Raw genomic sequence first — 56,560 nt, forward strand, 5'->3', positions numbered from 1 at the left:
CGCCGGTGGCCGCGTCTCGGGGGGGGGGGGGGGGGGGGTGCGGGGGGGGGGGGGGCGGGGGGGGGGGCGCGCCCCCGCCGCCCCCCCGCCCCCCCCCCGTCTCTCCCGGGGTCAGTCGTACGGGATGACGAGGACGGAGCGGTCCGTGCCCGTCTGGAGCCGTGCGTCGGCGTTCCCGATGGCGCTCCAGACCTCCAGGCGGACCGTACCGCCGCGCAGGTCCCCGAGCGTGCCGGTGGCGGACTTCAGGCCGCGCGTCTGGGCGTACTCCTCCCAGCCGGTGACCGGGTCCGTCGCGAAGTACTGGTAGGTCTCCGTGCGGTCGAAGGTGCCGTCACCGGTGAGGTCGTAGCGGACGCGGGCCTGCTGGCCCAGGCCGACGGCCGTGCCCGCGTCCACCTGCAGCCGGAAGGCCGTCGAACCGCCGCTCCTGAGCGTGCCGTCGACGTTCCTCACCTCGTACACCAGCGGGCGGTCCGGGGTGCCGTCGTGGTTGGCTCCCCCGGCGGAGGCGAGGGTGTCGCTGCCCGCCGTGGCTCCGCCGGCCGTGGTGAGGGTGCCGCCGGTGCGGAGCTGGAAGGTGTTCCCCGTGGAGGGCCCGGGGCCCGGGTCCGTGCCGCCCGTGCCGGTGCCGGTCGCGGTGGAACGGGCCGGGACGGTCAGGGACTTGCCGTCGGAGAAGGTGACCGTGCGGGCGGTCGTGCCGTGGTTGTGGGCCACGTAGGTGCGGGTGGTGCCCTTCAGGAAGACGGCCGAGGTGGGGAGGGAGCCGGTGACCGAGGCGTCGGGCGCGCCGAGCGTGTCGAGCGCCGTGAGCCAGTGGTAGGTGTGGGCCTTGGACTCGCCCGCCTCCGGGGTGTATCCGGCGTTGCCCGCGTCCCACTTGGCCTTGGCGGCGCCGGGATCGGCCAGGGACTGGAACTCCCAGAGGATGTCGCGCCATTCGACGGCCGGTCCGCCGTTCTCGCGTTCCATCTCGGCGAGGTTGCGCCGGACGGCGTCCTGGCGCCCGCCGAGCTGGAGCGAACCACCGGTGACGGGGAGGACGTTGATGCCGTGGATCTCCTCCGGGTTCGCGGTCCACCAGGTGGAGTACGCGGCGCCGCTGCCCCAGACCATGCCGACGGTGTCGTGCTGGAAGGCGGCGGGGAAGACCTGCTGGTCGGCGTCGAACCAGTACTGGGAGACGGCCTCGCCCTCGGTGGTCAGGAGGTAGGTGCCGAGGTCACGGAGCTGGGTGTCGCCGGTGGCCGAGCCCCAGAGGACGAGGGCGGCGCTGAGGTTGGTGGACTCCGAGGAGGACTCCTGGTTGTTGCCGGCGGCGAAGCCCTGGTGGCCGCTGGCCCAGCTGTGCCCGGCGTAGACGTCGAAGCCGCGCAGGAAGGGGAAGGCGCCGTCGGTGCGGCTGGGGTTGGCGGTGTCGCGGACCAGGGTCTTGACCATGGAGCCCCAGGCGGAGTCCGCGGCCCAGGCCGGGTCGTACTGGGCGACGATCGCCGCCGCGTACACGTAGTAGCCGTAGTGGAAGTGGTGGTCGTTGAGCTCGGTGTCGCTGCCGTAGGAGGCGGGGTACCCGGTGAGGGTCTTCCAGGCCTGGTCGTACGAGAACTCGTTGGCGCCGCCCGCCGTGAACCACTCCTGGAGGCGGCCCTTGACGAGGCCGAGCAGCTTGTCGCGGACCGCTCCCTCGCCGATCTGGTCGGCGAGCGGGACGAGCTGGGCCAGCTTGCCGAGCGCCTTGCCCGTCCAGTACGTGTCGACCGCACCCGAGAAGGGGTCGGCGGAGTTCGCCACCTCGTTCAGGTACCCGCGCAGCCGGGCGGCGTCCACTCCGGCGCCGGGGAGCGCCGGCAGGGTGGCGGCGGCCCGCTGCGAGGTCGTGAAGGAGGCGGACTCGCGGACCTTCATGGTGCCGCGCGGAGAGACGTAGGTGTACGGGGTGAGCGGGTCGGTGGTGTGCAGCCACTGGTGGCGGTAGAGCGCCTGGAGGGTGCCGCGTTCGGTGCCCTCCTTCGCCTCGGTGGTGAGCGCGTAGGTGGCGCGGACGGTCCCCGCGTCGTAGCTCCAGTTCACGGTGGACCCGGTGACGAAGCTGTAGGCGTACTTCCGGTAGGTGGCGAGGGCGTCGGTGGAGGGCAGGACGGCGATGGAGAAGTAGTCCTTGCCGCCGAGTCCGGCGGTGACGGTCTGGCCGGAGACGTTCCAGTCGGTGCCGGTGGGCGCGAAGAGGGCGTAGTGGTGGCCGGCGACGGTGATGCCGAGGACGTTGCCCTGGTCGGCGAAGACCGTGGGCGTCTCGGCCGTGGTGATCCGGGCGTCGCCGCCGGTGCCCTTGGCGTACACGAAGGGCAGGCCGTGGCCGATGGTGGTGCGCAGGGTGCGGGCGCCGTCGGACCAGTAGGGGGTGACGGTCCAGTCCGACCAGGCGTCGGCCTTCGTGTCGGGCGAGTTGAGGCCGGTGAGACCGAGGGTCAGGTCGCGCTTGTGGGCGAACTCGTACTGGCGCCCGTCGCCGACGACGGCGGGGCTCGTCGGGTAGCCGATCTCCAGGCCGCCGGCGACCGCCTGGTAGGTGAGCGGGTGGCCGTACATGGGGGTGGAGTACGGGTTGTCCCCGTACCGCTGGAAGGCGAGGGAGGACCACCAGTCGTTGGTGGGGACCGGCTTGCCCTGGGCGGCGGGGGTGACCTTGGGGATGACGGGGGTGCCGGTGTTGGTGGTGGGGCCCGAGGTGCCGGCGGGGCGCGTGTCGGAGTAGCTTCCGGCGCCCACCGGTACGGTGGCGGCCGCCGCGGGGACGGCGGCGGGGCCGATTCCCAGGGCGGCGAGGGCGGAGACCAGGACCACTGCCGTGGTCGGCCTGGTGCGGGGGGCTGGCATGAAGGAGCACCTCGTGTCGTCGTCGCGACGGATGGGGGGCTTGCACGGGGAGCGGTGCGAGAGCGCCGCGCGGCTTCGTGAGAGCGCTCTCAGAACGTCGGAAACGTAAAACCCTCGAAACGACTGTGTCAATGGATTGAACACAAGCGGGAGTTGAGCTCGTCTCCCGTCCGATACGCCTTCGAGCCTTGACGGATCCCCCTCTCCACGGGCACGCTCCCCCCGCAGGCTTGAGAGCGCTCTCAGACGTTCTCGCTCGTTCCGGAGCCAAGGAGGCTTCCCATGCCCATCGCCCGAGCCGCCAGAAGAACCGCCTCCCGCCTGGGGGCGGTCGTGCTCACCGGGGCACTGCTCGCCGCCTGCGGAAGTTCGACGGACGGCGCCTCCGGGGACGGCGCCGGGGGCGAGGTCACGATCACCGTGGACCTGTTCGGCTCCTTCGGATACAAGGAGGCCGGGCTGTACGCGGAGTACGAGAAGCTCCACCCCGGCGTCACCATCAAGCAGACCGACACCGAGGACGAGGCCGACTACTGGAAGTCCCTCCAGACCCGGCTCGCCGGCGGCGGGGGCCTCGCCGACGTCCAGGGCATCGAGGTCGGCCGGATCGCCTCCGTCACCCAGCAGCAGGCCGAACGGTTCGAGGACCTCAGGAAGTACGGGGCGGAGAAGCTCAAGGACCAGTTCGCCCCGGCCAAGTGGGCCGCCGCCACCGGGAAGGGCGGCGAGGTCCTCGGCCTCGGCACGGACGTCGGCCCCGAGGCCCTCTGCTACCGCACGGACCTGTTCCGGAAGGCCGGACTGCCGACCGACCGCGAGGAGCTGGCCACGAAGTGGTCCACCTGGGACGGCTACCTGGACCTCGGGAAGCAGTACAAGGCGAAGGCACCCGGCAGGAGCGCCTGGATCGACAGCGTCGGCAGCCTGTACTCGATCATGATCGGGCAGGAGAAGGAGCGGTACTACGACGCCTCCGGAAAGCTGATCTGGGAGGACAACCCCGCCCTGCGCACCGCCTGGGACCACGCCGTCGAGGCCGCCCAGGGCGGTCTGAGCGCCAAGCTGGACCAGTGGTCCCCCCAGTGGAACCAGGCCTTCGCCGCCGGCTCGTTCGCCACGATCCCCTGCCCCGCCTGGATGCTCGGCTACATCAAGGGCCAGGCCGGTGAGACCGGCAAGGGCAAGTGGGACGTCGCCCCGCTCCCCGGCGGCGCCGGCAACTGGGGCGGCTCCTACCTGGCCGTACCCAGGGCCGCAGCGCACAAGAAGGAGGCGTACGAGCTGGTCACGTGGCTCACCGCGCCCGAGCAGCAGACGCGGCTCTTCGAGAAGCAGGGCAACTTCCCCTCCGCCACGGGTGCGATCGCGAAGGTCGCGGGCGCGAAGGACGCGTACTTCTCCGGCGCCCCGATCGGGAAGATCTTCGGCGACGCGGCGAAGGCGGCACCGGTCCAGGTCCTCGGCGTGCACGACCAGAACATCGCCCAGCAGATCACCAACGCGCTGAGCGAGGTCGAGCGCAAGGGCACCTCGCCGGAGAAGGCCTGGTCGAACGCGCGGAAGGGCGTCGAGAACACCATCGGCTGACGTGCGCCGCGAGGGGCTCCGCCCCGCGGAGCCCCGCCCCCTTCCCCACGCCCCGCCCCGTACCCTCACCGAAGGGCCGCATCGTGACCCTCACCGCACCCCAGGCGCCGGCCCCGCCGCGCGTCGCCCCGCCGCCCCGGCCGGGGGCCGCGCGGCGGGCCTGGCGGACGGCCTCGCCGTACGCCTTCCTCGCCCCGTTCTTCACCCTCTTCGCCGCGTTCGGCCTCTTCCCGCTGCTGTACACGGCCTTCGTCTCGCTCTACCGCGTGGAGCTCCAGACCCCCGGCGACATGGAGTGGCGCGGCCTCGGCAACTACACCGCGCTCTTCGGCGACGCGTACTTCTGGACCGCACTGCGCAACACCTTCACCATCGGTGTCCTGTCCACCGTGCCGCAGCTGGTGATGGCCCTCGGCCTCGCGCACCTGCTCAACTACCGCATGCGCGGGCGCACGTTCCTGCGCACGGCGGTCCTGCTGCCGTACGCGACCTCGGTCGCCGCCGCCACCCTCGTCTTCGCCCAGCTCTTCGGCCGGGACTTCGGGCTGATCAACTACGCGCTCGGCCTCGTCGGCTTCGACCCCGTCGACTGGCAGAACGGCACCGTCGCCTCGCAGATCGCGGTGTCGACGGTCGTCATCTGGCGCTGGACCGGCTACAACGCGCTGATCTACCTGGCCGGCATGCAGTCCATCCCCGACGAGCTGTACGAGGCCGCCGCCATGGACGGGGCCTCGCGGTGGCGCCAGTTCCTCCACGTCACCCTGCCGGGGCTGCGGCCCACGATCCTCTTCACCGTCGTCGTCTCCACGATCGGCGCGACGCAGTTGTTCGGCGAGCCGCTGCTCCTCGAAGGGTCGATCTCCGGCGGCATCTCGCACCAGTACCAGACCCTCGGCCTCTACATGTACGAGCAGGGCTGGGGCTTCTTCCACCTGGGGCGGGCCGCGGCCATCGCCTGGGTGATGTTCCTGCTCATCGTGGTGCTCGTCGGGCTCAACGCCCTGATCGCGCGCCGCCGTTCACGCAAGGAGGCCGGCCGATGACCACGCTCGTCCGCCCGGCGCGCCGCGGACCCGCGCGGGCGGGCCGCACCCTGCACGCCGGACCGCTCGCCTACACGGTCCTGGTCGTCGCCGTCCTGGTGTCCGCGTTCCCGTTCTACTGGACGATCGTCGCCGCGAGCCGGTCCAACGCCGACCTGGCGAACGTCCCTCCCGCGCTGCTGCCGGGCCGGAACCTGATGCGCAACTTCGAGGCGGTCCTCGAAGAGGCCGACATCGGCAAGGCCCTGCTCAACTCGCTGATCGTCTCCGGGTCGATCACCCTCGGCACCGTGCTGTGCTGCACGCTCGCCGGTTTCGCCTTCGCGAAGCTCCGCTTCCGGGGCCGGGGCGCGCTGCTCGCGGTCACCGTGGGCACCATGATGATCCCGCCGCAGCTGGGGGTGATCCCGCTGTTCATGCTGATCGCCGAGCTGGGGTGGGTGAACCAGCTCCAGTCGGTGATCCTGCCCGGGCTCGTGTCGGCGTTCGGGGTGTTCTTCATGCGGCAGTACCTGGTGCAGTCGCTGCCGGACGAGCTGATCGAGGCGGCCCGGGTCGACGGGGCCTCCACCGCCCGGATCTTCTGGTCGATCGTGGTGCCGGTCGCCCGGCCCGGCATGGCCGTCCTCGGTCTGCTGACCTTCATGGCCGCGTGGAACGACTTCTTCTGGCCCGTCGTCGCGCTCTCCTCCTCCGAGCCCACCGTGCAGGTCGCGCTGCGCCAGCTCGGCGGCGGCTACGTCCACGACCAGTCCGTGATCATGACGGGCACCCTCCTGGGCACCCTGCCGGTGCTGCTCGTCTTCGGCCTCCTCGGCCGGCAGATCGTCGGCGGCATCATGCAGGGCGCGGTCAAGGGCTGACGTCCGCCCCGCCCTCCTCCTCCTACCGCCCTCTCACTCCAGGGAGCTGCCTTCCCATGACCGCGCTCGACGCCCACTCCGCCCGCACGACCGCCCTGCGCTTCCCCGAGGGCTTCCGCTGGGGCACGGCGACCGCCGCGTACCAGATCGAGGGGGCGGCCGCCGAGGACGGCCGCACCCCCTCCATCTGGGACACCTTCAGCCGTACGCCCGGAAAGGTGCGCAACGGCGACACCGGTGACATCGCCGCCGACCACTACCACCGGGTCGACGAGGACGTCGCCCTGATGCGGCGGCTCGGGGTGACCGACTACCGCTTCTCGATCGCCTGGCCGCGGGTCCAGCCCACCGGACGCGGCCCGGCCGTGCGCAAGGGCCTGGACTTCTACCGGCGGCTCGCCGACACGCTCCTGGAGGCGGGGATCCGGCCGGTGGTGACGCTCTACCACTGGGACCTGCCGCAGGAGCTGGAGGACGCGGGGGGCTGGCCGCACCGGGAGACCGCGTACCGCTTCGCCGAGTACGCGGGGATCATGGCGGACGCCCTCGGTGACCGCGTCGCCACCTGGACCACGCTCAACGAGCCCTGGTGCGCGGCCTTCCTCGGCTACGGCAACGGCGTGCACGCGCCGGGCCGGACCAGCGACCTCGCCGCGCTGCGCGCCGCGCACCACCTGAACCTGGCGCACGGCCTCGGGGCGCGGGCGCTGCGCGGTGCGCTGCCCGGTTCGGCGGAGGTGTCGCTGACCCTCAACCTGCATGCCGTGCGGGCCTTCTCGCAGGCTCAGGAGGACCTGGACGCGGCGCGCCGGATCGACGCGGTCGGCAACCGGATCTTCCTCGACCCGGTGTTCCACGGCCGGCTCCCGGAGGACCTGGTCCGCGACACCGCGGCCGTGACGGACTGGTCGTTCGTCCGGGACGGCGACCTGGCGACGACGGCCGCCCCGATCGACTCCCTGGGCATCAACTACTACGCGCCGGCGGTCGTCGCGGCGGGTGCCTCGGAGTCGCCGTCGCCGTGGGCGGGCGCCGAGCGTCACGTGCGGTTCGAGCCGGTGCCCGGGCCCCGGACGGCCATGGACTGGCCGGTGGACGCGAGCGGACTGCACGAGCTCCTGGTACGGCTGCGCGACGAACTGCCGGGCGTCCCCCTGGTGATCACCGAGAACGGCGCTGCCTACGACGACTACGCGGATCCCTCGGGGAACGTGAAGGACCCGGAGCGGGTGGCCTATCTGCACGCGCACCTGGCGGCGGTGCACCGGGCGCTCGCGGACGGCGCCGACGTGCGCGGGTACTTCCTGTGGTCCCTGCTCGACAACTTCGAGTGGGCCTACGGCTACGGCAAGCGGTTCGGCATCGTCCACGTGGACTTCGCGACGCAGCGCCGGACCCCGAAGGACAGCGCCCGGTGGTACGCGGAGGTCATCGCCCGGGGCGGTCTCGGGGAGGCCTGAGGGCGCCCGGACCCTCCTTCTTCAGGGCTCCGGCGACGAAGTCCTGGGTGAGCCGGGCGGCCGACGCGACCGGGACGTACTGGTCGTCGAAGGGGAAGAAGTCGAGGACGCCGACCGCCCCGTAGTTCGCCCAGAGGCAGGTCGTCATGGGGAAGGTGTCGGCGACGTTCTGCCGGCACTCCACGACGAGGGAGGCGCTGGTGACGGTCTCGGGCTCGCCGGTGAGGTTGCGTCCGTAGTCCTTCGCGAGGTCCATGGAGGCGGCGGCGATGCGGTCCAGCGAGGCGGCGGGGTCCGGCACGCTCACGTACAGGTGGGTCCTGGCGGTGAAGGTGGGCGCGGAGGCCGACATGGTGCCCTTGCGCAGGACGGTGCGGGGGCTGCCGAAGCACGACACCTCGTCGGCGACGTCCTGGCTGTCGTCCTCGATCTCCTTCAGCCCGTCGTCGCCGGTGACGGTCATGTCGAGGTCGCTGCCGAAGTGGAAGCCGCCGTCGCCCTCGTCGCAGACGAGGCCCTCCATGGCCGGCACCGCGACGGTGCTGTAGCGGGTGCCGGTGTCGGCGGCGAGCGCCCCCGCCGCCGGCCCGGTCCCGGGGTGCGCGGTGGTGGGCGCCGCGTCGGCCGGCCTGCCCGACGGGCGCCCGGCGTCCGCCGGTCCACCGGAACCGCAGCCCGCCACCACCGACGCCAGTGCGACCGCGGCGACGGCCGTCCCCCACCTGTTCACGTGCGCGCTCCCCCGGGAAGTCACCGAGTCGATCAAGGTCCTGGTGATCATACGGGGGACGGCCGGGAGCCGGTGGCGCCCTCCGCTTCGGCGGGAGACCGCAAGACACGCGGGGCCGGCCGGGTCCTCGACCGGCCGGTGGGGCCGCCGGGGACGTCCGTCACGCCCTCCGCGGCATGCGGGCCGCGACGGTGGCGGTCGTGACCGTCACGGTGCCGACGGCCACGACCTGACGGTCAGGAGGCGTTCGGGCCGACGTCCGTGGAGGTGAGGGGACGGCGGACCGGGGCCAGCGTGGAGTACTCGTCGGAGCCGACGTCGCGGGCGGTGCCCCGGGCATGGCCGTCGATGTCCTCCGGGACCGGCGTCGTGGTGAGGGTCGCGGCGCCGATCGCCGGGCTGCCCGCCGCGAGCCGGTACACACCGTCCGTGGACGGCGCCAGGCGGGGGTCGACGCGGGTGTAGCCGGCGTTGGGGAGGGTGCCGTCGGAGGCCGCGCCCCAGAGGATGTTGCCCTGCCAGAGGAAGCCGGTGTTCGCGCCCAGCGCGACGAGGCTGCCGCTGTCTCCGACGATGAGGTTGTCGGCGACGACCACGTCGCGCGGCTCGAAGGCGCGGGTCTCGCCCGAGAGGGAACTCTTGTTGGCCCGCAGGGTGTTGTGGACGATGACCGCGCGGTCGCAGGCGTCGTTGCCTCGCCGCTGCTCGGTGGTCTCGCCGGCGGTGTGGTCGCGCGTGGTGCCGCTGCCGATCACGAGGGCCCGGCCGGTCAGGCCCGCCAGGTGGTTGTTGACGACCAGGTGGTCGTTCCCGTAGAGCCGGATGCCCTCCTTGCCGCCGAGGACCCAGTTGCCCTCGACGGTGGTGCCGTTGCCGTGGCGCAGCACGATGCCGCCCTGGCTGTCGCGGATCGTGTTGTAGCGGATCGTGTTGCCGGAGGACTTCACCGAGATGGCCTCGGGGTCGCCGTCGCACCGCTCGAACAGGTTGTACTCCACGGTCGCGTCGGCGACGGACAGGGCCCGGCTGCTGACGCCGAGCCGGATCGACTCGCCGCCGTTGGCACCCGTGTAGGCATGGCCGGAGAAGTGGTTCCTCAGGACCTGGAGGCGCTGGGCGACGGCGGTCGTGCCGGGCCCGTCGACGACGAGGAAGATGCCCTGGGTGGTCCTGTCGTGGAAGTGGTTCCGGTCGACCTTGACGTCGTCCCCCTCCACCAGGACCCAGTCGAGGCCGTCCACGTCCGCGAACCGGATGTCGTTGCGGGTCAGCCGGATGCCCGTGGTGCCGGCCGGGATCTCCAGGGTGCCGCTCTGCCGGAGCGCGAACCCGCTGATGGTGACCGCGCTCGCGCCGTCGAGGACGAAGCTGCGCTCTCCGCGCAGGACGGCGCCGCCCCGCGTCTGCGAGACGATCGTGATGCCGCTGCGTCCCGAGACGTCGATGGCACCGCCCGAGGGCACGGTGTACGTGCCGTCGGCGACGACGATCCGGTCGCCGGGAACCGCCCGGTCGATCGCGCTCTGCAGCGCGGCGAGGGAGGTGACCGGGGCCGGTTCGGCCGCTGCCGCGCCGGTCGCGAGCAGGGTGTCGAGCGGGACCGCGGCGGCCGCCGCGCCCAGCAGCGAGCCTCTGAGGAAGGTACGTCGTCGCATGATGCCTCCTGGAGAAGGGGAAGTCGTCGTTCTGTGTCCTGCGCCCAGGAAGCCGTGCCGACGGGACGGCGAGGGGACCCCGGCCCGCCGGGGCCCGGTGCGGGCCCCCACGGCCCGCACCGGTTCCCGACAGGCCGGGGCCGGTCACGGACGCCGCCTCCCCGGCGGCCTCGGTCCGTCCTGTCCGGTGCAGCCCCACGACGGCACCCGCCAGGACGACGGCCGCCACGGCGCCCGCCTCGGTCCCGCCCGTTCCGGTCTGTTCCTCGGAACGCGCCGGCGGACCGACGCGCGGTTGGTCACCCCGCCGCGGCCTGCCGACCCGGACCACCCTGCCCGGTGCCGCTCACGTCTCACTCACGTTCCGCTAACGCCGGGGCGGGGACGCGCCCGCACGATCGGCGCCGGGTCGGCCACCTGACAGATCGTCGCGCGGGGGCGGGAGGACGGGTCGGGTGCTGAGGTAACCTGCTCGCCCTTCGGAGCACGTCCCCCACCTCCCAGTGAAGCGAGCGATCACATGACCGAGCTGAGCCGGATCCACGTGGCGGCGTGCCTGCGCGGGGACGGCGGGCTCGCGACGGCCGTCGCGCGGGCCGAGCTGCCCCCGGCCTTCGAGACGGCGTGGCGTCCTCATCTGCTCCCCCGGCCGTGGTTCGTCCCTGCCGCGGAGACGGCCGCGTTCGCACGGGACCTGGAGGGTCTCTTCGAGCTGCTCGTGTCCCTGCCGGAGCGGCTCTTCGGCGGGGACGTCGAGCGGTACGCCGCGGAGATCGGGATCGAGCCGCCGCTGGTCGCGCTGCTGCGCCGGGCCGGATCGGGCGTCCCGGCCAAGCTGGGCCGCGCGGACGCCTACCACGACGGCACCGCGTTCAGGCTGCTGGAGTTCAACCTCGGCAGCGAGATCGGCGGCCTCGACATGGACGTCCTCGGCCAGGCGCTGCTGCGGGTCCCCGAGTTCGGCGGGTTCGCGCGCGAGCACGGCCTGGGCCATGTGGACATCGCCGGCCGGATGGCCGCCGTCCTGCGCGACCGGGCCCGCCCCGCGCTGTCCGGCTCGGCGGAGCCGGTGATCGGGCTCATCGAGGGGCACGGCGGTGTCGGCCCGTACGGGAGGCTGATGCGCGCCACCCAGGAGGCGATGGCCGGGCACGGCCTCGACCTGAGGATCGGTGAGATCGGCGACGTACGCGCGCGCGCCGACGGAAAGCTCACCCTGGACGGCACCCCGCTCGATCTGGTGCTGCGGAACTTCGCGGCGAGCCAGCTGCTCGACGACCCGGCGGGCCCGGAGGCCGCGGAGCCCTTCTTCCGCGCCCACGAAGCGGGCAGGACCGTGCTGTTCACGTCGTTCGAGAGCGGTCTGTACTCCCACAAGAGCGCCCTCGCGCTCCTGTCCGACCCGCTGTGGAGCGATGCCTTCGACGCCGGCGAGCGGGCGCTCGTCGAGCGGGTCCTGCCGTGGAGCCGGGCGCTGCGCGCCTCCGGCCCCGCCGGGCTGCTGGACCTGTGCCGGGAGCGGCGGGAGCGGCTCATCCTCAAGCCCGGGGCCGGGTACGGCGGTCTGGACACGTTCGTGGGCTGGGAGTGCACCGAGGCCGACTGGGCGAAGGCCCTGGACCTCGCGGTGGAGCGCGGCGGCTACGTGGCCCAGGAGCGGGTCGTGCCGCGGCCCGAGCCCGTGTACGACCCGGCCACCGGGACCGTGGACGACTGGATCGCGGCGCTGGGGTTCTTCCTCACCGACGAGGGCTACGCGGGTGCGCACGCACGGGTCAACCGCGCCGACGGCGGCGCGATCGTCGGGATGAGCAGCAACCCGGACACCCGCATGACCGGGGTGTTCACCCACCCCTGAGGGTGTGGTGGACACCGGCGCCGAGGGGGTCCTGGCAGGATGGCGCCATGGAACGTGTGCGTGGAATCGGTGGGTACTTCCTGCGGGCCTCCGACCCGGCGGCGCTGGGCGCGTGGTACCGCGACCGCCTGGGTCTCGACGCCGACGAGCACGGCCTGTGGCAGCAGGGCGCGGGGCCGACGGTGTTCGCGACGTTCGAGTCCGGGACGGACTACTTCGGGTCCCGGGACCAGCGGACGATGCTGAACTTCCGGGTCGACGACCTGGACGCCATGCTGGCGCAACTGCGCGCCGCGGGGGCGGACGTGGACGGGGAGACGCAGGACATGGAGGGCGTCGGCCGGTTCGGCTGGGTCACCGACCCCGAGGGCAACCGCGTCGAGCTGTGGCAGCCCGCCTGACCGCGGGACGCCCGCCCCGCCGGGTCAGGGTCCGCCGTGGACGACGGTCGGCTCGGCGGACCAGATGCGCGTCGCATACGTCTCGGAGGTGTGCCTCGGCCAGGAGGGGCCCGGGTCGAGGTCGCGCGCGAACCGTACCCAGGCGGTGTGCACGGCATCGGCGAGGGCCTGGGGCGGCTGGGCGCCGAGGGCCTCGGACACGCCGGGGGCGTCGAGCAGGTCGAAGGCGAAGGGCAGGTCCACGCAGTGGTGGGCCAGGCCTTCGTGGCCGGGGGCGGTGGCCTCCCAGTCGAATCGGTAGAGCCAGGTCGGGCGGCCGGCCCGGGCACGGGCCCCGGCGATCTCCGTGGCGGGCGCCGCGAACATGGCCTCGGTGAGGGCCGCTCCGAGCTCACGGGGGTCGACCCCGTGGAACTCGTGGGCGGTGAAGCCGAGCATCAGCGGGAGGTCGGCGCCCGCCTCGCCGTCGAGGAGGGCCTCGTGCACCGGTGCGGGGATGAGCTCGCCGTCGGCGAAGGGGGCGAGGGCCAGCATCGGCGGCAGGCCCTCGCGGTCGGGTCCCGGTGCGGCCATGCGGTCCTGGAGGTCGAGGAGTTCGTCGTCGGTGAGGTCGCGCAGCGCGTCGACGGTGGCCGGGACGCCGGTGCGGGAGGTGAGGAGGCGGGCCGCGGCGCGGGCGACCTCGGGCCCGTCGGGCCGCAGGACGGCGCCGGAGACCGAGAGCGCGCCCCGGAAGAGTCCCCTCGCCGACGGCACCGCCAGCAGCGTCTGCACGGCGCCGCCGCCCGCCGACTGGCCCGCGATCGTGACCTTCGCCGGATCGCCGCCGAAGGCCGCGATGTTGTCCCGCACCCACTCCAGGGCGGCGATCCAGTCCCGTACACCGCGGTTGTCCGGGGCGCCCTCCACATGCAGGAACCCCTCGATCCCCAGGCGGTAGCCGACCGAGACCAGGACGACCCCGTCCCGGTTGAACGCGGCCCCGTCGTACCACGGGCTCGCCGCCGACCCCGCCACGTACCCGCCGCCGTGGATCCACACGAGGACCGGCAGACCGGCGCCCGGAGCGGTGTCCGGGGTGAACACGTTCAGGTTCAGCACCCCGGCGCCCGGGATCGACGGCTCGGGGATCGTCGTGACCTCCGCGAACGGCCGGCGCTGGGCCGTCGGCCCGTACGCCGTCGCGTCCAGCGGATCCGGCCACGCCTCCGGCGGCACGGGAGCGGCGAACCGCAGATCCCCCACCGGCGGCTGCGCGTACGGGATGCCCAGGAAACGCAGGCTGCCGTCCGCACGGCGCTCGCCGCGCACGGGTCCTCGGGCGGTGGTGACGAGGGGCTCGGTCATGGGGGCTCCTGTGGTCGGGGAGGGAGTGAGGGGACGGGGGTCAGCGGACCGACTTGACGGGGACGACCGCCGCCGCGCCGACCAGTGTGATCAGGGCCGCCGTGATGTAGAGGCCGTCGTAACCGATCACGCCGACGAGCAGCGAGGCCAGGAACGGGGCGAGGATCTGCGGGCCGGCGTTGGCGATGTTGAGGACGCCCATGTCGCGGGCGGCGTCGTCGGCGCTGGGCAGCACCAGGGTGACGAGTGCGGTGTCCACGGCCATGTAGCAGCCGAAGGCGAGGCCCGCGACGACGGTGAAGACGAGCATCCCGGTCCAGTCCGGCTTGACGACCGGGACGAGCATCGCGAGGCCGGAGAGGGCGCAGGAGATGCCGACCAGCGGCTTGCGGCGCCCGATGCGGTCGGAGAGCAGTCCGCCGAGGACGGTGGCGAGGAGGGTGACACCTGCGTCGACGGGGGCGATGAAGGCGACGGCCTCGGTGGCGTCGAGTCCCTCGGGGAGGGCGATGTGGTCCTGGAGGATGTACATCTGGAAGAGGGAGACGGAGAAGAAACCGAGCATCATCAGGAAGCGGCCGATGAAGACCCAGCGGAAGTCCGCCGACTTCAGGGTGTCCGCGAAGGCCGCCAACTGCTGCCGCAGCGGCACCGGTTCACCCGCCGGTCGCTTGCGCTCGCGGACGGCGGCGGTGAAGAGCGCGGCCGTGCCGGCGATCACCGCGCCGAACACGAGGTAGCCGAGGGTCATGTCGGTGGGGACGAACAGGGCGGCGGTGGAGATGCCGAGGGCGGAGCCGATGGGGGTACCGATACCGACCATCGCCGAGGCCAGGCCCCGGCGTTCGGCGGGGACGCGGTCGGGGACGACGGCGGTGAGGGCGGCCTGGTAGATGTTCATCATCGCCTGGACGAGGCACCAGCCGATGGTGACGAGGAGGACCGTCCGGGCCGCGCCGAGGAGCGCCAGCGCCCCGAGGGCGGCGAGACCGCCGCCCAGGATCCAGGGGTTGCGCCGTCCCGAGCGGTCGGAGAGGAGTCCGGCCAGCGGGTTGAAGAGGGTGGCGAAGATCGCGGAGACGCCGGCGACGAGACCGAAGTTCGCCACCTTGTCCGTCGGGTCGATCAGTTCGACCTGGAGCGGCAGGAGGACCCCTCCGACACCCATGTAGACCATGAACATCGCGGCGTTCGCCAGGGTGAGCATGGGCATCAGGCGCAGCAGGGCGCCACGGCCGGCGGCCGGGCCGGGAGCCTGCGGGTCCGACTCCGCCGGGCCGGCCGGCCGTACTTCGGATGAGTTCATGTCGGGTCTCCTCGGCCGCGGCCCGGAAGGCGGTTGGTGCGGCGGGTCGTGCGGGTGCGGGAAGGGTGGCGCGTGAGGCGCGGCTCAGCTGTCGAAGCCGAGGCCGAAGCGGTCGAGGGTGCGCAGCCAGAGGTTGCGGCGGCCCTCGTTCAGGTCGGCGCGTGCCATGGACCACTTGGTGATGTTGATGCCGATCGAGCGGACGGGCTCGGGCGGGAAGGGCAGCGGCTTGCGGCGGACGAGCTCCAGCTCGGTGCGTTCGGTGTGCTCGCCCGCGAGGAGGTCGAGCATCACGTCGGCGCCGAAGCGCGTGGCGCCGACGCCGAGGCCGGTGAACCCGGCGGCGTAGGCGACCTTGCCGTGGTGACTCGTGTCAAAGAAAACGCAGAAGCGGGTACTCGTGTCAATGGCTCCGCCCCAGGCGTGAGTGAAGCGGACCTCTTCCAGCTGCGGGAACGTCGTGAAGAAATGTTCCGCGAGCGTCGCGTACGTCTCGGGCCTGCGGTCGTGGTCGGCACTGACCGGGCCGCCGTGGTGGACGGCGTCGTAACCGCCCCAGAGGATGCGGTCGTCGGCGGAGAGCCGGACGTAGTGGAACTGGTTCGCGCAGTCCGCGAAGCCCTGGCGGCGCGTCCAGCCGACCGAGGCGAGCTGCTCCTCGGTGAGCGGCTCGGTCATCAGCGCGTAGTCGTACACGGGGACGGTGTACGGGCGGTGGCGGCGGAGCAGGGACGGGTGGGCGTTGGTGGCGAGGGCGACGCGGCGGGCGGTGATCCGGCCGTAGGGCGTGCCGACGGCGACGACGGCGCCGTGTTCGTCGAGCGAGGTCGCGGGGGTGTGTTCGTGGATGCGGACGCCCAGGTCGAGGCAGGCCTGACGGAGGCCCCAGGCGAGGCGGGCCGGGTTGACCATGGCGACGTCGTCGCGGATCCAGAGGCCGCCGAGGAACGTCGGGGAGTCGATCTCGGCCCGGACGGCGTCGGCGTCGAGGAGGAGCGGCCTGCCTCCGTGGTGGGCCACGGCCTCGGCCTCCTCGGCGAGGCCGTCGAGCTGGTAGGGCTCGGTGGCGACGACGAGGGAGCCGGTGCGCTCCCAGTCACAGTCGATGCCGTACCGCTCGACGGCGTCCTCGATGGCCTGGAGGTTCTCGCGGCCGAGGCGTTCGAGGCGGCCGATCTCCCCGGGCCAGCGCTGGATGCCGTTCGCGAGGCCGTGGGTGAGGCTGGCCTCGCAGAATCCGCCGTTGCGGCCGGAGGCGGCGCCGCCGCACGTGTCGGCCTCGACGAGCACGACGTCGGCGGAGGGGTCGCGTTCCTTGGCGAGGAGGGCGGTCCACAGGCCGGTGTAGCCGCCGCCGACCACGAGGAGGTCGCAGGTGGTGCCGCCGACGAGGGCGGGGGCGGGCCGCGGCCGGCGGGGGTCGTCGAGCCAGAACGGGGTGTGGTCGACGTCCCGGAGCGAGCTGAGGTGGTCCATGGGAGTTCCTTCGGGGTCGCGGAGAGGCCCGGGCGCGGGGAGTCTCCGAAGTGCCGCCCATGAGACTCCGCGGCGCGGAACAAGGTCAATGGTGTTGACGTAAGGACGCCCACCGCACCTCCCGCACCGTCGCGGGCGGCCTACGCCTCCGGCTCCCAGCGGTCGAGGATCTCGTCCGCGATCCGCCGTGCCCCCGGCTCGTACCGCGCGGAGAGCTCGCGGAAGAGCGTCTCGGCGGCCTCGGCGGGCCAGTCGGCGGGCAGGTGCTCGGCGGGCAGGTACGGGTCGCGGCGGACCAGGTCGAGCCAGTCGGTGTGGAGCAGGAGCAGCCGGCCCAGGTCGTCGCGCGCCTCCCCGGGGGTGACGCCTGCGCCCCAGCGGGCCAGGAAGGCGCGGTAGCCCCCGGCGATCGCGTCGACGTCGAAGGCGGTACGGAGCAGGGGGCCGGCCTCGGTGGGCGCGGCGGCCTCGCCGTGGAAGACCCTGATACGGTCCCCGAGCCCGAGCTCGGCCGCCATGGGGGCGACGTCCACCCGGCCGGGGGCCACCCAGAGTCCGCTCTGCAGGGGGCCGAAGCCCGCCCAGACGAGCCGCGAGCGCAGGTCGTGCCGCTCCCGGCGCCAGGACTCGGGCAGCGAGAAGCCGACCAGGGTCCAGGTGCCGTCCCAGGCGCGGTTGACGGCGCCGGTGCGGTGGATCCGCTCCGCGCCGTCGGCGAGAACCTCCGCGGCGCGGGGAGTGAGCGAGAAGTACATCCTGCGCCCGCGCCGGTGCCGTTCGAGCAGTCCGCGGCCGACCATGCGGGTCAGCGTCGAGCGGACGGCGTCCTCGCCGACGTCCACCCGGGCGAAGGCGTCGATCACGCTCGCCGAGGACAGGGCGGCCCCCGTGCCGAGGACGTGGATGCCGAAGAAGGTCAGCATCAGGGACTGGGGGCGGGGCGGAGAGCCGGGTTCGGCGGGGGGTCCGGTCTCGGCGGTCGGGGCGGGCTGCGTCACGGGGACAGCGTAGGGCGAGTTCCGGCACTCCCCTCGGATATTCGGCAATTCATTGACGGCCGACAGAAGAATGCCTAACTTGATCGCTCGACGGTGCGTGAACGGTCGCGATCTCCCGCGCCCCGCACCGTGTTCACGGGAAAGGACCCCCGTTCATGACTCCAGTGGATCTCTCCGGAAAGGTCGCCGTCGTCACCGGCAGCGGCCGCGGACTCGGTCTCGCCTACGCCCGCTCGCTCGCCGCCGCGGGCGCCGCCGTGGTGATCAACGACCTGGACGCCGACGCGGCCGCGCAGGCCGTGCGCCTGATCACCGCCGACGGCGGACGGGCCGTCGCCGAGGTCGTGCCGGTCGGAAGCGCCGAGGCCGCCGAGGCGCTCGTCGCCCGCGCCGTCGACACGTACGGCCGCCTCGACGTCATGGTCACCAACGCCGGCGTCCTGCGGGACCGGGTGCTGTGGAAGATGACGGACGAGGACTTCGACACCGTCGTCGAGGTGCACCTGCGCGGCACCTTCACCTGCGTCCGCGCCGCCGTCGAGCGGATGCGCGTCCAGGGCGAGGGCGGCCGGATCGTCGTCGCCGGCTCCCCCGCCGGACAGCGCGGCAACTTCGGGCAGACCAACTACGCCGCTGCCAAGGCCGGGATCGCCGCCATGGTGCGGACCTGGGGCATGGAGCTGGCGAGGGCGGGCATCACCGCGAACGCCGTCATCCCGGTCGCCGCGACCGCCATGACCAGGACGATCCCCGCATTCGCCCCGCACGTCGAGGCACTGGAGCGGGAGGGCGTCGCGTTCCCCGACAGCCTGCGCAAGGGCGAGGGCTTCGGCACGCCCGAGGACGTCGCCGGCCTGGTGACCTTCCTCGCCTCCGACGCCTCCGCCGGGGTGACCGGCCAGTGTGTCGGCATCGGCGGGGACAGGCTCTCCCTGTGGTCGCACCCGCAGGAGGTTTCGGTGGCTTTCGCCGACGGGGGCTGGAGCGCCGAGGCGATCGCGGCCGCCTGGCCGGTGACCGTCGGACGCACCCCCGAGACCTTCGGCATCCCGGCGCCGCAGCTGTGAGCGGCGACGGTCCGGTGCGCGCGATGGACGTGGACGCGCTCGTCGCCCTCGACATGCACGCCCACGCCGAGGTGTCCGTGAAGGGCGGGGCGTCGCTCTCCGCCGAGCTCGACGCCGCCGCGGGCGCCTACTTCAAGGCGGAGCACCGGCATCCCACGCTGCCGGAGATCGCCACGTACTACCGCGAGCGGCAGATGGCCTGTGTGGTGTTCACGGTGGACGCGGAGTCGGCGACCGGCACCCCGCCGGTACCGAACGAGGAGATCGCCGAGGCCGCCCTGCGCGACCCGGACGTGATCATCCCGTTCGCCGGCGTGGATCCGTACAAGGGAAAGGCGGCGGTCCGTCAGATCCGTCGACTCGCAGCGGAGTTCGGGGTCAGGGGCTTCAAGTTCCACCCGAACATCCAGGCCTTCCACCCGAACGACCGGATGGCGTACCCGCTGTACGAGGCGATCGAGGAGGCCGGCGCGATCGCGGTCTTCCACACCGGGCAGACCGGCATCGGAGCGGGCGCTCCCGGCGGCGGGGGCATCCGCCTGAAGTACTCGAACCCGATGGACGTGGACGACGTCGCCGCGGACTTCCCCGGCATGCGGATCGTCCTCGCCCACCCGTCCTTCCCCTGGCAGGACGAGGCGCTCGCGGTGGCCACGCACAAGCCCCAGGTGTACATCGACCTGTCGGGCTGGTCGCCGAAGTACTTCCCGCCGCAGCTGGTCCGGTACGCCAACAGCCTCCTGAAGGACAAGGTGCTGTTCGGCTCCGACTTCCCGCTGCTCGCCCCGGACCGCTGGCTGGCCGACTTCGCGGAGCTCCCGATCAAGGACGAGGTCCGTCCGAAGATCCTCAAGGAGAACGCGGCCGCGCTGCTCGGTCTCACCGGACGCTGAGGGGTTCCCATGCGCAACCAGGGCATCGGCTCCTGGCCCGCCCGCCGCGACCGCAGGTCGCCCCGGCGCACCGCCCTCCTGCACGAGGGCCGTGCGATCGACTACGCCGGACTCCACGACCGCTGCACCCGGTTGGCCCACGTCCTGCGGGACGCCGGGGTCGGGCGCGGGGACCGGGTGGCGTATCTCGGCCCCAATCACCCCGCGTACCTGGAGACGCTCTTCGCGGCCGGGCTCCTCGGCGCGGTGTTCGTCCCGCTCAACACCCGCCTCGCCGTGCCGGAGCTGCTGCACCAGCTGACCGACTCGGGCAGCGGCGTCCTGGTGCACGCCGGACAGCCGGACGCGCGGGTGTCGGAGCTGGCGGAAGGGTCCTCCCTCACCACGCTGCTCGCCGTGCGCGGCGGGCCGGGGGCCGCGTACGAGGAACTGCTCGCGGCCGCCCCCTCGGAGCCGGTCGACGAGGAGGTGGGGCACGAGGACGTCTGCATCATCATGTACACCTCGGGCACCACCGGCCGTTCCAAGGGCGCCGTCCTCACCCACGGCAACATCGTCTGGAACAGCCTCAACGTCCTCGTGGACACCGACCTCGCCGGTGACGACGTGACCCTGGTCGCCGCGCCGCTCTTCCACACCGCGGCCCTCAACATGAGCTGCCTGCCGACCCTCCTGAAGGGCGGCACGGTCCTCCTGGAGTCCTCCTTCGACCCGGACCGCACCCTGCGGCTGATCGAACGGCACCGCGTGACCGGCATGTTCGGCGTGCCCACGATGTACGACGCGATGGCGGCGGCCCCCGGCTGGGCGGAGGCGGACCTGACAGGTCTGCGGAGCCTGCTGTGCGGCGGGGCCCCGGTGCCGGACCGGACCGCGCGCGCCTATCTCGACCGGGGCCTCGCCTTCGTGCAGGGGTACGGCATGACGGAGACCGCACCGGGCGCCCTCGTCCTGGGCCGGGCGGACTCGACGACCCGGGCCGGCTCGGCGGGCGTCCCGCACTTCTTCACCGACGTACGGGTGCTGCTGCCGTCCGGCGAGGAGGCGGCGCCCGGCGAGAAGGGCGAGGTCACCGTCGCGGGGCCTAACGTCACCCCGGGCTACTGGAACCTCCCGGAGGCGACCGCCGCGGCCTTCCGCGACGGGCACTTCCGGTCGGGCGACGTGGCCGTCGTCGACGAGGACGGCTACGTGCGGCTCGTCGACCGCCTCAAGGACATGATCATCTCGGGCGGCGAGAACATCTACCCCGCCGAGGTCGAGGACGCCCTGCTCGGGCACCCCGGTGTCGCCGAGGCGGCCGTCATCGGAGTGCCCGACGCCCGCTGGGGCGAGGTGGGCCGCGCCGTCGTCGTCCTACGCGCGGGGGCCGTCGTCACCGGGGCGGAGCTGATCGCCCATCTGGAGGGGCGGCTCGCCCGCTACAAGATCCCGCGCAGCGTCGTCCTCGCTCCCGAACTCCCCCGCAACGCCGCCGGAAAACTGCTCAAGGCCCCGATCCGGGCCCGCTACGGCGCCGACACCTGACATCCCGTTCCACCAAGGAGAACCACCATGTCCCTCACCGTCCACGGCATCGACGAGATCAAGGCCCAGGCCGGCGCCGACCTCGGCCACAGCTCCTGGGTCGAGATCGCCCAGGCCCGCGTCGACACCTTCGCCGACGCCACCGGCGACCACCAGTGGATCCACGTGGACGCCGAGCGCGCCGCCGCCGGTCCCTTCGGCGGCACCATCGCCCACGGCTATCTGACGCTCTCCCTGCTCATCCCGATGTGGAGCGAGCTGCTTCAGGTCGAGGGCGTGTCGATGGCGGTCAACTACGGCCTGAACAAGGTGCGTTTCCCCTCCCCCGTGCGCGTCGGCTCGAAGATCCGCACGCACGGCCGCGTGGTGTCCGTGGAGGACGTCACGGGCGGAGTCGAGGTCGTCGTGGACCTGACCGTGGAGATCGACGGCGTCGCGAAGCCGGCGTGCGTCGCGCAGGCGGTGTACCGCTTCTTCGCCTGACCGCCCGCACACCCGCCAAGGGGGCGGCTGCTTCACGCAGCCGCCCCCTCCGTCTGTCGACGGCCCGTCAGCCGGTGGCGCAACCCACGTAGTTCTCGGCGAGGGAGGCCGAGGCGGCCTCCGAGCCCGCCAGGTAGCGCAGGTGCGACAGGCGGAGGGCACGGTCGAAGCCGGACTCGGCGGGATCGGCGTGGAGCAGGGTGGTCATCGTGTACGAGAAGTGCTCGGCCCGCCAGATCCGGCGCAGCGCGGTCTCCGAGTACGCGTCGATCGCCGTCTCGTCGCCGCGCGTGTGGTGCAGGGTGAGGGCCCGGGCGAGCAGGGTGACGTCGGCGACGGCGAGGTTGAGGCCCTTGGCGCCGGTGGGCGGCACGATGTGGGCGGCGTCGCCGGCCAGGAACAGGCGTCCGTGACGCAGGGGTTCGGCGACGAAGCTGCGCATCGGCGTGATGCTCTTCTCGGTGATCGGGCCGCGCCGCAGGGTCCAGTCGCCGTCGACGGCGAAGCGGGTGTCCAGCTCGTCCCAGATCCGCTCGTCGGACCAGTTCTCGACGGTGTCGTCCGGGTCCACCTGGAGGTAGAGGCGGCTGACCCGCGGCGAGCGCATGCTGTGCAGGGCGAAGCCGCGCTCGTGGTGGGCGTAGATGAGCTCGTCGCACGAGGGCGGTACGTCGGCGAGGATGCCGAGCCAGGAGAAGGGGTAGGTGCGCTCGACCACGGTGAGCAGGTCCTCGGGGAGGGACCGGCGGCCGATGCCGTGGAAGCCGTCGCAGGCGACGACGTACGCGCACTCCAGGGTCTCCTCCGCGCCCCCGTGGCGGTAGCGGACGGTGGGCCGGTCGGTGTCGGCGCCGTCGACGGAGAGCGCCTCCGTCTCGAAGAGGACGGTTCCGCCGGCGTCGAGGCGCAGGGCGATGAGGTCCTTCACGACCTCGGTCTGGGCGTAGACCATGACGGAGCGGCCGCCGGTCAGGGACGGGAAGTCGATGCGGTGGGAGCGGCGGTCGAAGCGGAGCTCGATGCCGTGGTGCTCCAGGCCCTGGCGGTCCATCCGGTCACCGGCGCCGGAGGCGCGCAGCACGTCGACGGTGTCCTGTTCGAGGATGCCGGCGCGCTGGCGGCGCTCGACGTACGCCCGGTCGCGCCGTTCGAGGACGACGCTGTCGATGCCCTGCCGGTGGAGCAGGTGGGAGAGGAGGAGTCCGGCGGGACCGGCTCCGATGATGCCGACGGTGGTGGTGCGGGGCATGGGTGACTCCAGGGGACGTCGGAGGGGGTCAGGTGGTCGCGTCCTCGGCGAGGACGCGCTGGGCCGTGGCGAAGGCGGCGTTGGCGGCGGGGACGCCGCAGTAGACGGCGGAGTGGAGCAGGACCTCTCCGATGTCCTCGGGGGTGAGTCCGTTGCGCAGCGCGGCCCGGACGTGCAGGGCGAGCTCCTCCAGGTGGCCGTGGGCGACCAGGGCGGTGAGGGTGATGCAGCTGCGGGTGCGGCGGTCGAGTCCGGGGCGGGTCCAGATCTCGCCCCAGGCGCAGCGGGTGATGTAGTCCTGGAAGTCGGCGGTGAGGGCGGTGGTCCGGGCGACGGCCCGGTCGACGTGCGCGTCGCCGAGGACCGCGCGGCGGACGGCCGTGCCCCGGGCGTGCCGGCTGCCGTCGTCGGCGGCGGCGCCGAAGTGGCCGAGGAGCGCGGTGAGGACGGCCTGCGGGCGTTCGGCGGGGGCGAGGTGGGCGGCCCCGGCGAGCTCCAGGAGGCCCGCGTCGGGGATGGCGTCGGCGAGCTCCCGGGAATGGGCGGGCGGTGTGGCCGGGTCGGCTCGGCCGGCGACGACCAGGGTCGGGGCGGTGATCCTCCCGAGGGTGTCGCGCAGGTCGTGGGCGGCGAGGGCGTCGCAGCAGGCCGCGTAGCCGTCGGGGTCGGCGGCGCGCAGGTCGGCGAGGAGCCGGCCGGCGGTACGGGTGGAGGCGAAGCCCGGGGTGAACCAGCGCGCTGCCGCCGCCCCGGTCAGGGGCGCGGTGCCCCGGGCGCGGACGAGCGCGGCCCGCTCGTGCCAGGCCTCGGGCGCGCCGAAGCGGGCCGAGGAGCAGACGAGGGCGAGTCCGGTGATCCGCTCGGGGTGGTGGACGGCGAGGTGGGCGCCGACGGCGCCGCCGAGGGAGATGCCGGCGTATCCGAAGCGCTCGGCGCCGAGGCGGTCGGCGAGCGCGAGGACGAGGTCGGCGAGGTCGGCGACGGTGGTGGCCCCGGGGCTGGTGTCGGGCAGTGCGCCGGCCGGGGTGCCGCCGTGTCCGGGCAGGTCCCAGCGGACCACCCGGTAATGCCGGGCGAGCGCGGCGGTCTGCGCGTCCCAGACGGCGAGCGAGGTGCCGAGGGAGGGCCCGAGGAGGAGGACGGGCGCGTCGGCGGGACCGTCGACGCGGTGGTGGAGGCCGGTCCGGTGCTGTGCTGCGGCCGGGTGCGGGTCGGGGGTCATGCGGGGCCTTCCGGGTCGGCGCGGGAGGTTCGGCGCAGTGCGCGGTCGACGAGCCGGGGGGCGGCGCCCGTCGCGGTGGTCGGGTCGGTGAGGGTCCTGAGGTGCTCCGGGGTGACCAGGCCGGTGAGTTCGGGGGCCTCGGACAGGACGTCCGCCAGGTCCCGGCGCTCCGGCGTGGCCCGTCGGGCGGCCTCGTCCAGGAGCCGCCGGGCGGTGGCCCGGCCGAGGTGGCCGGTGAGCTCCGCGGCGAGGCGTTCGCTCGCCACCAGGCCCCGGGTCAGGTCCAGGTTCTCCCGCATCCGGCCGGGGAGGACCACGAGGTCCTCGGCGAGCGCGGCCAGGTGGTGCGCGGCGCCCCCGGCGAGGCGGAGGAGCTCGCGCAGGGCCTGCCACTCGGCGTGCCAGGCGCCGGCCGGGCGTTCGTCCTCGGCGGTGAGCGCGCCGAGGAGGACCCCGGCGAGCGCGGGAGCCTGACGGGCCGCCGCGGCGACGAGGGTGGCGTGGACGGGGTTGCGCTTGTGGGGCATCGCGGAGGACCCGCCGCCGTCGCCCTCGGCGAGCTCTCCGGTCTCGGTGCGGCTGAGCAGCAGCACGTCGGCGGCCGGTTTGCCGAGCGCCGCCGTGGTGAAGGCCAGCGCGGTGCCGAGGTCGGCGACCGGGGTGCGCAGCGCGTGCCAGGGCAGGACCGGCGCGGCGAGGCCCAGTTCCCGCGCGTACGTCTCGACGAGGGCGGGCCCGCTGCCGGGCTCCCCCGCCAGCTGCTCGAACGCGGCCAGGGTGCCTGCCGCGCCGCCCAGTTGGGCCGGGAGCGTGAGCGCGGCGAGCCGGTCGGCCGCGTCGAGGACGAGGCTGCGCCAGCCCGCGGCCCTGAGCCCGAAGGTGGTGGGGACGGCGTGCTGGGTGAGGGTGCGGCCGGCCATGGGGGTGTCGCGGTGGTCGGCGGCGAGCCGCCCGAGCGCGGCGGCCGCGCGGTGCAGCGGGGCCGTGACGAGGGGCAGGGCGCGGGCCGCGACGAGCATCGCGGCCGTGTCCATGATGTCCTGGCTGGTCGCGCCCCGGTGGACGTAGGGAGCGCTCTCCGGCGGTACGGCGGCGGTCAGTTCGGCGACGAGCGGAATGACGGGGTTGCCGCCGCTCCGGGCGCGGAGGGCGAGCGCGCGGGGGTCGAACCGTTCGGTGCGGGACGCGGCCTCGGTGACGGCGGCGGCCGCGCGGGCGGGCGCGTGGCCGAGGGCGGCCTGGGCCCGGGTGAGGGCGGCCTCCGCGTCGAGCATGGCCCGCAGGAAGGCGCGGTCGCCGGTGGCGGCCTCGATGTCGGTGCCGGCGCGGACGGGGGCGAGGAGTCCGACGTCGTACGGTTCCTCCTCCCCGTACCGCGACGGCGGGAGGTCAGCGGAAGTCAAGGAACACCGTCTCCTCCGGGCCCTGGAGCCGGACGTCGAAGCGCAGGGTGCGCGGTCCGGTCCCGGCCGCGAGCAGCGTGCCGCGCCGGTCCGCCGGGAGCGAGGCGAGGAGCGGGTCGGCGTCGGCGGCCGGGCCCGGCAGGTAGATCCGGGTGAAGAGGTGGTGCAGGAGGCCGCGGGCGAAGACGCAGACGGAGAGGTACGGCGCTCCGGCGGGCGGCAGGGTGCGGATCGCCCAGCTTCCGTCGGCGTCGGTGGCGACCCGCCCGAAACCGGTGAAGGTCACGCCGTCCCGGCCCGCGTGGCCGCCGGTGACGGGGTCCTTGCGGAGGGAGCCGGGGGCGCCGGCGCGGTCTCCGTCCGGGCCGGGCTGCCAGATCTCCAGGAGCGCGTCGGGGACGGGGGCGCCGGCTCCGTCGTAGACGTGGCCGTGCACGGTGAGGGTGTCCGGGTGGCCGGCGGGGGCGAGATCGGGGCCGCCGGGGACGGGCAGCGCGTAGCCGTAGAAGGGGCCGACGGTCTGGGCGGGCGTCGGGAGCGCGGGGGTGGGCTGCCCGGTCATCGGCCTTCCTCGATCCAGGTCGCGGCGGGGCCGTCGAGGACGATGTCCCAGCGGTAGCCGAGGGCGTGTCCGGGGGTGGTGAGGTCGTGGTCGTAGGCGGCGACGAGCCGGGCGCGGGCGGCGTCGTCGGTGACCGACTGGAGGATGGGGTCGTAGGCGAAGAGCGGGTCGCCGGGGAAGTACATCTGGGTGACGAGCCGCTGGCTGAAGGCGCTGCCGAAGAGGGAGAAGTGGATGTGCGCGGGGCGCCAGGCGTTGGTGTGGTTGCGCCAGGGGTAGGCGCCGGGGCGGATCGTGGTGAAGCGGTACGTGCCGTCCTGGTCCGTCAGGCAGCGGCCGGCGCCGGTGAAGTGGGGGTCGAGCGGGGCCGGATGCCGGTCGAGCCCGTGGGCGTAGCGTCCGGCGGCGTTGGCCTGCCAGACCTCGACGAGCTGGCCGCGCACCGGGCGGCCGTCGCGGTCGAGGACCCGGCCCGTGACGGTCATCCGCTCCCCGAGGGGTTCGCCGGCACCGCCGCGGGTGAGGTCGGCGTCGAGCGCGGTGACGTCGGTGACGCCGAAGACCGGTCCGGAGAGTTCGACGGCCTCGGGGTCGCGGACGGCGAGCGGGGGCCGCCGCGGGTGGCGCAGCGCGCTGCTGCGGTAGGGCGGGTAGTCCCGGGCGGGGTGGTGCCGGGTCGCACCGGCGCGGAGGTACTCCTCGCGCCGGGCTTCGATCTCCTGGGAGATGTCCTGCTGCGTCGGGATCATGCCGTGGTCTCCGCCTTCACGGGAGCCGCCGTCAGGCGGACGAGGTCCTCGGGGGTGACGCCGGGGGCCGTCTCGACGAGCCGGAGACCCTCCTCGGTGACGTCGAGGACGCCGAGGTCGGTGATGATCCGGTCGACGCAGCCCCGGCCGGTGAGGGGCAGGGAACACTCCTCGACGATCTTGGGGGTGCCGTCCTTGGCGGTGTGTTCCGTCAGGACGACGACCCGGCGGGCGCCGTGGACGAGGTCCATGGCGCCGCCCATGCCCTTGACCATGCGGCCCGGGATCATCCAGTTGGCGAGGTCGCCGCGGGCGGAGACCTGCATGGCGCCGAGGATCGCGGTGTCGATGTGGCCGCCGCGGATCATGCCGAAGGAGAGCGCGGAGTCGAAGAACGCGGCGCCGGGCAGGACGGTGACGGTCTCCTTGCCCGCGTTGATCAGGTCGGGGTCGACCTCGTCCTCGTACGGGTAGGGACCGACGCCGAGGAGTCCGTTCTCGGAGTGGAGCACGACGTCGACGCCGTCGGGGAGGAAGTTCGGTACGCGGGTGGGCAGCCCGATGCCGAGGTTGACGTACGAACCGTCCGTCAGCTCGCGGGCGGCGCGGGCCGCCATCTCGTCCCTGGTCCAGCTCATCGGGTCCGTACCGTCCTTCGTTCGACGCCCTTGTCGGCGGCCTGTGCGGGAGTGAGCGGCAGCACCCGCTGGACGAAGACGCCCGGCAGGTGGACCTGGTCGGGGTCGAGTGCGCCGGGTTCGACGAGCTCTTCCACCTCGGCGATCGTGATCCGGCCGGCCATGGCGGCGAGCGGGTTGAAGTTGCGGGCGGCCCGGGCGAAGACGAGGTTGCCGTGGCGGTCGCCGCGGGCCGCGCGGACGAGCGCGAAGTCGGTGGTGATGCCGTGTTCGAGGACGTACGGGCGTCCGTCGTACACGCGGGTCTCCTTGGGCGGGGAGGCGACGAGGACGGTGCCGTCCTCCGCGTACCGCCAGGGCAGTCCCCCGTCGGCCGCCTGGGTGCCGACGCCGGCGGGGGTGAAGAAGGCGGGGATGCCGCAGCCGCCGGCGCGGAGCCGTTCGGCCAGGGTGCCCTGGGGGGTGAGTTCCAGTTCGAGCGCGCCGCCGAGGTAGCGGCGGGCGAACTCCTTGTTGTCGCCGATGTAGGAGCCGGTGACGCGGGCGATCCGGCCGGCGGCGAGCAGGACGCCCAGGCCTCCGCCGTCGACGCCGCAGTTGTTGGAGACGACGGAGAGCTCTCCCGGGCCGTGGGCGTGCAGGGCGCGGATGAGCACGTCCGGTACGCCGCTCAGCCCGAAGCCTCCGACGGCGAGGGAGGCGCCGTCCTCGATGTCCGCCACCGCTTCGGCGGCACTGGCGACCACTTTGTCCATGTGACGAGCCGTTTCACTCGGGATTGACGTTGCGGGTGTTCGCCTGCTGAACTTCAGTTCAGAATTTTGGCGGGGGTGAGTGTCCATCCGCGCCACGGGCCCTGTCAACGGCGCCGGTACGGTTTCTCCGCCCGCCCCGCCGCACCCGCACCACCCGCCACCGCCCCGAGGAGTCCGGACCATGCCGCAGCCCACCGAGGCCCCGGACCCGCCCGACGAGCTGGTCGGACCGCTCGAACGCGGGCTCGCCGTGCTCCGCGCCGTGGCCGCGGGCCCCGACGTCCGGCACCGGCCCGGCGACCTCGCCCGGACGACCGGTCTCGCCCGCTCCACGATCGACCGGGTCGCCACCACGCTCGTCCGCCTCGGCGTGCTCCGCACCGAGGGCCGCGACCTGCTGCTCGCGCCCGGAGCCGCCGGACTCGGCAACGCCTACCTGGCCTCCTGCGGACTGCCCGAGCTCCTCGGACCGCACGCCGTCGCCCTCGCCGACGCGCTGGACGAGTCCGTGTCCGTCGCCGTCCCCGACGGCGACGGCGTCCGGTTCCTCACCCAGGCCACCCGCCGCCGGGCCATGGCGATCTCCTTCCGGACCGGGGACCTCCTGCCCGCCGAACGGTGCGCTCCCGGCGCGCTGTTCGCCGCGCGATGGGACGCGGCGGACCTCGAACGGTGGCGGGCCCGGCGCGCGAAGGACCCGCTGGACGCCGGCTTCCCCTCCGTACCGCCCCGCCCGTCGTCCCCGCCCGACCCGGTCGAGGCGGAGTTCCTCGACCGGGTGCGGGAGGCCCGCACGACCGGAATCGCGGTGGACGACCAGCTGATCGAGCCGGGACTGCTCGCCGTCGCCCTGCCGGTCCGGGGGCCGGACGGCGCGGTGGTCTGCGCCGTCAGCGTCGTCAGCCACACCAGCCGGCACAGCTCCGCGAGCCTCGCGGAACAGGCCCTGCCGCCGCTCCGCCGCGCGGTCACGGCCATGGAAGGGGCGCTGGAAGGGGCGACGGCGGTGACGGCGACGGACGGGGCACCCGGCGCCTCGCCGGCCGCTTCGGCACCCGGCCTCAAGGAGGAGCTCGGTTCGGGGTTCCTCCAGTCCCTCGCGCGCGGTCTCGACGTGCTGCGCGCGTTCGGCTCCGTCCGGGGTCCCGCCCGGCTCTCCGAGCTCGCCCGGCTGACCGGACTGCCCCGGGCGACCGCCCGCCGGTCGCTGATCACCCTGCGCCATCTCGGTTACGTACGGGAGGAGTCCGACGGATTCACCGTCCTCCCTCGGGTCCTGGAGCTCGGCTACGCCCGCCTCTCCGGCCTGAGCCTGCCGGAGATCGCCACCCCGCACCTCGTCGCCCTCGTGCTGCGCGTGCACGAGTCCGCGTCCGTCGCCGTCCTGGACGGGGACGACATCCGGTACGTCGCCCGGGTCGCGAGCACCCGCATCATGCACATCGACATCACGGTCGGCACCCGGCTGCCCGCGTACGCGACCTCCATGGGCCGCGTCCTGCTCGGGGCCCTGCCGGCGGCGGAACGCGCCGAGCGGCTCGGCCGGATCACGCCGGAGGCGCTCACCCCGCGGACCGTGACGAGCCGCGAAGGGCTCGACGAGGCCGTGACGGCGACCGCGGTCCGCGGATACGGGTGGGTGGAGCAGGAACTGGAGGAAGGCCTCCGGTCGCTCGCGGTGGCGGTCACGGACGGCGCGGGGAGGGCGGTCGCGGCGGTCAACGTGGCCCTGCACGCGGGGCGGGGGACGCCGGAGGAGAGCCTGGCGGCGCTGCTTCCCGCCCTGCGCGAGACGGCGGGCCTGATCAGCGCGGACCTGTCGTCCGTGGGCCGCTTCTCCCGGGTGTCCCCGGGCTGACGGGCCCGCCCCGGAGGGTTCTCACGCCGTGGTGCGGGCCGGGCTGACGGGCCCGGCCCGCAGCGTTCTCACGCCGTGGTGCGGGCCTCCCGCGACCGGCCTCCCCGGACGGCCCGGTACGCCAGGCCGAGGAGGAAGGAGTGGAGCAGCGCGGCGAGGGCCAGTGCCGCGGAGAAGTACCCGATCGCCAGGCCGGAGTCGCCGTCCGTGAAGTCGGGGAGGAGCAGGAGCATGCTGGTGGGCGCGGTGACGAAGAGCAGCCAGAGGCCCTCGAAGCCGGATCGTTCGATCGCCGGGGTGAGCACCAGGGGGAGCGCCGTCACGGCCACCAGGCCGAGGTAGACCAGCGAGGCGGGGTTGGCGAACGTGAGGCGGACGAGGGTGCGCAGGCGGCTGTCTCGCATGATCGGTTCCTCCTGGGGCGGATCGGTTCCGCCATGTCGACGAGGGCTCCATCGTGCGGCGGGGACGCCCGTCGGCGCCTGAGTAGCGCTACTCAACCCGCCGTGAGTGCACGCGCGTTGTGGGCCCCGGCGACCGGCTGCACCGGGCGCGGTCCGGCAACGGCGCGGTCTCGGACGGAGGGTGGCGAGGGACGGAGTGCCGCCACCGCCGCCAGCATCAGCTCCAGGGCGAACGGGTACCCGCTGTCGCGCATGTCGGCGGCCAGCAGCGGGAACGTCGCCGCGATGTTCGGGTGGGTGTCGGGCGCCAGCCGGCCGTAGACCGCGTGCCACACCTCGGCCTCCTTCTCCTGGGCCGCCGGCGGCAGCGCGAGCGCGGCGGCGTCCTGGGCGGCGAAGGCGAGGGCCTGGTCGACGAAGGCGTGGTAGACGCGGACGGCCAGGGCGTCCGGGAAGCCCGCGGAGCGCAGCACGCCGAGGATCCGCTCCACCGCCCGGGTCTCGTGGTGCCGTCCGGTGGTGCGGTGGGCCGCGAGGGCCGCCGCCTGCGGATAGGCCTGGTAGCAGGCGTGGATGCGCAGTCCCAGCTCGCGGAGGTCGGCCTGCCAGTCCCCGGTGGCCGTCCAGCCCTCCTGCGCCCGGCCGATCATCTCGTCGGCGACCGCGAGGAGCAGCGCGTCCGTGTTCCGGAAGTACCGGTAGAGGGCGGTGGGGTCGGCGCCGAGCGCGGCGCCGAGACGCCGTACCGACAGGGCTTCCGCACCGTGCTGGGCGATCAGGCGCAGCGCGGTCTCGACGATGAGCCGCTCCGAGAGGACGGCGCCCTGCTTGGTGGGGCGGCGGCGCTGCCGGCTGCCTTCGGGGACCACGCGTTCGGACATGGCCGGAACCTTACGTCAACGCCATTGACGTGTAAACGGCCCGAACGCTTGCATGGCGCCCACCGACCGACACCCCACCACCTGTTCTGGAGCGCCCATGACCACGGCCGATCTGGTCTTCACCCGCGGTCCCGTCTTCACCGCGGATCCTGCCCGCACCCGGGCGTCCTCGCTCGCCGTCGTCGGCGAGCGGATCGTCGCCGTCGGCCACGACGAGGTGCGGGATCTCGTCGGTCCCGGCACGGAGGTCGTCGACCTGACGGGGAAGCTGCTGCTCCCGGGGTTCCAGGACGCCCACATCCACGCCGTCTCCGGCGGCAAGGAGCTGGCCGAGTGCGATCTGACCGGCACGGTCGGCGTCGCCGACTACCTGGAGCGGATCCGGGAGTACGCGGACGCCCACCCGGAGCGCTCCTGGATCACCGGCGGCGGCTGGTCGATGGAGAGCTTCGAGGGCGGCATGCCGACCCGGCAGCTGCTCGACTCCGTCGTACCGGACCGGCCGGTCCTGCTGTCGAACCGTGACCACCACGGCGCCTGGGCCAACTCCCGTGCCCTCGAACTCGCCGGGCTCACCGCCGACAGTCCCGATCCGGCCGACGGCCGAATCGAGCGCGAGGCGGACGGCTCCCCCAGCGGCATGCTCCAGGAGGGCGCGATCGGTCTGGTCGCCCGGCTGCTGCCGCCGACCACCGCCGCGGACCGGCTCGCCGGCCTGCTGCGCGCCCAGAAGCTGCTGCACTCGCTCGGCATCACGGCCTGGCAGGACGCGCTGCTCGGCTCCTTCGGCGGGATGGCCGACCCCTCGGAGACGTATCTGACGGCGGCCGGCGACGGTTCGCTGACCGCCCGGGTGACCGGGGCGCTGTGGTGGGACCGGGAGCGGGGCGCCGAGCAGATCCCCGAACTGGTGGCCCGGCGGGAGAAGTTCAGCTCCGGCCGGTTCCGCGCGGGGTCGGTGAAGATCATGCAGGACGGCATCGCGGAGAACTTCACGGCCGCCATGACCAGCCCGTACCTGGACGGCTGCGGCTGCGCCACGGCGAACAGCGGCCTGAGCTTCGTCGAGCCCGAGGCGCTGCGTGGGTACGTGGCCGCGCTGGACGCCCTCGACTTCCAGGTCCACTTCCACGCCCTGGGCGACCGGGCCGTGCGTGAGGCGCTGGACGCCGTGGAGGCGGCGATCGCCGCCAACGGGCGCCGCGGCAACCGGCACCACCTTGCGCACCTCCAGGTCGTCCACCCCGAGGACGTGGCCCGTTTCGCGCGGCTCGGCGCCATCGCGAACATCCAGCCGCTGTGGGCGGCGCACGAGCCGCAGATGGACGAGCTGACCATCCCGTTCCTGGGTCCCGAGCGCGCCGCCTGGCAGTACCCGTTCGGCGACCTGGTCCGCGCCGGGGCCACCCTCGCCGCGGGCAGCGACTGGCCGGTCAGCAGCCCGGACCCGATCGCGGGCATCCACGTCGCCGTCAACCGCCGCGACCCCGACGCCACCGACGACCGGGTCTTCTACCCCGAGCAGCGCCTCGACCTCGGCACGGCGCTCGCGGCCTACACCGCGGGCACCGCGCACGTGAACGGTCTCGACGACACCGGCAGCCTGCGCCCCGGCCACCTCGCCGACCTGGTCGTCCTGGACCGCGACATCCTCACCGGCCCGCCGGAGGAGATCGCCGAGGCCCGGGTCGAGCGGACGTACGTCGGCGGGCGGCTGGTGCACGCGGTCTGACACCGCTACCCGGCGGGAGTCCTCAGCGACGAGGCCCGCACGTCGAGACGCGTCGCCACGAGCGTCCCGGCGGGGTCCCGGCGGCCGTGCTCCAGGACCTCCACGAGCTGCTCGACACCGGCCTCGGCGATCGCCTCGGGCCGCAGGCTCAGGGTGGTCACCGGCGGCTCGGTGTGCGGGGCCGTGGCGTCCTCGCTGAACAGCACGACGAGCAGGTCGTCCGGAACCTCGTACCCGTGGCGGCGCGCCACGTCGAGCACGAGCGGCGGGCTCGCCTCGGCCACGACCAGCAGGGCGTCGGGCCGTCCGGGTCCGGTGGCGGTCAGGGCGGCCTCGACGGCGCGCACCACCGGGCCGTTTCCGGGTTCGCCGACGCGCACCACCCGCTCCGGCAGGTCGTGGGCGGCGCACCAGTCCCGGTGGGCGGCGACCGCCTCCAGGTGGAAGCGGGTGGTGCTGTCCGGCACCACGAGGACGGGCGCGCCGGCCCCCTGCCCGCGCAGGTGGTCGAGGGCCTCGCGGACGGCGCCGGCCGCGTCGACGTCGACCCAGGAGGCCCCGGGCCTGCCTTCGACGGACCGGTCCGTCGAGAGCGGGATGCCGGCGGCGAGGAGGTCCTCGACGACCGGGTCGTCGGCGACGGGGTCGGCGACGACCACGGCGTCGAGGGACAGGTCGGCCCACTCGCTCTGCAGGGTCCCCGCGGGGAGCAGCACCATCGCGTAGCCGCGGCGGAGCGCGGCGGCCGCGGTGGCGCCGGTGAGCCGGGCGAAGTACGGCGACTCGAGAAAGGTGGTCCAGGGAGTGGCGGCGAACTCGCCGACCACGTATCCGATCAGCCGGGCCCGTCCCGCGCGCAGGTGGCGCGCGGTGGCGTTGGGCCGGTAGCCCATCCTGCGCGCGGTCTCGCGGGCCTTCTCCCGGACCTCCGGGGACAGCCTTCCAGTGCCGTTGAGCGCCGCCGAGACGGTGGTCTTGGACAGGCCCGCCTCGCGGGCCACGTCGACGAGGCGGACGCGCGGGACGGGCGGCGAGGGCTGCCCGCCGTGCCGTGAAGCTTCGGTCATGGGGTGATGGTGCCACCCCCGTGACCTCTGCAAAACCGTTCCCGCAAAGTCGTCTGCAGGCCTTGTGCGGGAACGTTCCCGCACCAATACTCGCTCCATCCCCCCGAGCCCGTCACTACACCCGTAAAGGGGTGGGTCCCCATGCGCATGCCCCGAGCCCTCGCGCTCCTCGCCTGTACCGCCGCGGTCGCGGCCACCACCGCCGGCTGCTCCGGCGCCACGAAACCGCCGGCGGCCGGCGGCGGCCCGAACGTCAAGGTCAGCCCGCTCTCACCGCCCGCGCAGGGGCCGCTGGACTCCTTCACCTGGTCGCTGTACGCCGAGCCGTACACGCTCGACTACGCCCTCGCGTACGACTACCCGCCGAACACCGTCCTCGCCAACGTGTGCGAGCAGCTGCTGCGGGTCACACCCGACATGAAGATCGTGCCCGGTCTCGCCGAGAAGTGGTCGCAGCCCGACCCGCGCACCCTCGTCTACACCCTGCGGCCCGGGGTGAGGTTCCACGACGGCACCACGATGACCGCCGACGACGTGGTCGCCTCGCTCAAGCGGCAGATGGACCCGAGGACGGGCTCGCCCTGGGGTTCCTCCTTCAAGACCGTCGACTCCATCGAGAAGACCGGCCCGCTGGAGGTGACGATCCGCCTCGGCAAGGCCGACGTCCTCTTCCACGAACTGATGGCCGCCTCCCCCGGCACCGTCGTCAGCGCCGCCTCGCTGAAGAAGGAGGGCAAGGACTACGGCACCCCCCAGGGGAAGCTGAACTGCACCGGCCCCTACGCCCTCGACAGCTGGGCCCAGGGCGACAGCATCACCCTGAAGAAGAACGCCGCCTACTGGGACAAGACGCTCACCCCCAAGTCCGAGAAGGTGAAGTTCACCTTCGTCGAGGACCCGGCGGCACGCGCCAACGCCCTGCTCTCCGGCGCCGCCGACGGCGGCTACCTGCTCCCGTCCTCCGCCTTCGGCCAGCTGCGCTCCAGCAACAAGGGCACGCTCCTCTTCGGCCCCAACACCGCCGTCGCCGACCTCGCCGTCCTCGACTTCCACGGAACGCTCGGCAACCTCAAGGTCCGCCAGGCCCTGTCGATGGCCCTCGACCGGAAGAACATCATCAAGGCCGCCGCCGGCGGGGTCGGCGTCCCCGCGAAGGCCCCCGCCGCGCGCGGCGCCTGGGCGCTGGCCCCGGAGAGGACGGCGGAACTCTTCGACACGCAGCCCGAGCTGGTCTACGACGTCGCGGCCGCGAAGAAGCTCGTCGAGGAGGCCCACGCGACCGGGCGGACGGTCACCCTCGTCACCAGCACACTGGCGCCGGAGATCAGCGTCGTCGCCAACGCCGTCCAGGCCGCGGGCCGCCAGATCGGGCTCAACGTCGTGCTGAAGCCGGTCTCGCCCGACGCGTACAGCAGCCTCTTCGTCGACCCCGACGCGCGCGAGGGCCTCGACCTGGTCATCACCAACGGATACGACAACACGCCCGACCCGCTGGAGTTCTACCAGTACCTGCGCACGGGCGACTTCGGGAACTACGGGCGCTGGTCGAACGCGGAGTACGACGTCGCCTTCGACCGCGCCAACTCCGAGCCCGACCCCGCCAAGCGCGCCGAGCTCACCGCGAAGCTCCAGAAGATCGCGAGGGACGAGCTGCCGATCATCCCCGTGTACGAGGCCCCCTACTCGGTCTTCCTCGGCAAGCGGATCACCGGCGCCCCCACCGGCATCGCCCAGCTCTACTTCCCGTGGGCCGCGACGATCGGGGCCTCCCAGCGATGACGCGCTACCTCGTCGGACGGCTCCTCGGCCTGGCGGCGGTGCTGTTCGTGACCTCCCTCGTGGTCTTCGGATCCATCCACCTGGCCCCCGGCGACCCGGTGTCGTTCCTCCTGCACGGCCGCCCCGCGACGCCCGCGACGGTGGCCGCCCTGCGGGCCGAGCACCACCTCGACGACCCGCTCGTGACCCAGTACGCGAAGTGGCTCGGCGACGTCCTGGGCGGCGACTTCGGCCGCTCCGCCCAGTACCACCAGGACGTGGCCTCGCTCATCGGCTCGCGGCTGCCGGGCACCGCCCTGCTCGTCGGCTACGCCGCCGTGCTCGTCGTGGTGCTCGGGGTCGCGGCCGGTGTCCTGGGCGCGCTGCGCCCCGGCGTCCCGGACCGGGCGGTGCTCATCGGCACCGGCGTCGCCACCGCCACGCCCTCGTTCGTCACGGCCATCGCGCTCGTCTCGCTCTTCTCGGTGCAGCTCGGCTGGTTCCCCGGGCCCGGCGGCGGCACGCCCGAGGGCCTCTCCGACCGGCTCTACCAGCTCACCCTGCCGGCCTTCGCCCTCGCGCTGTCCTTCGCGGGACTCCTCGCCCGGGTGACCCGCTCGGCGATGCTCGACGAACTCGGGCGCGAGCACGTCGAGGTGGCGCGGGCCCGGGGCGTCGCGGGCCGGTCCGTGGTCCGCCGGCACGTGCTGCGCAACGCGCTCGGACCGGTCGTCACCGTCGCCGGCACGATGCTCGCCGGCCTCCTCATCTCCACCTCGATCGTCGAGACCGCCTTCGACGTCCCCGGGCTCGGCTCGCTGCTCGTGCAGTCGGTCACCGCGAAGGACTTCGCCGTCGTACAGGCGATCACGCTGCTCAGCGTGGCGGCCTTCGTCCTCGTCAACCTCGTCGTCGACCTGCTCGCCCCGCTCATCGACCCCCGTCTCTCCCTCGGGGAAGGCTCCTCATGACCTCCACCACCTCCGCGCCGCCGTACCGCAGGCCGGGGCTGGGCGTCCTGCGCCTGTTCGGCCAGGGACCGCTCTTCGCGGTCTCGGTCGCGGTGCTCGCCCTGCTCGTCCTGGTCGCCGTGCTCGCGCCCGTCCTCGCCCCGTACGACCCCGAGGCGCTCGACCTGTCGGCCAGCCTCGTCGGCACCACCGGCGACCACCTGCTCGGCACGGACCAGTCGGGCCGGGACGTCCTGTCGCGGCTGCTCCACGGCGCCCGCACCGGACTGCTCGGGCCGCTGCTCGTCGTCGCGGTCTCCACCCTCCTCGGCACCGTCCTCGGTGTGGTGGCGGCCTGGCGGGGCGGCTGGGTGGACACCATGCTCTCCCGCTCCATGGACATGGTCTTCGCGATCCCCGGCCTGCTGTTCGCGATCCTGCTGGTGTCGGTCGTCGGCTCGGGGCTCACCGCGCCCGTGATCGCGATGTCCGTCGCCTACACCCCGTACGTGGGCCGGCTCGTCCGGGGCATCGCCCGGCAGGAGAAGGCCCGGCCGTACATCGAGGCGTACCGGGTGCAGGGCTGGTCCGGCTGGACCGTCTGCGTGCGCCACCTGCTGCCCAACATCGCGCCGACGGTGTTCGCTCAGTCCGCGATGAACTTCGGGTACGCGCTGATGGACCTGGCGGCGCTGTCCTACCTCGGCTTCGGGGTGCAGCCGCCGGCCGCCGACTGGGGCTCCATGATCAACGAGGGGCAGGCGGCCGTCCTGCAGGGGGCGATGCTGCCGGCCCTCGCGCCCTCCGCGTGCATCGTGCTCGCGGTGGTGGCGTTCGGCATCGTCGGCGAGGGGCTCGCCGACCGGATCGCGAAGCGGGAACGGTGAACGCGATGAGTACGGTGGCGAAAGCACCGGTCCTGGAGATCGAGGGCCTCGGCGTCCGCCTGGCCGGCGACCGGGCCGCCCGGCCCATCCTGGACGGCGTGAGCCTGACCGTGCGGCCGGGCGAGACGGTCGGCCTGGTCGGCGAGTCCGGCTCCGGCAAGTCGGTGGCCTGCCGCAGCGTCCTCGGACTGCTGCCCGGCGGCGCCCGCACCGAGGGCGAGGTGAGGGTCGCCGGCCGGGACGTGCTGACGATGAACCGCGCCGAACTCACCGGCCTGCGGGCCCGGCAGGTCTCCATGGTCTTCCAGGACCCGCGCGCCTCCGTCAACCCGCTGCGGCGGGTGGGCGACTTCCTCACCGAGGGGCTGCGCGCCGCCGGGACGCCCGCCGCCCGGGCGACCGCCCGCGCCGAGGAACTCCTCGACGCGGTCGGCATCCGCGATCCGCGCGGCGCCCTGCGCCGCCATCCGCACCAGTTCTCCGGCGGCATGCTCCAGCGGGTCGTCATCGCGGCGGCCCTCGCGAGCGAGCCGGACCTCCTCGTCGCCGACGAGCCGACGACCGCGCTCGACGTCACCACCCAGGCCGAGGTCCTCTCGATCCTGGCCCGGCTGCGGGCCGAGCGGGGGACGGGCATGCTGTTCGTCACCCACGACCTCGAACTGGCCGCCGCCGTCTGCGACCGGGTGTACGTCATGTACGCGGGCCGGATCGTGGAGACCCGGTCCACGGACGAGCTGTTCGACCGGCCCCGCCACCCGTACACGGCGGGTCTGCTCGCCTGCACCCCGCGCATCGAACCGGGCGCGCCGGCCCCCCGGCCCATCCCCGGCCGCCCGGTCTCCCTCGCGGAGGCGCCGCCCGGCTGCTCCTTCGCCGCGCGCTGCGCGCACGCGCTGCCCCGCTGCGCCGAGGAGACACCCGCGCTCGCACGCCACGGAGACGGGCTCGCCGCCTGCCACCGCGCCGAAGAAGGGATCACGCCGTGACCGTCGCATCGAAGGAGGGGCTGGTCGTCGACGGCCTGAGCAAGCGGTACGGGGACCACACCGCCGTCGACGGCGTGTCCTTCGCCCTCGCCCCCGGGTCCTCGCTCGCGCTCGTCGGCGAGTCCGGCAGCGGCAAGACGACCACGGTCCGCATGCTCGTGGGCCTGGAGCGCCCGGACGGCGGCACGGTCCGCCTCGACGGCCGGGACCGCTCCACCCGGCCGCGGGGCCGGGCCGAACGGCTGGCCAGGGCCCGGGAGATCCAGATGGTCTTCCAGGACCCGTACCTGTCGCTCGATCCCCGGGTGACGGTCTCGGGCTGCCTCGACGAGGTCCTGCGCCTCCACACGGACCTCGACCCGGCCGGCCGCCGGACCCGGGTCTCGGAGCTCCTCGACCAGGTCGGTCTGGGCGCGCGCGAGGCCTCGGCGCTGCCCCGGGGGCTCTCCGGCGGACAGCGCCAGCGCGTGGCGATCGCCCGCGCCCTGGCCGTGGAGCCCCGGGTCCTCGTCCTCGACGAGGCGGTCGCCGCGCTCGACGTGTCGATCCAGGCGCAGATCCTCGAACTCCTCGGCGCGATCCGCCGCGCGTCGGGCATCGGCTACCTGTTCGTCACGCACGACCTCGCGGTGGTCCGGCACATCGCGGACGAGGTGCTGGTCCTGAAGTCCGGCCAGGTCGTGGAGAAGGGCCCCACCGGGCGCGTCCTGGACGCGCCGGAGCACCCGTACACCCGGCTGCTCCTGGACTCCGTCCCCCGGCGACGCGGCAGGCGGCCGGCGGGGGACTGACCCCGGGCCCGGGAGGAGGGGCGCTCCCTGCCCGGGGGGAGGGAGCGCCCCTCCTCCCGGGCGGCGAGCGCCCTCCCGCCCCGGCCCGGTCCGTCGCGTCAGTCCCGCAGGCGGGCGAGGACCGCGCGCGCCGACCGTTCCACGACCGCGCGGGACTCGTCGGTGGGATCGACCAGTTCGAAGGCGTGGTGGGCGTGCGGCGCGTCGACGACCTCGATGTCGGCGCCGCGCTCCTTCGCGGCCGTGAGGAACGCCACGACCGTCGCCGTGAAGACCTCGTGCTCCAGACCGGCACGGGTCAGCACGACCGGCGGCCCGTCGGCGGTTCCCACGGTGTCCACCGGGCGGAAGCGGGCCTCCACCGCGTCCCAGCCGGGCAGCGGCGCCAGGGCGGGGTAGTTCGCCGCCACGCACCGCAGCCACGGCGGGGGCGCGGCGAGCCAGTCCGCGGCGAGGAGTCCACCGGTGGAGAAGAACCAGAGCGCGATCCGCTCCCCGTCGACGCGCGGGTCGGCCCGGACCAGCTCGACGGCCTCGGCGAGGTCGGCGGCGGCGCGGGCGTAGTCGGTGAGGCCGTGCAGCCGGTGGTCCAGGGTGACGCCGACGACGCCCAGGCTCGCCGCGTAGCGGCCGTACCCCCGGAAGAACGGCGTGTCCCGCGGGGTCGGCACCTGGTCGACGGCGATCGGGCCGCCGTGGACGAAGACGACCGCGGGGCGGGGGCCTTCGGCGTCCGGGAGGTGCAGGTCGACGCGTCCGACCCGCTCGCGGGGCCGCTCGGGCCCGTCGAGGAGGAAGGGCAGCAGGTGGGACGGCTGCTCGTGCGCGGTCTCGGGCGCCGTCACCCGGTGGCCCCCGCCGGCCGCGGCGCGCAGCAGCACCTCGGCCAGGTCTCCGGGCGCGGAGAGCATCGGCCAGTGTCCGGTGGGGAGTTCGAAGAAGCGGAAGCGGTCCTCGGTGAACACCCGGAACTGGGGCGGGCCCGAGGCCACGGCCATCTCGACCAGGGCGATGCTCTGTCCGTTGGCCGCGCACAGGACGCCGGTGGTCGGGAGGGCGGAGGCGGCGCCGGTCAGGACGAGCGGCTCGGTGAGGGTGCCGGCCGGCTGGGGCGCGGCCTCGCCCTCCAGCCGGGCGAGGTCCTCGGCGGGGATCCCTTCGAGGCTGCCCCACCGGTTCCAGGCCCCCGGTGCGGGCGGCGGGACCGGAGCGCCGGGCCGCGCGGCGAGCCGCTCGCGGACCTCCGGGTCCGGTACGGAGCGGACGGCGGCGTCGCCGCCCTGCGGGGGGCCCGTGTCCACGGAGACGATCCGGGCGACGCGCCCGGCCCGCCGGTCGGCGGCGCCGAGGACCGGGTGCAGTCCGTACCCGTGCCCCACGAGGACGATCTCGTCCGCGGTGATCCCGTCGACCAACCGGACCAGTTCGTCGACGTGCGTCTCCAGACCGGTCCCCGGACCGGCCTCGGCGCGCCGGTCCCCCGCCCCGGTCAGGGTCACGGGGTACGCCTCCGCTCCCGCGGCGCGCAGCCGGGCGGCGGTCTCCTCCCACACCCAGCCGCCGGTGAACACGTCCGGTACCAGCACGAAAGCCGTCATGGCCGTCTCCTCGTCTCTCCTCGGGGACCTCTCGCGGTCACGCTAGGAACTCCCCCTGCGGGAGATTCAAGGCAGCCGTCAGGGGTTGGCCGGCGGGACGTCAGAATGGTCGTGTCCGGAGTCGATCGCGCCCCCCGCCAGGAGGTTCACCTCGTGCCGTCCGACGGTCTGTGGAGCATCGGGGAGCTGGCCGCGCGGGCGGGCGTCACCGTCAAGACCGTGCGGTTCTACTCGGACCGGGGGCTGCTGCCGGAGGCGGGCCGGAGTTCCGGGGGGCATCGCAGGTACGGGGCCGAGGCGCTCGACCGGCTGCGGTTCATCCGGTCCCTGCGCGCGCTCGACCTGCCGGTTCCCGAGGTCGAGCGGGTGCTCGTGGACGACGGGGCCGACGAGGCGCTGGAGGAGGCCGTCGCGGGGCGGCTGCGGGACGTGGGCTCCCAGCTGGTGGCGCTGCGCTGGCAGGAGGCCTCCCTCCGGCTACTCCGGGACTGCGCCCCCGGGGAACGGCCGGAGCGGCTGCGGCTGCTCGGCGCGCTGCCCGCCCCGCCCGACACGGACGCCCTGGTCCGGTTCTGGCGGCGCGCGCTGCCGGCGCGGCTGCCGCGTCCCGTGGTCGCGACGGTGCTCGACGCGGTGGTGCCGCGGCCTCCGGACGAGCCCGCCCCGGGGCAGGTGCTCGCCTTCGCCCGGCTGCACGCGCTCGTCACCGATCCGCGCCTGGAGCGGCCGGAGTTCCGGCCCGCGCCGCCGCTCCCGGACGGCGAGTACCGTCCGGTCGTGCTCTACGAGGGTCTGGCCGAGGCGTACGGTCTCGCCTCGGCCGAGGTGCTGGCCGGGCGGGCGCCGCAGGACGGCGGGGCCCTGGACTGCTTCGTCGCCGCCTACGCCCACGCGCGCGGGGAGGCGGACACCCCGGACTTCCGGCGCCGGCTCATCGGTCTGCTCGCCCTCGACGACAGTCCGGTGCTCCCCCGGTACTGGAAGCTCGCCGCCGGTCTGTTCGCCCCGGACGAGCCGGTCCTCGGCCTGCTGCACCACCGTCTGTCGGTGGCACTCCGGGCGCAGGTCCACGGCCCGGCCGCCTGACCCATCCCATGGCGGCCCCGCCGGCTCCCCGCCGTGCGCGGGTGCGGGGCCCGGCGCGTGCGGGAGTCCCCGGGCGGGTGGTGTTCGTCGCCACCCGGGTGAACGCGTGCTTGCGGGGCGGCGGGGCGGGGAAGGGGCCGCACGGACTCAGGACGACAAGGAGGTGGTGCCGGTGTCGGGGCAGACGACCGGGGACGCGGGCGGTGCACCGTGCTGGCTGAACCTGTCCGCACGCGATCTGGAGGAAGCGCAGCGCTTCTACGGTGCCGTGCTCGGGTGGACGTTCAGGCCGGGCGACCTCGGTGACGCGTACGTGGTGGGCGAGCGGGACGGGGTGCCGGTGGCCGGGATCACGACGGCGGCCGCGGAGCCCGCGGTGCCGGTGGCCTGGACGGTGTTCTTCGGGGTCGACGACGCCGACACCGCCGTGGCGCGGATCCGGGAGCGGGGCGGGACGGTCGGCGTGGGGCCGATGGCGTATCCGCCGCGGGGCCGTGCGGCGTTCGCGACGGATCTGGAGGGGGCGGTCTTCGCCGTGTGGGAGGGGCGCCTGGTCTCGCGCTGGCACGTCGGTGAGCGGCAGGCGCCGGCCTGGGTGGAGCTGCACAGCCGCAGCGCCTTCGACGCGGCCGTGTTCTACGGCGGGGTGCTCGGCTGGGCGGATGGGCGTCCGGGCGCCAGTGAGGTGTCGTACGAGCACGACCGGGTGGTGCTGCGGCGGGACGGCGAGGCCGTCGCCCGGCTCAACAGCGGTCCGGTCGAGTCCGCGTCGCCGAGCCCGCAGCTGAGGCCGCGCTGGCTGGTCCGCTTCCGGGTGCGGGACCTGGAGGCGGCGCGGGCGGCGGTGGTGGAGCACGGCGGGTCGGTGGTGCCGGGCGGCGAGTGGGCCGGGGCGCGGCCGCCGGGCGGTGACGACGAGCGCCGGGTGGTGGTCCTGGACCCGGACGGGGCGCTGTTCACCGTGGAGGCGGAGGTCACGGGGTGACGCGGGGCCTGTGATCCACACCTCTCCGTTCGGCAGCTCCTTGTGTGAACCATAGATGATCCAGCAATCTGCATCTTGCGCAGGATCAGATTCGGCATGAGTAGCGGCTGTCAGGAAGGGAAGGGCCCATGAGCGGCGAGCGCCCCGAGCTGTACGAGATGTTCGACGAGCGGTTCCTCACGGGACGGTGCACGTACGACGACGACGCCCTGGAGGTCCTGCACACGGGCTGCCGGTGGGCCGAGGGGCCCGTCTACCTGCCCGCCTGGCGGCAGCTGGTCTGGAGCGACATCCCGAACGACCGGCTGCTGCGCTGGGACGAGGAGACGGGGGCCGTCGCCGTCTTCCGCCGCTCCGCCGGGCACGCCAACGGCAACACCCTCGACCGGGAGGGGCGGCTGATCTCCTGTGAGCAGGGGAACCGGCGCGTGACGCGCACCGAGCACGACGGCACGGTCACCGTGCTCGCCGACCGCTGGCGGGGCCGGCGCCTGAACAGTCCGAACGACGCGACGGTGAAGTCCGACGGTTCGGTCTGGTTCTCCGATCCGGACTTCGGCATCACCAGCGACTACGAGGGCCACCGCGCGGAGAGCGAGATCGGGTCCAACAACGTGTACCGCATCGATCCGGACAGCGGTGAGGTGCGCCTGGTCGCGGACGGGTTCGGCGCGCCGAACGGCCTCGTCTTCTCGCACGACGAGCGGCGGCTCTTCGTCTCCGACACCCGGGCGGGCCTCATCCGGGTCTTCGGGGTGCGCGAGGACGGCACGCTCTCCGACGGCGAGGTCTTCGCCGACGCCTCGGTCCGGGAGAGGGCCCGCTTCGACAACCTCCGCTTCGACGCGGAGGGCCGCCTCTGGGCCGCCGCGATGAGCGACGGCGTGCACTGCTACGACCCCGACGGGACCCTGATCGGACGCCTCGACGTCCCGGAGCCGGTGGCCAACATCGCCTGGGGCGGTGCCAAGCTGAACCGCCTCTTCATCGCCGCCCAGACGAGCCTGTACTCGGTCGTCATGAGCGTCACGGGCACCCACCCGGCCGGCCCCGGCCACCGGCCCTGGCAGGGCGCGGCGGCCTGAGGCGGGGCGGGGGGGCCGGGGCCGTGCGCCGCTCAGTTCGCGGCGGCCCGGGCGGCGACGCGGGCGAGCAGCCGCTCGCGCTGGGCCGGGTCGGTCGCCAGGTCGATCGCGGTCCACGCCATGGCGAGTCCGCCGTCCAGGACGGCCCGGTCGGCGGCGGCCGTGGTGCCGTACCGGGTGAAGTCCGGGTGGTGCATGATCGTGTCGCCGCAGTCGTACCCGATGGAGGGGTGGATCGTCGGGACGAGGTGCGAGACGTTCCCCATGTCGGTCGAACCGCCGCGCAGACCCGGGTCGTTGGGGAGGACGGTGCGGCCGAGCGCCTCGGCGGCGGCCTGGTAGCTCCGCCCCATCGCGAGGTCCTGACGGAGGTCGGCGTAGTCGTTGCCGACCGTCTCCAGGACGAGCTCGGCGCCGGTGGCCAGGGCCCCGGCCTCGAAGCAGGCCCGGACCCGCGCCTGGAGCTCGGCGAGTTCCTCGCTGGTGCCGGCCCGGACGTCGTAGGTGGCGGTGGCGCTCCCGGGGATGACGTTCGCCGCGTCCCCGGCCGAGGTGACGACGCCCGAGACGACGGCGCCGGGGATCATCTGCTGGCGGTGGGCGGCGATCGCGACCTGGGCGATCATCATCGCGTCGGCGGCGTTGACCCCCCGGTGCGGCATCGCGGCGGCGTGCGCCGGGACGCCGGTGTACGCGACGGAGAGGCTGCTGATGGCGAGGGTCGACAGGCCCACGGCGTCCTGCGGCGCCGCGTGCACCATCATGGCGGCCGCCACGTCGTCGAAGGCCCCGGCGCGGAGCATGTCCACCTTGCCGCCGCCCGACTCCTCCGCGGGGGTGCCGAGGAGCGCGACGGTGAGGCCGAGCTCGTCGGCGAGGGGGGCGAGCGCCAGGGCCGCGGCGACGGAGGCGGACCCGTTGACGTTGTGGCCGCAGGCGTGGCCGATGCCGGGCAGCGCGTCGTACTCGGCGCAGATCGCGACCACCAGGTCGCCGCTGCCGGCGGTGGCGCGGAAGGCGGTGGGCAGTCCGTACGCCTCGCGGGTCACGTCGAAGCCGGCGCGCTCCACGAGGTCGGTGATGCGGCGGGCCGCGCGGTGCTCCTCGTAGGCGAGCTCGGGGTCGGCGTGCAGGGCGTGGCTGAGGCCGATGACCGTGTCCTGGTGGCGGCTCAGGGTGGCCCGGCTGCGGTCGCGGGCCGTGGTGGTGGTCGTCATCGGAGGTCCTTCGACGGGGTGCGGTAGAGGAGGGAGGCGGCGCCGCCGGCGACGGAGATCGCCGCGCACAGCACCCAGGAGGTGGTGTAGGCGCCGAGGTCCGGCAGGGTGTGACCGGCGGGGGTGTGCCCGGCGAAGACGGTGAGGACGGCGGCGGCGCCGAGCGAGCCGCCGACGTTGATGATCAGCTCGTTGATGCCGGAGCCGACGGACGTCCGGTCGTGGGGGACGGACTCGACGGCGAGGGTCCGCGTGGAGTGCTGCAGGAAGCCGTTGCCGAGTCCGGCGAGCGCCGTGCCGAGGAGGAAGAGCGGCGCCGAGGAGTGCGTGGCGAGGACCACGACGTACCCGACGGCCATCAGGGCGGAGCCGGTGACCAGGGTGAGCCGGTCGGTGATGCGGGCGGCGACGGCCGGCGCGGCGAGCGCGCCCAGGGCCATGGCCAGGAGGTTGGGGAGCATGCCCAGGCCGATGACGGCGGGGCCGTACCCGAAGCCGTAGCCGGTCTCGTCGGCACTCGTGCCCAGGAAGACCGGGTGGGCGACCTGGAGGCCCAGCATGCAGAAGCTGAAGGAGAGCGTCACGACGGAGACCACCACGACGTTGCGCCGGGCGAACATCCGGACGTCGATCATCGGCTCGGCGGTACGGAGCTCCACGAGGACCCACAGGGCGGTGACGAGCACACCGCCGACGAGGGTGACGAGGGTCCGGGCGGAGCTCCACTCCCAGCCGGGGGTGCCGCCGAGACCGAGCGCGAGCATCAGGGCGACCAGGCCGACGCAGAGCAGCACCGCCCCGGCCCAGTCGACGGAGCCGCCGGGGCGGTTCTCGGACTCGGGGAGCAGGGGCCAGGTCACGGCCAGCGCGATACTGGCGCCGACGGCGGGCACCCAGAGGGCGGCGGTCGGGCTGTCGACGGTCGCGGCGATGAGACCGCTGGAGAGCAGGCCGAGGGTGAGGCCGCCGATCAGCGCGGCGACCATGCGGCTGATGCCGCGGCGGCTCTCCGCGTCGCCGCCGTCGGGGCGGTTGCGGAGGATGCCCACGAGGAGCGGGAAGAAGCCGGCGATGGCGCCCTGGAGGATCTGGCCGGCGAGCAGCATCGGGAAGGAGCGGCTGAGTCCGACGAGGACGGAGCCGGCGATGACGATCGCGAGGTTCCAGCGGAGCAGGCGGCGGTGGCCGTAGAGGTCGCCCATACGGGCGAGGACCGGCGTGAAGGCGACGCTGGCCAGCAGGTTCGCGATGCTGATCCAGTTCAGGTCGGCGGCGGTGACCCGCAGGGTGTCCGTGAGGCCCTTGAGCAGCGGGGAGAGGAATCCCTGGGTGATGCCGCTGGAGAGCTCGACGAGCACGACCGAGGCGATGACCGCGCCGGCGGGGACGGGCCGTACGGCCCTTCTCCGGCCGGGGGCGGTGCGGGTACCGACGTCCGTCATACGTACTACCTCTTCGGGAGGGCCGCGGGGGCTCGATGGGGAGGGGACCGCCCGACGGGTGGGGAACGGGGGCGGAAGATGCACCACAATGTGGCGACCGAACGGCACTTCGGGCAAGACTTGACCGTGAAGACGGCCGATTGCGGCAGCACGTGGGGGCGCGACGGCGGATTCGGGCACGAGCGGGCCGGGTGGGGCGTCTTCGGGCGGCCCCTGCCGGGAGGAGAAGAGACGCGATGACGACGGAACGGGCACCCCGGCACGGAGGCGGCGGGGCGGGCGCGGGCGCGCCCGGCGGCGGCGCGGGTCAGAGGACCGGCGGGGCGGGCACGGCGGCGGGCGGGGCGGGCACGGCGGCGGGCGGATCGGCTGTCGCGACCGGCGGCCCGGGTGTCGGGGCCGGCGGCCCGGGCGCCGGAACCGGTGGGGCCGGCCCGGCCGGAGGCGGCGTCCGGGGCGAGGGGGCCGGCGGATCCGGGGCCGCCGGCGGCCTGGACGCGCTGGACCACGGGATCCTCAAGGTCCTGCACCGCGACCCGCGCGCCCCCTTCGCGGAGGTCGCCGCGGCCGTCGGGGCGCACGAGCGGACCGTCGCGCGCCGCCTGGAGCGGATGACCGCCGACGGGCGGGTCGCGTTCGTGGCGGCGCTCATCCCCGAGTACCAGTACGAGGGGGTGACGGCGGAGATCGCCGTACGGTGCGCGCCCGGGCGCGTCCACGAGGTGGCGCTGACGCTCGCCGCCCTGGACGAGACGCGGTCCGTCGAGGTCGCCACCGGGGCGCTCGACGTGTTCGTCGAGCTCCAGGCGGCCGGTCACGACGCGCTCCTCACCCTCGTGGACACCGCGATCGGCCGGCTCGACGGGGTCGTGGACATCCACTCGGCGGTGGTGCTCCGGCTGCTGCTCACGGCCAGCGACTGGGCACCGTACGACGACGAGCCCACGGACGTGCGGCGGCACGCCGTCGAGGGCACCGCGCTCCCCGAGCCGCCGGACGTGGACGAGCTCGACCGGCGGCTCGTCGAGCTGCTCCGGCGCGACGCCCGCATGTCGACGACGCGCCTCGCACGGGAGCTGAGCGTCGGCGAGACGACGGCCCGGCGGCGCCTGGCCCGGCTGACGGCCTCGCACGTGCTGCACCTGCGGCTGCACGCCGACCCGGCGGTCCTGGGGTATCCGGTGGAGGCGCGGTTCCGCCTCGGTGTCCCGCACCGCGAGCTGGACGGCGCGATCCGGCTGCTGGCGCGGGAACCGGCCGTGCGGCACCTGGTGGTCACGAGCGGCGGGACGAGCCTGCTCGGGTATTCCAGCCACCGCGACACCCGGGACCTCCAGGAGTTCACGGCCCGGGTGTTCGCCCGCCTGGAGGGCGTGACGTCGACGGAGACGGCGCTCCTGATGCGGACGTACAAGAGGGCGGGCTTCACGGCGGTCGAGGCCTGAGGGACGGACGCGGCACCCCCGCCGCGGCGAGGGGGCGCCCACGGCGAGGGCCCCGCCGGTCGCTCGCGCGACCCGCGGGGCCCTCGGTGGTCCGGCGCGCGCCTCTGCGGTACGCCCGCCGGACGGGCGGCGGCGTCGCGGGACCGTCCCCACGTCCCCCGCGGCGGCGCCGCCCGGTCCTCTCCGCCGTCAGGCGGTCGTGGCCCGCGGGGCGGGGAGCGGGTCCACTCCCGGCCCGGCGTCCCGGACGGTGTCGCCGGGGGCCGCCGCGGCCTTCGCGGGGATGAGCGCGGCGACCACCGAGGCCACGAGACCGACACCGCAGCCGATGAGCATCGCGACCCGGAAGCCGTCCTCGGAGGGCAGCGCGTGGCCGCCGAGGGTGGTGGTCATCTGGGCGAGGACGACACCGATGACCGCGGCCGAGACGGAGGTGCCGATGGAGCGCATCAGGGTGTTGAAGCTGTTGGCGGAGGCGGTCTCCTCCTGCGGCACCGCGCCCATGATGAGGGCCGGCATGGCCCCGTAGGCGAGTCCGACACCGGTGTTGCAGATGAGGGTCACGGCGAGCAGGCCCCAGGTGGAGCCCATGAGGGCGAGCGAGGAGCCGTACCCGACGGCGATGACGAGCGCGCCGAGGGAGAGCGTGACCTTGGGGCCGCGGGCGGCCGAGAGCTTGGCGCCGAGCGGCGCGAGGATCATCATCATGAGGCCGGCCGGGGCCATCCAGAGGCCCATGGCCATCATCGACTGCCCCAGGCCGTACCCGGTCGCCTCGGGCAGCTGGAACAGCTGGGGCACGACCAGGGACTGCGCGTACATGGCGAAGCCGACCAGGACCGAGGCCGCATTGGTCATGAGGACGACCGGGCGGGCGGTGACGCGCAGGTCGACGAGCGGGTCGGAGGTGCGCAGCTCCCAGAAGCCCCAGCCGAGCAGGACGACGGCCGCGACGGCGAAGAGGCCGAGCGTGGTGCCGCTGCCCCAGCCCCAGGTGGCGCCCTTGGACACGGCGAGCAGCAGGGCGACGAGCCCGACGCCGAGGCCGAGCGCGCCGGGCACGTCGAAGCGGCCGGGGGCGGCGGCGCGGCGGCCGTCGGGGACGACGCGCCAGATCAGGAAGCCGACGACGAGGCTCAGGGCGGCGGCGACCCAGAAGAGCACGCGCCAGCTGGCGTTCTCGGCGACGGCGGCGGAGAAGGGCAGGCCCAGGGCGCCGCCGACGCCCATGGAGGCGCTCATCAGGGCGATGGAGCCGCCGAGGCGCTCGGGCGGGAGGATGTCCCGGAGCAGGCTGATGCCGAGCGGTACGACGCCCATGCCGAGGCCCTGGAGTCCGCGTCCGACGATCATCGGGACGACGGACGAGGCGAGCGCGCAGACGACGGAGCCGGCGACGAGCGGGATCACGGAGGCGAGCAGGACGCGCCGCTTGCCGAGGGTGTCGCCGAGACGGCCCGCCACGGGGGTGGCGACGGCTCCGGCGAGGAGGGTGGCGGTGATCACCCAGGACGCGTTGGAGGCGGTGGTGCCGAGCAGCTTCGGGAGGTCCCCGATGAGCGGCACCACCAGGGTCTGCATGAGCGCGGCCACGATGCCGGCCATGGCGAGGACGCCGACGACGCCGCCGGGGCGGGCGTCGGGCTTGGAGCCGTCCACGGGTTCTCCCTCACAGGTTCTTCGATTGACTTATATGCATCATGCATATCTGTTGCTCTATACACAAGCTATGCAGGATGCATATGGTTGCGGAACAGGAGAGAATGCCTCCATGGACAAGCCCACCCACCTGGTCGAGTTCGAGAGCATGCTGCTCGGACGGCACGCCCACCTGTACGGACCGCGCCGCGCGGCCGGGGTCCAGCTCGACCGCAGCGCGTACGTGCTCCTCACCCGCATCCGGATGCACGGGCCGATGTCCATCGGGCAGCTCAGCGAGGCCTTCGGCCTCGACGCCTCCACCCTCAACCGGCAGACGGCCGCGATGCTCCGCGCCGGCGTCGTGGAGCGCATCCCGGATCCGGACGGCGGGATCGCCCGCAAGTTCCGCATCACGGAGGAGGGCGAGCGTCGCCTGGAGGCCGACCGGTCCTCGAACATCGAGGGCCTGGAGCGCGTGCTGGAGGAGTGGTCGCCCGAGGACGTGCTCCGTTTCGCCGCCTACCTGGAGCGCTTCAACCGGGACATCGAGCGACTCGAAGGACGCCCCTGGCCCCGGCCGTGACGGCGCTCAGGCGCCGCGGTGCATCGCGGCCCGCCGGTCCGCCGTCGCCAGGGCGGTGTTGACGAGCGCCACGACGGCGAGGACGACGGCCCACAGCGGACGTTCGAGACCGAGGAGCGCGAGCGCCGCCGCGCCGAACACCAGGGCCTTCACGAGCAGGACGCCCGCGAGCGGCACCCGGAACCGTGCCTGCGGCGCGGCGAACAGGCCCCACACGACGGCCGCGAGAGCGGGCGCGGCGACGGCGAGCAGCAGCCGGAGCGCCACGCTCTCCGCGGCCTCCCACCCCCACCACGCCAGTACGGCCAGGGCGGCGAGCTCCAGGAGGAACGCCAGCCCCTCGTTGGCCACGTGCAGCGGGGCGGGCAGCTTCATCGGGAACCTCTCGACCTCGATCACTCGTACGCGGACGGCCCGAGCGTAGACGCCGGGCGCCGCTTCCGTCAGAAGTCTTCCCTCCCCCGCCCCCGCGGCGGTAACTTCCGCCCGACGCAAGACGTTTCAGAAACTTTCCGATCGCGTTTCCATTCGGTGCCGATCCCCGCTGCTCCCCGCCGGCCCGTACGGAACGCCTCCGTCTGGAGCTTCAGATGAGCCGCATCCCCGTCCCCCGGCCCGGACGCCCGGTGGCCCTCCTGGCGCTGGCCGCCGGCCTGCTCGGCCTGCTCGCCGCGCCACCCGGCCCGCCCGCGCCCCGGACCTCCCCCGTCGCCGCCGTCACGGCCGTCGCGGAGAACACCGCGACGGTCTTCTACTGGACGAAGACGAAGAACTGGGCCGCCCCCCGGCTGCACTACGCCCCCGACGGCGGCTCCTGGACCACGGTCCCGGGCGTCGCCATGGAACCCGCCTGCGCGGACTGGGTGAAGAAGACCGTGAGCCTCGGCACGGCCTCCGGACTCCGGGCGACCTTCAACGACGGCAGCGGGACCTGGGACAACAACGGCGGCAGGAACTACGCCCTGGGCACCGGGAACATCACCGTCAGGGACGGGGTGGTCGCCCACTCCGACCCGTGCGGGGACACCACGCCCTCCCCCGCCGCCGGGGCCACGGTCTACTACTCCACGGAAGCCCTCGGCTGGTCCACCGCGAACCTCCACTACCAGCCCGCGGGCGGCACGTGGACCGCCGTCCCGGGCGTCGGCATGCAGGCGGCCTGCGCCGGCTGGTGGAAGCGGGAGATCGACCTCGGGACGGCCGCCTCCCTCAAGGCCGCGTTCAACAACGGCAACGGGACCTGGGACAACAACGGCGGCTCCGACTACACGATCGGCACGGGCGTCTCGACCGTGCGGAACCGGGTGGTGACGGCGAACGCCGCCGACCCCTGCGCCGCGACCCCGCCCGACACCCGGCCCCCCACCGCGCCGGCCGGAGTGACCGCCACCGCCGACGGCGTCTCCGTCCTGCTCTCCTGGGACCCGGCCACCGACGACCGGGGCGTGACGAAGTACCAGGTCACCCGGGTCGGCGGCGGCGGTGGCACGGTCGTGACCGACGTCGCCTCCACCGTGTACTCCGACACCGGACTCGCCGAACGCACCGCGTACACCTACACGGTGAGGGCCGTGGACGCCGCCGGGAACGTCTCCGCCGCCTCGGCCGCCGCGACCGCGACGACCGGCGACAGGCCGGCCACGCCCGCGACCGGGAAGCCGCTCGGCACGGACCCGCGCAAGGATCCGATCTACTTCGTCCTGACCGCCCGGTTCAACGACGGTGACGCGTCGAACGACCGCGGCGGCAGCCAGCACGTGAAGTCGGGGAACGCGGCGAACGACGACCCCATGTTCCGGGGCGACTTCAAGGGCCTCATCCAGAAGCTGGACTACGTCAAGGGGCTCGGGTTCTCGGCGATCTGGGTCACGCCGGTGGTCCTCAACCGCTCGGACTACGACTACCACGGCTACCACGGCTGGGACTTCTACAAGGTCGACCCGCGCCTGGAGTCCGCCGGCGCCTCGTACCAGGACCTGATCGACGCCGCCCACGCCAAGGGCATGAAGATCTACCAGGACGTCGTCTACAACCACTCCTCCCGCTGGGGCGCCAAGGGCCTGTTCGTGCCGACCGTGTACGGCGTGCGGGACGCCCAGTGGAGCTGGTACTACGACGAGAAGCAGCCCGGCTTCGAGTACGACGGGCTCACCGTCGACGCGAAGTCCGGGAAGTCCTACTCCAACGGCGACCTGTGGTCGACCGCCGAGCCCGCCGGCAACACGTGCGTGAACTGGGGAAGGCCCACCGGCGGAAAGAGCGCCGAGGGCTACACGGTCTACAACTGCCAGTGGCCGAGCCCGACCTCCGGCATGTTCCCGAAGGCGCTCTACCACCAGTGCTGGATCGGCAACTGGGAGGGTGAGGACTCCCGTTCCTGCTGGCTGCACGAGGACCTGGCGGACTTCGACACCGAGAACGCGACCGTGCAGAACTACCTGATCGGCGCGTACGACAAGTACATCGACATGGGCGTCGACGGCTTCCGCGTCGACACGGCCGTGCACATACCGCGCACCACCTGGAACCGCCGCTTCCTGCCGGCCATCCAGGAGCGGGTGACGCAACGTCACGGGGCCGAGGCGGCCGCGAACTTCTTCGTCTTCGGCGAGGTCGCCGCCTTCGTCAACGACAAGTGGAACCGCGGCTCGGTGAACCACTCCGCCCAGTTCTACACCTGGAAGGAGCGCAAGGAGTACGACGCCGACGACACCAGGGCCGCCCTGGAGATGTACGCCTACGAGCAGCAGCGGGGCACCGGCGACCAGCCCACCTCCACCAACGCCTTCCTGGAGGGGAACAGCTACCACGCGCCCGACCACAGCCGCTTCTCCGGCATGAACGTCATCGACATGCGCATGCACATGAACTTCGGTGACGCGCAGAACGCCTTCTCCAACGGCAAGGACTCCGACGACAGTTACAACGACGCCACCTACAACGTCGTCTACGTCGACAGCCACGACTACGGGCCGAACAAGTCGAGCGAGCGGTACGCCGGCGGCACCGACGCCTGGGCGGAGAACATGTCCCTGATGTGGACCTTCCGCGGCATCCCGACGCTGTACTACGGATCCGAGATCGAGTTCCAGAAGGGGAAGAAGATCGACTGCGGGCCGGCCTGCCCGCTCGCCGGCACGGGCCGCGCGTACTTCGGCGACCACGTGGCCGGATCCGTCACGGCCACCGACTTCTGCCAGGTCTCCGCCGCCTCGGGCGCGGTCGCGACCACGCTCCAGCAGCCCCTGGTCCGGCACGTCCAGCGGCTCAACCAGATCCGCCGGGCCGTCCCCGCGCTCCAGGCGGGCCAGTACTCCACGGAGGGCGTCACGGGCGGCATGGCGTTCAAGCGCCGCTACACCAGCGGCTCAACGGACAGCTTCGCCCTCGTCACGGTCTCGGGCGGCGCCTCCTTCACGGGCGTCCCGAACGGCACGTACGCGGACGCCGTCACCGGCGACGTCCGCACCGTCACCGACGGGACCCTCTCTGTCGCGGCCCCCGGCAAGGGGAACCTGCGGGTCTACGTCCTGAACGGTCCCGGAAGGATCGGCGCGGCCGGGCCGTACCTCAAGTAGCGCGTACGACGAGGGCCGACAAGGGGTGACGAGGGGGAGGACCGAAATCCACCCCCTCGTCGCCATGTTCAAGTCAAGATTTTGTTACGTGAACGGGCTTGTCGGGCAGAAGACTTCCTTCCGCTCCGTCCGTCTGGGATCTTGCGTCCACCCCACACATCACAGGGCCCGGCCGGCGCCACCCGCGCCACCGGGTCATCGGAGGACGCATTGTTTTCCCAGATATCCGGCCGCGTGAGACTCGCGGCGACCGTTCTCGGCACGGCCCTCGCGCTCGCCGGACCCGTCTCCCTCGCCCAGGCCGCCCCGCTCGACAACGAGCCGCTCGCCGCGTTCACCGCGGCCGCCCGGACGAACACCGCGGCGCCCGCCGCCTGGGCCGCGGGCACCCGCGCCTACCTGGTCATCACGGCCCCCGGTGACACCACCACCGTCCGTACCGCCGTCGCGAACAACGGCGGCTCGGTCTTCGCCTCGTACGACGCGATCGGCGTGATCGTCGCGCACTCGACCTCCGCCTCCTTCGCCGCCACGATGCGCGGCGTCTCCGGCGTCCAGAAGGTCGGCGCGACCCGCACCTCCGACGTCCCCGCGGACGCCTACAACCCGGCGCTCCCGGCCAACCCCTCGCAGGCGACGGCGCCCACGACCGAGCCGGTGCGCTCGGACATGACGCAGATCAAGGCCGACCAGGCCTGGGCCGTCAACCCGGGCTCGGCCTCGGTCAAGGTCGGCATCCTGGACACCGGCGTGGACGACCAGCACCAGGACCTGGCGCCGAACTTCAACGCCGCCGACTCGGTCTCCTGCGCGTACGGCAAGACGGACACCCGGACCGGGGCCTGGCGCGACGTCGACCAGCACGGCACCCACGTCGCGGGCACGGTCGCGGCCGCCAAGAACGGCAAGGGCGCCATCGGCGTCGCTCCCGGCGTGAAGATCTCCTCGGTGCGCATCGCCGAGCCGGGCAGCACCCTGTTCTTCGCGGAGAACACCGTCTGCGGCCTCGTGTGGGCCGGTGACCACGGGTTCAAGGTCACCAACAACAGCTACTACACGGACCCGTGGCAGTTCAACTGCCCGAACGACCTCGACCAGGCGGCCATCCTGGAGGGCGTGGGCCGCGCCCAGGCGTACGCCGAGGGCAAGGGCTCCCTTCAGGTCGCGGCGGCCGGCAACTCCAACGTCGACCTGGCCAACAAGACCACCGACTCGTCGAGCCCCAACGACTCGACGCCGGTGAACCGGACCATCACCAACGACTGCCTCGACATCCCGGCCGAGCTGCCGGGCGTCGTTACGGTCGCCGCCAACGGCACCAGCGGCTCGTCCAAGGCCTCGTTCTCCAACTACGGCCGTGACGTCATCGAGGTCTCGGCCCCCGGCGAGTCCGTCTACAGCACCGCCCCCGGCGGCAAGTACGCCTCGCTGAGCGGCACCTCGATGGCCTCCCCGCACGTGGCGGGCGTGGCCGCGCTGCTCGCCAGCGCCAACCCGTCGTACACCCCGGCGGACATCCGCGCGAAGCTCGGCGAGCAGGCCACCGACCTGGCCTGCCCGTCGGACGCCCGCTGCACCGGCACGACGGCGAAGAACAGCTTCTTCGGCGAGGGCCGCGTGGACGCCCTGAAGGCCGTCGGCGGCTCCACCCCGCCGGCCGGGGCGTACTTCGAGAACCTGGCGGACGTCGCGATCGCGGACAACGCCACGGTCGAGAGCCCGATCACGGTCAGCGGCGTGACGGGCAACGCGCCGGCCACCCTCAAGGTGGGCGTCGACATCAAGCACACGTACATCGGTGACCTGAAGGTCGACCTGGTGGCCCCGGACGGCAGCGTGTACACGCTGCACAACCGGACCGGCAGCGGTACGGACAACATCGCCCAGACGTACACGGTCAACGCCTCCTCGGAGGTCGCGAACGGCGTCTGGAAGCTCCGCGTGAACGACAACGCGAGCCAGGACACGGGCAAGATCGACGCCTGGAACCTGACCTTCTAGGACCACTGGAACCTGACCTTCCAGCACCTCCCGACCCGGGAGACGGGGCCGGAGCCGCCATGGCTCCGGCCCCGTCCGCGTCCGCGCGCGACTCCGGCGGAAGAAAGTCCGTACCGGGGGGTAGGCCTCCCCCGGGCCCTTGTTGTACGTTCCGTCTAACAAGCTTGCTAGACGCAACGTCTAACAAGAGCCCGAGCCGCTCGCGCGACCCCGAGGAGCCGCACCATGGCAAGCAGCACCGTTCGCCCGGACCACGAGAACGACGACGTCGCCGCGCGGCTGCTCCTGTCGGCCGCGAAGCTCTCCTACGACCCGGCCACCGAGGTCGACTGGGACACCCCCCTCGACAAGGACTTCCACGGCCAGAGCCCGGAGTGGAACAGCCTCTACGGGACCGCCTACTGGAACGAGATGAGCGAGGAGCAGC

47 protein-coding genes (1 of these 47 only partly in view) are annotated in these 56,560 nt (G+C 73.7%); 25 read left to right on the forward strand and 22 right to left on the reverse strand.

What is annotated here, in order from left to right:
* Positions 1-111 precede the first annotated feature (111 nt).
* Complete coding sequence (locus ACFV2S_RS15825; protein ID WP_385558498.1) at positions 112-2,880, reverse strand: glycosyl hydrolase; 2,769 nt, start codon at positions 2,878-2,880, stop codon at positions 112-114.
* 282 nt (positions 2,881-3,162) lie between these two features.
* Between ACFV2S_RS15825 and ACFV2S_RS15830 the strand changes: the two genes are divergently transcribed.
* The 4 genes from ACFV2S_RS15830 (at position 3,163) to ACFV2S_RS15845 (ending at position 7,836) form a co-directional block, all read left to right on the forward strand.
* Complete coding sequence (locus ACFV2S_RS15830; protein ID WP_385558501.1) at positions 3,163-4,467, forward strand: extracellular solute-binding protein; 1,305 nt, start codon at positions 3,163-3,165, stop codon at positions 4,465-4,467.
* Positions 4,468-4,550: 83 nt separating this feature from the next.
* Positions 4,551-5,513, forward strand: coding sequence for a carbohydrate ABC transporter permease (locus ACFV2S_RS15835; protein ID WP_385558504.1), 963 nt, complete (start codon positions 4,551-4,553; stop codon positions 5,511-5,513).
* Positions 5,510-6,376: a carbohydrate ABC transporter permease gene (locus ACFV2S_RS15840; RefSeq protein ID WP_385558507.1), complete on the forward strand. Its 867-nt coding sequence runs from the start codon at positions 5,510-5,512 to the stop codon at positions 6,374-6,376. The genes ACFV2S_RS15835 and ACFV2S_RS15840 overlap by 4 nt, the downstream gene beginning before the upstream one ends.
* A 56-nt stretch (positions 6,377-6,432) precedes the next feature.
* A complete protein-coding gene (locus ACFV2S_RS15845) occupies positions 6,433-7,836 on the forward strand; it encodes a GH1 family beta-glucosidase (RefSeq protein ID WP_385558510.1) in 1,404 nt (467 codons plus the stop codon).
* Here ACFV2S_RS15845 and ACFV2S_RS15850 read toward each other — a convergent pair.
* Together ACFV2S_RS15850 and ACFV2S_RS15855 are read right to left on the reverse strand one after the other, a co-directional pair.
* Positions 7,805-8,566 (reverse strand): hypothetical protein, encoded by a 762-nt coding sequence (locus ACFV2S_RS15850; protein WP_385558513.1) that lies wholly within the window; start codon positions 8,564-8,566, stop codon positions 7,805-7,807. The genes ACFV2S_RS15845 and ACFV2S_RS15850 overlap by 32 nt on opposite strands.
* A 236-nt stretch (positions 8,567-8,802) precedes the next feature.
* Positions 8,803-10,221 (reverse strand): chondroitinase-B domain-containing protein, encoded by a 1,419-nt coding sequence (locus tag ACFV2S_RS15855; RefSeq protein WP_385558516.1) that lies wholly within the window; start codon positions 10,219-10,221, stop codon positions 8,803-8,805.
* Positions 10,222-10,741: 520 nt separating this feature from the next.
* Here ACFV2S_RS15855 and ACFV2S_RS15860 point away from each other — a divergent pair.
* Together ACFV2S_RS15860 and ACFV2S_RS15865 are read left to right on the forward strand one after the other, a co-directional pair.
* Positions 10,742-12,079, forward strand: coding sequence for a hypothetical protein (locus tag ACFV2S_RS15860; RefSeq protein ID WP_385558519.1), 1,338 nt, complete (start codon positions 10,742-10,744; stop codon positions 12,077-12,079).
* 47 nt (positions 12,080-12,126) lie between these two features.
* Positions 12,127-12,480 (forward strand): VOC family protein, encoded by a 354-nt coding sequence (locus ACFV2S_RS15865; protein WP_383797535.1) that lies wholly within the window; start codon positions 12,127-12,129, stop codon positions 12,478-12,480.
* A gap of 24 nt (positions 12,481-12,504) precedes the next feature.
* Here ACFV2S_RS15865 and ACFV2S_RS15870 read toward each other — a convergent pair whose 3' ends face one another.
* The 4 genes from ACFV2S_RS15870 to ACFV2S_RS15885 all read right to left on the reverse strand — a co-directional run bounded on the left by ACFV2S_RS15870 (position 12,505) and on the right by ACFV2S_RS15885 (position 17,607).
* A complete protein-coding gene (locus ACFV2S_RS15870) occupies positions 12,505-13,827 on the reverse strand; it encodes a carboxylesterase/lipase family protein (RefSeq protein WP_385558523.1) in 1,323 nt (440 codons plus the stop codon).
* A gap of 40 nt (positions 13,828-13,867) precedes the next feature.
* The gene (locus ACFV2S_RS15875) at positions 13,868-15,133 is read right to left on the reverse strand and encodes an MFS transporter (protein ID WP_385558526.1); all 1,266 of its coding nucleotides are present in this window, start codon (positions 15,131-15,133) and stop codon (positions 13,868-13,870) included.
* Positions 15,134-15,217: 84 nt separating this feature from the next.
* Positions 15,218-16,609, reverse strand: a complete 1,392-nt coding sequence (locus tag ACFV2S_RS15880; RefSeq protein WP_385558529.1) for an NAD(P)/FAD-dependent oxidoreductase — start codon at positions 16,607-16,609, stop codon at positions 15,218-15,220.
* 140 nt (positions 16,610-16,749) lie between these two features.
* Positions 16,750-17,607 (reverse strand): PaaX family transcriptional regulator C-terminal domain-containing protein, encoded by an 858-nt coding sequence (locus ACFV2S_RS15885; RefSeq protein WP_385558532.1) that lies wholly within the window; start codon positions 17,605-17,607, stop codon positions 16,750-16,752.
* Positions 17,608-17,762: 155 nt separating this feature from the next.
* Here ACFV2S_RS15885 and ACFV2S_RS15890 point away from each other — a divergent pair, with 155 nt between their 5' ends.
* From ACFV2S_RS15890 to ACFV2S_RS15905, 4 genes are read left to right on the forward strand one after another with little or no spacing between them, the layout of a single operon-like run.
* The gene (locus ACFV2S_RS15890) at positions 17,763-18,674 is read left to right on the forward strand and encodes an SDR family NAD(P)-dependent oxidoreductase (protein WP_385558535.1); all 912 of its coding nucleotides are present in this window, start codon (positions 17,763-17,765) and stop codon (positions 18,672-18,674) included.
* A 23-nt stretch (positions 18,675-18,697) separates the two neighbouring features.
* Complete coding sequence (locus tag ACFV2S_RS15895) at positions 18,698-19,567, forward strand: amidohydrolase family protein (protein ID WP_385558538.1); 870 nt, start codon at positions 18,698-18,700, stop codon at positions 19,565-19,567.
* A gap of 9 nt (positions 19,568-19,576) precedes the next feature.
* Positions 19,577-21,094, forward strand: coding sequence for a long-chain fatty acid--CoA ligase (locus ACFV2S_RS15900; protein ID WP_385558541.1), 1,518 nt, complete (start codon positions 19,577-19,579; stop codon positions 21,092-21,094).
* Between the two features lie 27 nt (positions 21,095-21,121).
* Positions 21,122-21,577 (forward strand): MaoC family dehydratase, encoded by a 456-nt coding sequence (locus ACFV2S_RS15905; protein ID WP_385558544.1) that lies wholly within the window; start codon positions 21,122-21,124, stop codon positions 21,575-21,577.
* Positions 21,578-21,644: 67 nt separating this feature from the next.
* Here the strand turns inward: ACFV2S_RS15905 and ACFV2S_RS15910 are convergent, their stop codons facing one another.
* The 7 genes from ACFV2S_RS15910 to ACFV2S_RS15940 are packed head-to-tail and all read right to left on the reverse strand — an operon-like array spanning position 21,645 to position 28,155.
* Positions 21,645-22,826, reverse strand: coding sequence for a 4-hydroxybenzoate 3-monooxygenase (locus ACFV2S_RS15910; RefSeq protein WP_385558547.1), 1,182 nt, complete (start codon positions 22,824-22,826; stop codon positions 21,645-21,647).
* A gap of 28 nt (positions 22,827-22,854) precedes the next feature.
* Entirely contained in the window at positions 22,855-24,048 is a 1,194-nt protein-coding gene (gene pcaD, locus ACFV2S_RS15915) for a 3-oxoadipate enol-lactonase (protein WP_385558550.1), read from the reverse strand.
* Positions 24,045-25,451 (reverse strand): 3-carboxy-cis,cis-muconate cycloisomerase, encoded by a 1,407-nt coding sequence (gene pcaB, locus ACFV2S_RS15920; protein WP_385558553.1) that lies wholly within the window; start codon positions 25,449-25,451, stop codon positions 24,045-24,047. Before pcaB ends, pcaD begins: the two co-directional genes overlap by 4 nt.
* Positions 25,438-26,013 carry a protocatechuate 3,4-dioxygenase subunit alpha gene (gene pcaG / locus ACFV2S_RS15925; RefSeq protein ID WP_385558556.1) on the reverse strand — a complete coding sequence of 192 codons (576 nt, stop codon included), beginning with the start codon at positions 26,011-26,013 and terminating at the stop codon, positions 25,438-25,440. Before pcaG ends, pcaB begins: the two co-directional genes overlap by 14 nt.
* Entirely contained in the window at positions 26,010-26,762 is a 753-nt protein-coding gene (gene pcaH, locus ACFV2S_RS15930; protein ID WP_385558559.1) for a protocatechuate 3,4-dioxygenase subunit beta, read from the reverse strand. The genes pcaG and pcaH overlap by 4 nt, the downstream gene beginning before the upstream one ends.
* Positions 26,759-27,400 carry a CoA transferase subunit B gene (locus ACFV2S_RS15935; RefSeq protein WP_383797542.1) on the reverse strand — a complete coding sequence of 214 codons (642 nt, stop codon included), beginning with the start codon at positions 27,398-27,400 and terminating at the stop codon, positions 26,759-26,761. Before ACFV2S_RS15935 ends, pcaH begins: the two co-directional genes overlap by 4 nt.
* Positions 27,397-28,155 carry a CoA transferase subunit A gene (locus ACFV2S_RS15940; protein ID WP_385558563.1) on the reverse strand — a complete coding sequence of 253 codons (759 nt, stop codon included), beginning with the start codon at positions 28,153-28,155 and terminating at the stop codon, positions 27,397-27,399. Before ACFV2S_RS15940 ends, ACFV2S_RS15935 begins: the two co-directional genes overlap by 4 nt.
* 181 nt (positions 28,156-28,336) lie before the next feature.
* Between ACFV2S_RS15940 and ACFV2S_RS15945 the strand changes: the two genes are divergently transcribed.
* Positions 28,337-30,013 (forward strand): IclR family transcriptional regulator C-terminal domain-containing protein, encoded by a 1,677-nt coding sequence (locus ACFV2S_RS15945; protein WP_385558566.1) that lies wholly within the window; start codon positions 28,337-28,339, stop codon positions 30,011-30,013.
* A 68-nt stretch (positions 30,014-30,081) separates the two neighbouring features.
* On the opposite strand, the gene ACFV2S_RS15950 is transcribed toward ACFV2S_RS15945, so the two are convergent.
* Positions 30,082-30,417: an SCO4225 family membrane protein gene (locus tag ACFV2S_RS15950; RefSeq protein WP_385558569.1), complete on the reverse strand. Its 336-nt coding sequence runs from the start codon at positions 30,415-30,417 to the stop codon at positions 30,082-30,084.
* A 92-nt stretch (positions 30,418-30,509) separates the two neighbouring features.
* Entirely contained in the window at positions 30,510-31,298 is a 789-nt protein-coding gene (locus ACFV2S_RS15955; RefSeq protein WP_385558572.1) for a helix-turn-helix domain-containing protein, read from the reverse strand.
* A gap of 97 nt (positions 31,299-31,395) precedes the next feature.
* Between ACFV2S_RS15955 and ACFV2S_RS15960 the strand changes: the two genes are divergently transcribed.
* Positions 31,396-33,030, forward strand: a complete 1,635-nt coding sequence (locus tag ACFV2S_RS15960; RefSeq protein ID WP_385558575.1) for an amidohydrolase — start codon at positions 31,396-31,398, stop codon at positions 33,028-33,030.
* 5 nt (positions 33,031-33,035) lie between these two features.
* Here ACFV2S_RS15960 and ACFV2S_RS15965 read toward each other — a convergent pair whose 3' ends face one another.
* A complete protein-coding gene (locus ACFV2S_RS15965) occupies positions 33,036-34,097 on the reverse strand; it encodes a LacI family DNA-binding transcriptional regulator (protein WP_385558578.1) in 1,062 nt (353 codons plus the stop codon).
* A 141-nt stretch (positions 34,098-34,238) separates the two neighbouring features.
* Between ACFV2S_RS15965 and ACFV2S_RS15970 the strand changes: the two genes are divergently transcribed.
* Genes ACFV2S_RS15970 through ACFV2S_RS15990 form a run of 5 tightly spaced genes read left to right on the forward strand, consistent with a single transcriptional unit; the run spans position 34,239 to position 39,472 of the window.
* A complete protein-coding gene (locus ACFV2S_RS15970; protein ID WP_385558581.1) occupies positions 34,239-35,876 on the forward strand; it encodes an ABC transporter substrate-binding protein in 1,638 nt (545 codons plus the stop codon).
* Positions 35,873-36,826: an ABC transporter permease gene (locus ACFV2S_RS15975; protein WP_383801456.1), complete on the forward strand. Its 954-nt coding sequence runs from the start codon at positions 35,873-35,875 to the stop codon at positions 36,824-36,826. The genes ACFV2S_RS15970 and ACFV2S_RS15975 overlap by 4 nt, the downstream gene beginning before the upstream one ends.
* Complete coding sequence (locus ACFV2S_RS15980; RefSeq protein ID WP_383801453.1) at positions 36,823-37,692, forward strand: ABC transporter permease; 870 nt, start codon at positions 36,823-36,825, stop codon at positions 37,690-37,692. Before ACFV2S_RS15975 ends, ACFV2S_RS15980 begins: the two co-directional genes overlap by 4 nt.
* A gap of 5 nt (positions 37,693-37,697) precedes the next feature.
* Positions 37,698-38,681: an ABC transporter ATP-binding protein gene (locus tag ACFV2S_RS15985; protein ID WP_385558585.1), complete on the forward strand. Its 984-nt coding sequence runs from the start codon at positions 37,698-37,700 to the stop codon at positions 38,679-38,681.
* Positions 38,678-39,472, forward strand: coding sequence for an ABC transporter ATP-binding protein (locus ACFV2S_RS15990; RefSeq protein ID WP_385558588.1), 795 nt, complete (start codon positions 38,678-38,680; stop codon positions 39,470-39,472). The genes ACFV2S_RS15985 and ACFV2S_RS15990 overlap by 4 nt, the downstream gene beginning before the upstream one ends.
* A gap of 98 nt (positions 39,473-39,570) precedes the next feature.
* Here the strand turns inward: ACFV2S_RS15990 and ACFV2S_RS15995 are convergent, their stop codons facing one another.
* Positions 39,571-41,070: an alpha/beta hydrolase gene (locus ACFV2S_RS15995; protein WP_385558591.1), complete on the reverse strand. Its 1,500-nt coding sequence runs from the start codon at positions 41,068-41,070 to the stop codon at positions 39,571-39,573.
* 153 nt (positions 41,071-41,223) lie between these two features.
* Between ACFV2S_RS15995 and ACFV2S_RS16000 the strand changes: the two genes are divergently transcribed.
* The 3 genes from ACFV2S_RS16000 (at position 41,224) to ACFV2S_RS16010 (ending at position 44,226) form a co-directional block, all read left to right on the forward strand.
* Positions 41,224-42,156 carry a MerR family transcriptional regulator gene (locus tag ACFV2S_RS16000; RefSeq protein WP_385558594.1) on the forward strand — a complete coding sequence of 311 codons (933 nt, stop codon included), beginning with the start codon at positions 41,224-41,226 and terminating at the stop codon, positions 42,154-42,156.
* Positions 42,157-42,328: 172 nt separating this feature from the next.
* Complete coding sequence (locus ACFV2S_RS16005) at positions 42,329-43,141, forward strand: VOC family protein (protein ID WP_383797955.1); 813 nt, start codon at positions 42,329-42,331, stop codon at positions 43,139-43,141.
* A 128-nt stretch (positions 43,142-43,269) separates the two neighbouring features.
* Complete coding sequence (locus tag ACFV2S_RS16010; RefSeq protein WP_385558598.1) at positions 43,270-44,226, forward strand: SMP-30/gluconolactonase/LRE family protein; 957 nt, start codon at positions 43,270-43,272, stop codon at positions 44,224-44,226.
* Between the two features lie 32 nt (positions 44,227-44,258).
* On the opposite strand, the gene ACFV2S_RS16015 is transcribed toward ACFV2S_RS16010, so the two are convergent.
* Both ACFV2S_RS16015 and ACFV2S_RS16020 read right to left on the reverse strand, forming a co-directional pair.
* On the reverse strand, positions 44,259-45,443 hold the full coding sequence (locus tag ACFV2S_RS16015; protein WP_385558601.1) for a M20 family metallopeptidase: 1,185 nt from the start codon (positions 45,441-45,443) through the stop codon (positions 44,259-44,261).
* Positions 45,440-46,885, reverse strand: a complete 1,446-nt coding sequence (locus ACFV2S_RS16020; RefSeq protein WP_385558604.1) for an MFS transporter — start codon at positions 46,883-46,885, stop codon at positions 45,440-45,442. Before ACFV2S_RS16020 ends, ACFV2S_RS16015 begins: the two co-directional genes overlap by 4 nt.
* A 236-nt stretch (positions 46,886-47,121) precedes the next feature.
* Between ACFV2S_RS16020 and ACFV2S_RS16025 the strand changes: the two genes are divergently transcribed.
* Positions 47,122-48,330 (forward strand): Lrp/AsnC family transcriptional regulator, encoded by a 1,209-nt coding sequence (locus tag ACFV2S_RS16025; RefSeq protein WP_385558607.1) that lies wholly within the window; start codon positions 47,122-47,124, stop codon positions 48,328-48,330.
* A gap of 189 nt (positions 48,331-48,519) precedes the next feature.
* On the opposite strand, the gene ACFV2S_RS16030 is transcribed toward ACFV2S_RS16025, so the two are convergent.
* Positions 48,520-49,989: an MFS transporter gene (locus ACFV2S_RS16030; protein WP_385558610.1), complete on the reverse strand. Its 1,470-nt coding sequence runs from the start codon at positions 49,987-49,989 to the stop codon at positions 48,520-48,522.
* A gap of 112 nt (positions 49,990-50,101) precedes the next feature.
* Between ACFV2S_RS16030 and ACFV2S_RS16035 the strand changes: the two genes are divergently transcribed.
* Complete coding sequence (locus ACFV2S_RS16035) at positions 50,102-50,554, forward strand: MarR family winged helix-turn-helix transcriptional regulator (protein ID WP_385558613.1); 453 nt, start codon at positions 50,102-50,104, stop codon at positions 50,552-50,554.
* A gap of 6 nt (positions 50,555-50,560) precedes the next feature.
* Here ACFV2S_RS16035 and ACFV2S_RS16040 read toward each other — a convergent pair whose 3' ends face one another.
* Complete coding sequence (locus ACFV2S_RS16040) at positions 50,561-50,929, reverse strand: DUF2568 domain-containing protein (protein WP_385558616.1); 369 nt, start codon at positions 50,927-50,929, stop codon at positions 50,561-50,563.
* Positions 50,930-51,144: 215 nt separating this feature from the next.
* Between ACFV2S_RS16040 and ACFV2S_RS16045 the strand changes: the two genes are divergently transcribed.
* The 3 genes from ACFV2S_RS16045 to ACFV2S_RS16055 form a co-directional block, all read left to right on the forward strand.
* Positions 51,145-54,132, forward strand: coding sequence for a carbohydrate binding domain-containing protein (locus ACFV2S_RS16045; RefSeq protein WP_385558618.1), 2,988 nt, complete (start codon positions 51,145-51,147; stop codon positions 54,130-54,132).
* Positions 54,133-54,342: 210 nt separating this feature from the next.
* A complete protein-coding gene (locus ACFV2S_RS16050) occupies positions 54,343-56,133 on the forward strand; it encodes a S8 family serine peptidase (protein WP_385558625.1) in 1,791 nt (596 codons plus the stop codon).
* A 225-nt stretch (positions 56,134-56,358) separates the two neighbouring features.
* On the forward strand, positions 56,359-56,560 hold the 5' end (the start) of the coding sequence (locus ACFV2S_RS16055) for a diiron oxygenase (protein WP_385558628.1). It continues 701 nt past the right edge of the window; 202 of the gene's 903 nt are visible here — the first part of the coding sequence; its start codon is at positions 56,359-56,361; the stop codon falls past the right edge of the window.

This window comes from Streptomyces sp. NPDC059695 (genome assembly GCF_042733785.1).
In the GTDB taxonomy this organism is placed as follows: Bacteria; Actinomycetota; Actinomycetes; order Streptomycetales; family Streptomycetaceae; genus Streptomyces.

Coding starts and splice junctions, on each gene's coding strand:
- ACFV2S_RS15825 (WP_385558498.1), bottom strand. CDS start 2,880: ATGCCAGCCCCCCGCACCAGGCCGACCACGGCAGTGGTCCTGGTCTCC.
- ACFV2S_RS15830 (WP_385558501.1), top strand. CDS start 3,163: ATGCCCATCGCCCGAGCCGCCAGAAGAACCGCCTCCCGCCTGGGGGCG.
- ACFV2S_RS15840 (WP_385558507.1), top strand. CDS start 5,510: ATGACCACGCTCGTCCGCCCGGCGCGCCGCGGACCCGCGCGGGCGGGC.
- ACFV2S_RS15845 (WP_385558510.1), top strand. CDS start 6,433: ATGACCGCGCTCGACGCCCACTCCGCCCGCACGACCGCCCTGCGCTTC.
- ACFV2S_RS15855 (WP_385558516.1), bottom strand. CDS start 10,221: ATGCGACGACGTACCTTCCTCAGAGGCTCGCTGCTGGGCGCGGCGGCC.
- ACFV2S_RS15860 (WP_385558519.1), top strand. CDS start 10,742: ATGACCGAGCTGAGCCGGATCCACGTGGCGGCGTGCCTGCGCGGGGAC.
- ACFV2S_RS15865 (WP_383797535.1), top strand. CDS start 12,127: ATGGAACGTGTGCGTGGAATCGGTGGGTACTTCCTGCGGGCCTCCGAC.
- ACFV2S_RS15870 (WP_385558523.1), bottom strand. CDS start 13,827: ATGACCGAGCCCCTCGTCACCACCGCCCGAGGACCCGTGCGCGGCGAG.
- ACFV2S_RS15875 (WP_385558526.1), bottom strand. CDS start 15,133: ATGAACTCATCCGAAGTACGGCCGGCCGGCCCGGCGGAGTCGGACCCG.
- ACFV2S_RS15880 (WP_385558529.1), bottom strand. CDS start 16,609: ATGGACCACCTCAGCTCGCTCCGGGACGTCGACCACACCCCGTTCTGG.
- ACFV2S_RS15890 (WP_385558535.1), top strand. CDS start 17,763: ATGACTCCAGTGGATCTCTCCGGAAAGGTCGCCGTCGTCACCGGCAGC.
- ACFV2S_RS15895 (WP_385558538.1), top strand. CDS start 18,698: ATGGACGTGGACGCGCTCGTCGCCCTCGACATGCACGCCCACGCCGAG.
- ACFV2S_RS15900 (WP_385558541.1), top strand. CDS start 19,577: ATGCGCAACCAGGGCATCGGCTCCTGGCCCGCCCGCCGCGACCGCAGG.
- ACFV2S_RS15905 (WP_385558544.1), top strand. CDS start 21,122: ATGTCCCTCACCGTCCACGGCATCGACGAGATCAAGGCCCAGGCCGGC.
- ACFV2S_RS15910 (WP_385558547.1), bottom strand. CDS start 22,826: ATGCCCCGCACCACCACCGTCGGCATCATCGGAGCCGGTCCCGCCGGA.
- pcaD (WP_385558550.1), bottom strand. CDS start 24,048: ATGACCCCCGACCCGCACCCGGCCGCAGCACAGCACCGGACCGGCCTC.
- pcaG (WP_385558556.1), bottom strand. CDS start 26,013: ATGACCGGGCAGCCCACCCCCGCGCTCCCGACGCCCGCCCAGACCGTC.
- pcaH (WP_385558559.1), bottom strand. CDS start 26,762: ATGATCCCGACGCAGCAGGACATCTCCCAGGAGATCGAAGCCCGGCGC.
- ACFV2S_RS15935 (WP_383797542.1), bottom strand. CDS start 27,400: ATGAGCTGGACCAGGGACGAGATGGCGGCCCGCGCCGCCCGCGAGCTG.
- ACFV2S_RS15940 (WP_385558563.1), bottom strand. CDS start 28,155: ATGGACAAAGTGGTCGCCAGTGCCGCCGAAGCGGTGGCGGACATCGAG.
- ACFV2S_RS15945 (WP_385558566.1), top strand. CDS start 28,337: ATGCCGCAGCCCACCGAGGCCCCGGACCCGCCCGACGAGCTGGTCGGA.
- ACFV2S_RS15950 (WP_385558569.1), bottom strand. CDS start 30,417: ATGCGAGACAGCCGCCTGCGCACCCTCGTCCGCCTCACGTTCGCCAAC.
- ACFV2S_RS15955 (WP_385558572.1), bottom strand. CDS start 31,298: ATGTCCGAACGCGTGGTCCCCGAAGGCAGCCGGCAGCGCCGCCGCCCC.
- ACFV2S_RS15960 (WP_385558575.1), top strand. CDS start 31,396: ATGACCACGGCCGATCTGGTCTTCACCCGCGGTCCCGTCTTCACCGCG.
- ACFV2S_RS15965 (WP_385558578.1), bottom strand. CDS start 34,097: ATGACCGAAGCTTCACGGCACGGCGGGCAGCCCTCGCCGCCCGTCCCG.
- ACFV2S_RS15970 (WP_385558581.1), top strand. CDS start 34,239: ATGCGCATGCCCCGAGCCCTCGCGCTCCTCGCCTGTACCGCCGCGGTC.
- ACFV2S_RS15975 (WP_383801456.1), top strand. CDS start 35,873: ATGACGCGCTACCTCGTCGGACGGCTCCTCGGCCTGGCGGCGGTGCTG.
- ACFV2S_RS15980 (WP_383801453.1), top strand. CDS start 36,823: ATGACCTCCACCACCTCCGCGCCGCCGTACCGCAGGCCGGGGCTGGGC.
- ACFV2S_RS15985 (WP_385558585.1), top strand. CDS start 37,698: ATGAGTACGGTGGCGAAAGCACCGGTCCTGGAGATCGAGGGCCTCGGC.
- ACFV2S_RS15995 (WP_385558591.1), bottom strand. CDS start 41,070: ATGACGGCTTTCGTGCTGGTACCGGACGTGTTCACCGGCGGCTGGGTG.
- ACFV2S_RS16010 (WP_385558598.1), top strand. CDS start 43,270: ATGAGCGGCGAGCGCCCCGAGCTGTACGAGATGTTCGACGAGCGGTTC.
- ACFV2S_RS16015 (WP_385558601.1), bottom strand. CDS start 45,443: ATGACGACCACCACCACGGCCCGCGACCGCAGCCGGGCCACCCTGAGC.
- ACFV2S_RS16020 (WP_385558604.1), bottom strand. CDS start 46,885: ATGACGGACGTCGGTACCCGCACCGCCCCCGGCCGGAGAAGGGCCGTA.
- ACFV2S_RS16025 (WP_385558607.1), top strand. CDS start 47,122: ATGACGACGGAACGGGCACCCCGGCACGGAGGCGGCGGGGCGGGCGCG.
- ACFV2S_RS16035 (WP_385558613.1), top strand. CDS start 50,102: ATGGACAAGCCCACCCACCTGGTCGAGTTCGAGAGCATGCTGCTCGGA.
- ACFV2S_RS16040 (WP_385558616.1), bottom strand. CDS start 50,929: ATGAAGCTGCCCGCCCCGCTGCACGTGGCCAACGAGGGGCTGGCGTTC.
- ACFV2S_RS16045 (WP_385558618.1), top strand. CDS start 51,145: ATGAGCCGCATCCCCGTCCCCCGGCCCGGACGCCCGGTGGCCCTCCTG.